Genomic DNA, 57,671 nt, shown 5'->3' on the forward strand with positions numbered 1-57,671 from the left:
GCCCGGCCCCGCGGCTCCAACCTCGTGAAACGACCCGAAATCCGCTCATGGACCCGACCCAGCTCAGCCACCACCATGTCCATCACCCGCAACATCATCCACTACCCATGCGAGTGCCGTTGCAGTACTAAGCCGCCCGAGGGACCACCGGCTCCGGCGAAGAACCCGAAGAATCCGAAGGGTCCGAAGGGTCCGAAGTGGACGAAGCCCCCGAAGCAACCGAAGCAGGAGCAGTAGCCGACGCGAAGAGCCCGATGATCCCGAGCGGCACCAACAGCAACGTCAGCGCCGTACTGATCCCGAACGTCTGCGCCAGCCACCCGAAGATCGCGGGTCCGGCGAGCACCCCGGCGTTGTGCAGGGTGCTGTACCGCGCGATCGCCAGGCTGGTGTTGGACTTCGTGCCGTGCCCGACGGCGCTGGAGATGATCGGGATCGCCACGGCCAGCCCGACGCCCGTCATCGCGAGTCCCGCCAGGCCGAACCAGACGCTCTGCACCATGACGGCGAGCAGGACACCGGCCGCGGTCATCGCCATGCTCCATCGCACCAGCGCCACCGCGCCGAATCGACGGTGCAGCCGGTCGCCGATCAGCCGGGTCCCGGTCTGCGCCACGATGAACGCGAAGTACCCCAGCGACGCGAGGTTCGCCGCCGCGCCGCGTTGCTCGCTCAGGAACACACCGCCCCAACTGGAAACCGCGCCTTCGCACAGCGCGACCGCCGCGCCGAGACCGCCGAGGACGATCACCGCACGAGTCCAGCCGGAGAAGAAGCCGACCTTCGGCGCGCGCTCGGCGACGGCCCCCGAACGAGCTTCCGTCAGCAGCCAGCGACCGCTGAACAGCGCGATCGCGACGAGGACCACCGAGACGACCCAGAAATGGGAACTCAGCGACCATTCCGCGCGGACCGCCAGCACCGTGCCGCCCGAGCCGAGCAACGCGCCGATCCCCCACACCGCGTGGAGGCTGTTGAGCACCGGCCGCCGTACCCGCCGTTCCACCTCGACGCCCTGTGCGTTCATGGACACGTCGAGAAGACCCGCGATGATGCCCCAGGTCAGCATGCCGAGACCGGCGGTGATCGCGCCGGGCATCGCCGCCATCAGCGGCAGGAACCACGGCAGTACAAGGGAAGTGACGCGGATGACCGCCCGGCTGTCGAGATGGTTCGACAGGTGACCCGCCAGCTGCATCGCCAGCAGTACGCCGACGGTCTGGGCGAGCAGCACCATACCGAGTTCGGCGAAGTTCAGCCCGAGTTCGATCCGCAGCTGCGGCACCCGCGCGAACCACGAGCCGAGCATGATCCCGACCATCAGGAAGATCCCCGAGATCGCGATCCGCTGCCGCCGCACGTCCTTCACCGGATGGATCTCCAGCCCGCTACTCATCGCCGCTCGCCACACCGGACGCGTCCCCGAAGCCGGACTCGCCGGTCCAACTGCCCACCTCGACGTGCGCGTTGAACGGCTTCCCTTCGGCGTTGCGCATCGGCGGCCGCCGGTGCGCGAGGTGCAGGAAGACGTCGTCGTACTGCGTGACGTCGCCCGCCGCGGAAATGCGGTAGAGCATGTCCTCGTCCTCTCCACCCCAGCCCTTGTAGCGCTCGTCGAAGCCGCCGATGCGGGTGAAGATCTCCGGCCGCGTCCACAGGCACGCGCCCGGGACGTCGCGCAGCAGCAGCCCGCGCGCCCCGGCCAACGGTGCTTCCGGCGTGTTCTCGCCGCATCGTCGTTCGATCAGCCAGTCGCTCGAAGGGCCGTCCAGCGACAGCATTTCGGTATGCGGCAGATGCGCGTCGGCGCGCTGGTCGGCGAACCGCGCGTGGTTGCGCTCCAGGAATTCCCGGTCCACCAGGATGTCCGCGTCGAGCAGGCATAAAGTCCTTGCCGCGCCGAGGGTTTCGCGCACGCCCACGTTCAGCGTCCAGGACTTGTTGAACAGCCCTTCGCCCTCGATGTGCACGTAATGGTCGACCAGTGGCTCGACGACGTGCTTCCACCGCGGCTTCTCGTCGAACTCGACCACCGTCACCCGATACCGATCAGCCGGGAACGTCTGGTCGCGCAACGCGAGCAGGCACGCGGTCAGGTTCCGGATCCGGCCCGCTCCGTCCCGATCGGACAGTGGGACGACGACGAGGATCTCGTCGCCGGTCCCGGACGGCCGCGAGCGCACACCACGAGCGAGTTCCGTCAGCCGGTCGAGGCCGGCGGGCTCGGACTCCGGTTCGTAGAGCCTGCCGCGGAAGTAGTTGATGTAGACGTTGTCGTCCGCGGCGTCGGCCTCCTGAGCCAACTTCGAGGCGAGCGAGGGGTTTTCGTCGAGCAGCGCGACGACGCGTTCTTCGAGCCGCCGTTCGGCGAACGTGTCGGTCGGCTGCGCGACGAGCCGCCGGTACGCGAGATCGTGACCGATCTCGGCTTCGAGCGGGTCGACCACGGCACGGTAGAAGCGTTCGCTGTGCATCCAGTAGTCGGCGGCGACGTCCGGTACCGCGGGATCATGGGCCAGGACGACGTACCGGACGATCCGCCCCGCGAGATCCGCGCTGCCCGGCTCGGCCTTCCAATAAGCCGACGCCGAAGCGAAAGTCTTGCCGCCCGTGCGGATCGGCCGGATCTGCATCGGATTGGTCGCCCGTAACACGCACATCGGGCTACAGTCACAGGGATGCGGTTGCACTGCTCCTCCGTCCCTCGTTTTCCTTGGTTACTCGGACACCGAGCGTGACAGCCGGTCGCGAGGCGGAACGTCTTCTTGATTGCCGACGATCTCGGAGTTTTCCCGCCGGATGAGAAACCGCATCAGCGGTCCCGTGATCGCCGTCGTGACGACAGCGACGAGCACGAGAATGGTGAACCCCAGTTGATTGACGAGCCCGTATTTCAGCCCGATCGTGGCGACGACGAGTTCGGTGACACCGCGGCAGTTCATCAGCGTGCCGAGCTGGATCGCCTGCCTCCCCGGCAATCCCGCCAGCCTGGCCGCGCCGCCGGCGCCGACGAACTTGGTCAGCTGCGCGACCACCAGCACCCCGGCGAACAGCAGCCAATGCGACACCTCCGTGCCCAGCAGGCCGATCGACGTGCTCAGCCCGACCAGCGCGAAGAACAACGGCAGCAGGACGACGACGGTGAAGCCGCGCAACTGTTCGCTGATCCGTTCCACGATCGGGCAGTCGCGGGGAACGGCGGTGCCGAACAGGAACGCGCCGAGCAAAGCGTGCAGGCCGAGCATCTGGGTCAGCACGGCGAAACCGATCGCGCCGACGAGCAGCACCACGGTCATGACCTTTTCGGACTCGATCCGCGTCACCAGTCTGCTCAACACCCGGCGTACGACCAACTGGGTGCCGACGACCAGTGCCACGGCCAGGATCGCCGTGGTGACGACGTTCCCGCTGCCGTGAACCCCGGTGCCGACCAGGATCAACGTCAGGGTCAGCCAGGCGATGCCGTCGCCGATGGCCGCGCTGGTCAAGGAAAGCGCGCCGAGGCCGGTCCGTTCGATCTTGAGGTCGACCAGGATACGTGCCAGCACGGGCATGGCGGTGATGGCCAAGGCGAGCGCGAAGAACAGGACGAAACCCGCTTTCGGCGCTCCGGCTCCGGCGAGTACGGACGACGCCGCGAACGCGACACCGATCCCTGCGACGAACGGCAATCCCATCCCGCCCAGCACCACCGCGCCGACCAGCGACTTCCGTTCGATCCGGTCGGTCCGCAGTTCGCAGCCGAGCAGGAACATGAACACGACGAGCCCCAGCTGCGCCGCTCTGTCCAAATTGGACAGGACCTCGGGTGAGAACAGCCAGGCGCCGCCCGACGGCCAGATCAGGCCCAGTACCGAAGGCCCCAGCAGGAGTCCGCCGACGATCTCGCCGAGCACCGGTGGCTGGCCCAGTCTTCGCAGTACCTCCCCGCAGAAATGACTGACCAGCAAGATCGCGCCGACGGCGAGCAGGAACCGGGTGATCGGTTCGACGGCCATGGACCCACCTCTCGAAAGACGCGCAGAAGGGCGCGGGCGGCCACGAAAGCCACCCACGCCCTTCTGCGGGGGATCAGGCCGCTTCGGCCTGGTTCTCTGCCAGTTCGGCGAGGCTGGTGTAGATGTGGTCGGACACCGCGGCCACGGTGGGCTTGGCCCACAGGATGGTCGGCGGGAGGTCCATCCCGTAACGCCGCTGCAACCGCACCCGCAGCGCCACCGTCATCACCGAGTCGACGCCGAGTTCGACCAGCGGCCGCTTCAGCTCGATGTCACCGGCCTCCAGGTTCAGCTCCGCCGCCACCTGCTCGCGGACGTCGCCGGTGACCTTCTCACGAGCGTCCTCTTCGGACAGGTTCGCGAAGTCGACGGTGAACCCGTTGCCCGCGTTGGCCTCGGCGCTCTCGTCGACCACCGTGAGCTCGCGGAACATCGGCAGCTTCCGCTGGTGCGGCGGGGTCGGAAGGACCCGCAGCACCGCCTGGTAGTCCGAAGAGAACCGGTCGCCGAACGCCCAGGCCCGGAACGCCTCCGAAGCGGAAACGGCTTCCAGGCCACGGGAGTTCGCCTCGAGCATGGTCGTCGCGATGTCCTGCGACAGACCGACACCGCGCCACGCCGTCCAGCCGAGGCTGATGGTGTCGTTGGTACCGCCCGAGTTGCGGTGCGTGGCCAGCGCGTCGAGGAACGAGTTGGCCGCCGCGTAGCTCGCCTGCCCGGAGAGACGGGCGAACTGGCCGCACGAGGAGAACAGGACGAAGAAGTCGAGCGAACCAGCCGGGAAGAGCCGGTGCAGCACCAGCGCCCCGCCGACCTTCGGCGCGAACACGTCGCGCAGCCCGTCCTGGTCGACCTTGTCCACCAGCGCGTCGTTGACGACACCGGCCGCGTGGATGACACCCGTCACCGGCGGAAGACCCAGCGCACCCGGCGCGAGCGCCGACGCGACCGCGTCCTCGTCGGTGATGTCCAGCGCCAGCACGCCGACCGTGACACCCAGCGCTTCGAGCCCGAGGACGCTGTCGATCTGGTGCCGCACGTCCGGGTCGGTCACCGAAGGCCAGTCCGCGCGCGGCGGCAGGCCACGGCGGCCCGCCAGCAGCAGGCGGCGGGCGCCGCGGTCGACCAGCCAGCGGGCGACTTCCAGCCCCAGCCCGCCGAGACCACCGGTGATCAGCACCGTGCCCGAAGGCGAGCAGTGCAGCGGGGATCCGTCGGCGCTGCGGGTGATCTGGCTCAACCGAGCCACTTCCGCGCCTTCGCCGGTCAGCGAGATGACGTCCTCGTCCCCGGCCGGGCCGCGGAACACGTCGATCAGCCGCGCACCGAGGTCCGAAGCCGTGCAGTGCTCGACGTCGATCGTGCCGCCCCACAGTTCCGGGTGCTCGCCCGCGACGATGCGGCCGACACCCCACAACGGACCGTGCGCGACCGAACGCTCGTCGGTGCCCTGCCGGACGCCGCTGGTCACCGCCCAGATCCGCTGGGTCGCGACCTTGCCCTTCGATATCGCCTGCAGTTCCGCGATCCGTTGCGCGGTGCGGATGAGCGACCACGTCGCGCGCTCGGTCGCGTCCTCCAGCCGCTCGCCTTCCGCCGCCCGCGAAGGCGCGACGACCACCGCGCCCGGGTTCGCGAACAGTTCGGCGGTGAGGTCGAGCGGTTCGCCGTCGATGGCCACCTCGACCGCGGTGGCGGTGACCCCGGCGGCGGTGAACTGCTGCACCAGGGTGCCGGTGGTGGCGGGCGGGCCGACCACGACGATCTGGTCGAGGTCCGAAGCCAGCGTGGCCTCGGGCAGCTCGTGCCAGGTGACCTCGTGCACCAGGTCGCGCGGCAGGACCGCGGTGCCCAGATGCTCGACCGCCGCGAACTTCAGGCCGATCACCTCGCTGACGATGTCGCCGTCCTCGTTGGCGACCAGCACGTCGACGGTGTCCTCCGGCGACTTCGGCGACCGCACGGCGTGCACGATGATCCGCGCGGGCGGCTCACCCTTCCACGCCACCTTCTCGATGCCACGCGACATCCACAGCACGGTGGCGTGGCCGGGCGAGACCACCATCGCGCTGATCGTCAGCGCGGCGTCGATCACGTGCGCCCAGCTCGTCGCCAGCTTCGCGGGCGGCGCGACGCAGTCCATCAGCGCGAGCTGCTCGACGTCGTCGTAGTACAGCTCGCTCATGTCCCACGGGAACGCGTAGCCCTCGACCCCCATGCGGCCGAACATCTCGTCGGCCTTGGTGAGCGATCCCGACGGCAGGCGGTCGCGGATCGTGGCGAACTCGATCCGCCCCTCCGGCACCCTCGCGCTCGTGTCGATGGAGGCGGTGGTGTGCGTGATCCACTCGTCGCTGTCGGCGCTGGTCTCGTCCGCGACGCGGGTGGCCAGCGCGAGCGACCGGCCCTCCTTGACGATCTGGACGATGCGGGCCGGCTGCACGGCGAGCGGGGTGCGCAGCACGATGTCGGTCAGCGCGGGCGCGATCTCTTCCTCCGCCGCGAGGGCGAAGGTGTTGATGATCGACGCCGCCGGGGTGACCTCGACCCCGACCAGGCCGTGACTCTGCGGATACGGACGGCTGTCCATGTCGAGCCGGGTCTGCCAGACCTGCCGCGACGGCGCGCCGGACACGGTCATCCGGCCGCCGAGCAGGCTGTGGCTCTCCGGGTCGTGCCCGCTGCCGAGGCCGGTGTCGGCACCGGTCTCCGGGAAGATCCAGTACGGCCGGTGCTGCCACGCGGCCGCCGGGATACCCAGCAGGTCACCTTCGGGGAAGTCCCGCGTCCAGTCGATCTCGACGCCCTGGACGTGCAGTTTGGCCAGGTTGTGCAGCAGCGTGCCGACCTCGTCGGTGTTGCGGCGCAAGGTGGCGCAGCCGGCCAGGTCGTCGATGCCGAGGCTCTCGGCGGTCTCGATGATGGAGTGCGAGACGACCGGATGCGACGAGATCTCGACGAACACGCGGTGCCCGTCCTCGAACGCGGCCTCGACCGCTTCGGCGAAGCGGACCGGGTTGCGCAGGTTGCCCGCCCAGTAGTCGCCGTCGCGGGCGACGCCGGATCGCGGGTCGGTCAGCGCGGTGCTGTAGAGGCTGACCGACGGCGTGCGCGGGTTGAGCTGCCGCGCCGCGGCCGCGACCTCTTCCAGTACCGCGTCCACATGCGTGCTGTGGAAGGCGATGTCGGTGTCGACGACCCGCATGTCGATGCCCTCTTCACGCCATCGCGTGACGAGTTCCGCGATCGCGCCCTTGTCACCGGAGACGACGGTCGACGTCGGGCTCGCGGAGATCGCCGCGACGAGGTCGGGGCGGTCACCCAGTTTGGCCTGGGTCTCGGTGAACGAAAGGCTCGCCAGCACCATGCCGCCGTCGCCCTCCAGCCGCTGCAACGCGGCCGCGCGGCGGCAGGCGAACCGGGCGGCTTCGAGCAGGTCGAGCGAACCGGCGGCCACCGCGGCGGCGATCTCGCCGACGGAGTGCCCGATGATCGCGCCCGGTTTGACGCCGCGGCTTCCCCACACCTCGGCCAGGCCGACCTGCATGGCGAAGGTCAGCGCCTGGACGTGCGCGGCGGTCCACGGGCCGCCGTCGAGGATCGCCTCACGCGGCGTCCAGCCCAGTTCCTCGCGGTAGACACCGGCCAGCGAGTCGATCGTGGCGGCGAATCCGGCGTGCTCGGCGAGCAGCTGACGGCCCATACCGGACCACTGCGAACCGTGCCCGGAGAAGACCCACACCGCGCCGTCGCTCTGCTGTCCCGCGCGGGCGAGCAGGATGCCGGACGCGGGTTCGTCGACCGCGAGCGCGCGGAGCCGCTCTGTCAGCTGCTCGGTGGAGGCGGCGATGACCGTGCCGCGCTGCGGAAGGTGCGAACGCCGCTGCGACAGCGTGTACCCGATCGAGGAAAGGGACGCCTGGGGGTTGGCGTCGATCCAGTCCGCGACGGAACCGGCGAGCGCGCGCAGACCGGCCTCCGACATCGCGGAGATCGGGAAGACCTTCCGCGTGCCGTCGCTGGTTTCCTTACCGGACTTGAGTTCCGGCTGAGCGGGGCCCTCTTCGAGGACGACGTGGGCGATGGTGCCGCCGACGCCGTAGCTGGACACACCGGCGCGGCGGGTGTGCTCACCGGCGGGCCACGGGGTGTTCTCGCCGACCAGCTTCAGCCCCGACGACGGGTCGGAGATCGCTTCGTTCGGCTCGGTGTGCAGGCTCGGCGGGATCTGCTCGTTGCGCAGCGCCAGCACGGTCTTGATCACGCCGGTGATACCGGAACCACCCTCGACGTGCCCGATGTTCGGCTTCACCGAACCGACGAGGCAAGGGTTCTCCGTCGACCGCACGGCGCCGATCACGGCGGCCAGCGCCTCGACCTCTTCACCGTCGCCGGTCGGGGTGCCGGTGCCGTGCGCCTCGACGTAGTCCACAGTGGACGGATCGACGCCCGTGCGTTCGTAGACCTCACGCAGCATGTGGGCCTGTGCCTCGGCGTTCGGCGCCATCATGCCCTCGGACCGGCCGTCCTGGAAGACGCCGCTGCCGCGGATGACGGCCTGGATCGGGTCGCCGTCGCGGATCGCGTCCGAGAGCAGCTTCAGCACGATGACGCCAGCGCCCTCACCGCGGCCGTAACCGTCGGCGTTCTTGTCGAAGGCCTTGCTGGTGCCGTCCGGCGACATCGCGCCGGCGCCCTCCAGCGCCACGTTCAGCGCCGGGGTGGCCATGATGTTGACACCACCGACGAGCGCGATCGACGTCTCGCCGGTGCGCAGGCTCTGCGCGGCGATGTGCAGCGCCGTCAGCGATCCGGCGCACGCGGTGTCGACGGCCATGCTCGGGCCGCGGACGTCGAGGAAGTAGGAAACGCGGTTCGCGATCCCGTAGAACGTCGTGCCGTTGACGGCGTACGCGCCGGTGAGGGGAATGTCCTCCAGCAGGCGGCGGCCGTAGTCGTTCGAGTTCGCGGCGACGAACACACCGGCGTCGGAGTTGCGCAGCGCGAGCGGCGGGACACCCGCGTCCGCCAGCGCTTCCCAGGCCAGTTCGAGGATGAACCGCTGCTGCGGGTCGAGGAAGTCCGCCTCACGCGGGGAAATACCGAAGAAGTCGGCGTCGAACCCCTCGATGTCGTCGAGGAAGGAGCCGCGGATCGTGGTCCCCCTCAGGATCGCGGTCGCCTGTGGACTGCTCGCCGCGTAGGACTTCCACCGCTTTTCGGGCATGTCACTGACGGTGCTCTTACCATCGGCCAGGAACTCCCAGAACTTCTCCGGGGAGTCGAGGTCTGGAGCGAACCTGCAACTCATACCGATGATCGCAATGGCTTCGTCGGGTGCTTTGTACTCGCTCAAGTCCTCGCTCCTCGAAGTAATAGGTCGCCTGAGGCGGAGACAACACAAAATTCCGGCGTCTCGTTGTACGGACAGCGTCTGCCCTGGCGCCTCGCTCCGGCATCTCCTCGACTGCTTGCGCGGGATCCTCGAGCGATCTCCGAGTGCGTGCGCAAGGTTCGAGACGCCCGCCCCTACGTCGCGTCCCTAGGGTCCGGTCGGGACCCCTATCGAGGAGGAGCAGCCATGCCGGGATCAGCGGGGCGGTCGACCGGAACGGGAGTCGTGCCGTGGCCGAGGAACGTCGCGGACCGCTATTTCGCCGAGGGCTATTGGGAAGGCCGGTCACTGGGTACGCATTTGGCCGACACCGCGAGGAAGTACCCGGACGAGGTCTGCCTCGTCGACGGGGACATACGACTGACGTTCCGTGACCTGCTGGCGAAGGCCGACGGTGCGGCGATCCGGATGAGCGCGGCCGGGATCGGCGCCGACGACCGGATCGTCATCCAGCTGCCGAACTGCTGGGAATTCGTCGTCACCACACTCGCCTGTCTGCGACTCGGCGCGGTTCCGGTGTGGACGATGCCGCAGTTCCGCGAGCACGAGATCGGCGGTATTCTCGCCAACGCCGAGGCCACCGCGATCGTCGTCCCGGACGTCCACAAAGGATTCGACCACCAGACGCTGGCTCACGAGGTCTTACCGGACGGGCTCGTCTTCGTGGTGGGCGAGGATGTCCATCCCGGCAACATCGATCTTCGCGCGTTGTTCGTGGCAGACGAGCCCGTCGAGGTCTCGCAGGCGCTCGACGCCGCCGCGCCGAACGGCAGCGCAGTCGCGACTTTCCTGCTTTCGGGCGGGACGACCGGCCTGCCGAAGCTGATCCCGCGCAGCGGTGACGACCTGAGTTACATGATCAAGACGGCGTCGGAGATCTGCCGATTCGGGCCGGACACCTCGTATCTGGTGGTGCTGCCGCTGGGACACGGGTTCGCCAACACCGGGCCGGGGATCCTCGGTGCGCTCATGTCCGGCGGGCGGGTCGTCATCGCGCCGTCACCGGCGCCGCAGCAGGCGTTGCCGCTGATCGAGAGCGAGCGGATCACCGCGACGTCCGCGGTGCCGGCGATCCTGCACCGGTGGATCGAGTACCTGGACACCGATCCCGGTCTGGATCTGTCCACTTTGGAGATGATCCAGATCGGTGCCGCCAAGCTCGATCCCGCTTTGGCGGCGCAGGTGCGGCCCAAGCTCGAATGCACGCTGCAGCAGGTTTTCGGGATGGGAGAAGGACTCCTGTGCCTGACGCGGCTCGATGACCCGGACGACCTGATCCTGCACACCCAAGGTCGCCCGATCTCGCCGCACGACGAGATCCTTTTGGTGGACGAAGAAGGCACGCCAGTCCCTCCCGGCGAGCCGGGGATCCTGCTGGTCCGCGGGCCGTACACGACACGCGGCTATTACCGCTCGCCGGAGTTGAACGCGCGCTCGTTCGTCGACGGCTGGTACAACACCGGCGATATCGTCCGGATGACACCCGAGGGCTACCTGGTGGTTTCCGGGCGGGAGAAGGACGTCATCAACCGCGGCGGGGAGAAGATCAACGCCGAGGAGATCGAGACGTTCGCCCTCGAACTGGACGGTGTCGAGCACGCGGCCGCGGTCGCGATGCCGGACGCCGAACTCGGCGAAGTCGTCTGTCTCTACGTTGTCGCCACGAAAGCTGTTTCCCTGCAAGATGTTCACGCGTTGATGCTCGCCGCGGGCGCTGCCCGGTTCAAGCTCCCGGAGCGACTGGTCGTCGTCGACGCCCTGCCCACCACGGGAATCGGCAAGGTGGACAAGAAGGCGCTACGGGCCGATATCGTCTCGCGCCTGACACAGGTCGCCGACGCCGCCTGAAAATCCGTGAAGGCCTCCTTCCCTACCCTCAAGGTAGTGAAGGAGGCCTTCACGGACCTACGCCTTGGCCAATTCCACAATGGACATGTACGACTTCTGCCCCACCTTGTGCGTCCCGCGCACCCGGAGCCCGGCCCGCCGCGCCAGCTCCGCCAGTTCGGACAGACCGCGTTCCTTGCCGCCGTTGTAAATGAGCATGCGCAGGTCCATCCCGGTGTTCGGGGTCTCGCCGTCGGAACCGATCGCCTCGACCAGCAACACGACGCCGTCGTCCCCGGCCGCCTCCGCGCAGCGCTTCAGGATCGCGACGGACGGTTCGTCGTCCCAATCGTGGATGATCGCCGACAGCACGTACGCGTCCGCGCCGGCGGGCAGCGGGTCGAAGAAGCTTCCCGGCACGACGTCGACCCGGTGGGCCTGGCCGTTTTCGGCGAAGCGCTCCCGCGCGTTCGCCGCCGGGCCCGGCAGGTCGACCAGGGTGCCGCGCAGTTTGGAGTGCTTGAGCAGCAACGCTTCCAGCAACGCGCCGCTGCCACCGGCGACATCGACCACGTGACCGAGGCTCGCCCAGTCGTAGGCGTCGACAATTCCCGAGTTGTCCAGCGCGATGTGGTGCCCCATCAGCGCGTCGAACGACGCCGAGAGTTCCGCGTCGCCGCTGAGGTCGTCCCAGAACGGGACGCCGTGGCGCACCGAATAGGACTCCTCACCGGTCTTCACCGCGTGCGCGAGGTCTACGAAACTCAAGTCGCCCTTGCCGATGGCGCCGTTCATGTCGAGCCACTTCCGCTTGCTGCGCGGATGGCCGTCCCGGAGCTGCTCGCCCAATTCGGTCGCCGTGTAAGCGCCCGAATCGTCCCTGGTGAACAGGCCGACGGAAACCAGGTGCAGCAGCAAGCGGTCCAGCGCCCCCGCGTGCGTGCCGGTGACCGCGGCGAGTTCGGCCGGGGTGCGCGCCCTACCGGCGATATGGTCGGCGACGCGCAACGTGGCCGCCACGCGGACCGCCATCGGTGTCGCCAGATCCGCCAACGCCCTCAGCCCGAGCCGTCCCGCGTCGTCGACCGACATTTTTGCTCCCTTCGCCCTTCGGCCAGGCTAGGGGCGAGAGGTGCGGCGACGCTTATCCACGACTGCTCGCAATCGGGAAGAGGCGTGCCACTGTCCGCGGCCGATACCGTCGTTCACCGAGGAGAGGGCAGTTCCCCGGACCGGAGGTCGCATCCCGTGGCACACCACGATTTCGAACCCCGGCTGGCGATCCCCGGACGCGGAGCCGTGGCACTGCCCGAACTCGCCGGAACGCTCAGCGTCCGCGAACGTGACCTCGCGGACGCTGAGCGGGACTTCGGCGGCCATGTCCACCGGCGCCCGCTCGCTGTCGCCTTCCCGGCCACCGCGGTCGACGTGGCGGCACTCGTGCGCTTCGGCCGGACACACGGAATCCCAGTCGTGGCACGCGGTGCCGGGCATTCGGTCGACGGCCAGGCGCTGACCGGCGCCGGAATCGTCATCGACATGTCGACACTCGGTGGGGTCCGCCCGTTCGGGCCGGACCGGATCAGCGTGGACGCGGGCGCACGCTGGCGCGCGGTCGTCGAGGCGACCCTGCGCACCGGCACCGTCCCGCCGGTACTCCCCGACTACCTGGACCTTTCCGTCGGCGGTTTGCTGTCCACCGGCGGATTCGGCGGTGCGAGCCACCGGTGCGGCTCGCAGGCCGACAACGTCCACGACCTCGACGTCGTCACCCCCGACGGTGAACTGGTGACCTGTTCGCCCACCAGCGACGCGGCACTCTTCGACGCCGTCCGCGGGACGCAGGGGCGGCACGGGATCATCACGCGCGCCACCGTCGCGCTGACCCGGGCACCCGCGAAGGTCCGGCGGCATCGCCTGACGTATCACGATCTCGGCGCGTACCTCGGCGATCAGCGGCGGCTGGTGGATGAACTCCGCTTCGACCATGTGGACGGTCAGGCGCAGTACGTGGACGGGCGCTGGCGTTTCGTCCTCGAAGCGGTCTCCCCGCAGTCGCCGCTGATCGACGACCTCCGGCACGAGTCCGCCGAGGTCGTCGAAGCGACCTACCGGGAGTTCCTCGACCGGATCCAGCCGATCGAGGCTCAGCTGCGGGCGACCGGTTCGTGGTACCACCCGCATCCGCGCGCGAACGTGCTGCTGCCGGGAAAGCACGCGGAAACCGTTCTCGCTGAGGCTTTTTCCGAGCTGACGCCCGAGATGCTCGGCGTCGGCGGCAGCGTCTTGCTATATCTCTTCCCGACCGCGCGGGTGTCCGCTCCCCAGGTCCCGACCGCGCGGGATCCGTACACCGTGCTGTTCGGCGTCCAGCGGACCGCGCCGCCCGGAGATTCCGTGACGCTGCAACGTATGCGCGAAGCCAACGCCGCACTGCACGCGACCGCGCGGCGTCTCGGCGGCGCGAGCTACGCCTATCCCCTGGGCGTTACGGACGCCCAGGCCGCCTGAATCGCGGCGACACTGCGGTCGACGTCGGCCTCGGTCGTGCTCCAGCTGGACACGGAGACGCGCATCAGGCGCTGGCCGTGCCAGGTGGTCGCACCCATCCAGCACTCACCAGACCGCTGCACGGCTTCGACGACTCGGTCCGTTTCGTCGCCGAAGCTGACGAGAACCTGGTTCAGCACCACGTCGTTCACGACGGTGAAGCCTGCTTTGGTGAGCTGCTCTGCGAACCGCCGCGCCAGCGCACAGCAGCGCTCGACCATCTCGGCGATCCCCGCGCGGCCCAGTTCACTGAGCGCCGCCCACGTCGCGAACCCCCGCGCCCGGCGGGAGGACTCGGGCACGAAATTGCTCGGCGCTCGCACCTCGCCGTCGCTCTGGCCGGTCAGGTATGCGGCCGTGAGCGCCATCGCGGCCGCATGCGACTCGGGATGGGCACAGAAGGCATAGCCGCTGTCATAGGGGACGTTGAGCCACTTGTGCCCGTCGACCGCCCACGAATCCGCTCGCTCGACCCCCGCGACTAGAGGACTACTTGCGGGGTTGGCGGCCGCCCAGAGCCCGAAGGCGCCGTCGACGTGGACCCAGGCACCGTGCCGATGGGCGATCTCCGTCGCGGCGGCGAAGTCGTCGAAAGCGCCGCTGTTCACGTTCCCGGCCTGAAGGCAAACGATTGCGGGCCCGTCGAGCGCCTGGTCAAGGCCGGCGATGTCGATCGCGCCCTGCCCGTCGGCGCCGACGGGCGTGACGGCGTCGGTGCCCAAGCCGAGAAGACGCAAGGACCGGTCGATCGTCGCGTGGCGCTCCTCGCTCGCGATCACCTTCAGCGGCGGTGCCCCGTTCAGGCCGCGGCGCTCGACGTCCCATCCGGCCTGTGCCAGCACGTGATGACGAGCGGCGGCCAGGCAGACCGTGTTCGCCCCCTGGCCGCCGGTCACGAACCCGAAGGAAGCGGTGGACGGCAGGCCGAGAACGTCCTTCAGCCACTCACCCGCCACGTCCTCGACGATCGCGGCGGCCGGTGACGTGACCATGTTGAAAGCGGACTGATCCCAGCCGGTCGCCAGCATGTCGGCCGCCGTCGCGGCGTCGAGGGCGCCACCGGTGACGAACCCGAAGTACCTCGGCCCGGTGGTCGCCACCAGCGCGGGCGCGACGGCTTCGGCCAGCGTGCCGATGACGTCGGCCGCCGGGACAGGATGCTCGGGCAGTTCGCCGAGTGCGTCGCGGATGTCTGTTTCCTTCGGGAAGACCGGCCCGTCGGCCACGCTTTCGCGGTAGTCGGCCACCCTCGCGGCGACCTCGGCCAGCAGACCTCGCAACTCACTCATCGGACGGCTCTCTTTCGATCGTCGCTTACGCCCCCTACGCGCTCATGGTTTCACTTTTCGTGAGCCAGGCGCCGACCACGAGCAGCACGCCGATGAGCAGCAGGATGAGTGTTCCGGCGTCGAAACCACCCAGGAGTCCGATCAGGACGGCCCACAGGGCGATGCCCCAGCCCAGCCAGCCGGGCACGCGTTCGCCGCGCCGGGTCAGCCGGACCACGAGACAGCCGAGCAGGAGCAACGGCACCCCGAAACTGCCAGGGCTGAACCAGAAGGCCTCGGCCATGGCGAGCCGGTCGGGCGAGGGGTCCAGCGAGACCGTGCCGAAGAACCCCTCGTCGAGGATCCGCGCCCAAACCTCGTGGCGCATCGAGGCGGCGACCACGGTGTGAAAGAGGCCGCCGCACACCGCGAGCAGCCCGCCCCAGGCGGAGACACCCCGCCACCAGGTCGTTTCCGGAGATGTTTCCCTTGTCGTCATGCGCAAAGGCTGCTCGCCGCGCCGGTGGAAGTCCTCGGCTTCAGGTCGTGAACCACTCCACCGAAATGATGAGATCGGTCAGCCCGGACGCACGAGCCCGTTCTCGTAGGCGAAGATCACCGCCTGCACCCGGTCTCGAACCCCGAGCTTGGCGAGGAGGTGACCGACGTGCGTCTTCACCGTGGCTTCGGAAAGGAAGAGCCTCTGCGCGGTCTCAGCGTTGGAATGCCCCTGAGCGATCTCCAGCAACACGTCGCGTTCGCGCGCGGTGAGCCGGTTCAGCAGCGGCGAGGTGTCCCGTGCGACCGCGAGCTGGTCCAGCATGCGGCGGGTCGTCGAGTGCGCGATCACGGCGTCGCCGGCGTGAACGGCACGAATCGCGTGGAGCACCTCGTCTGCCGACGCGTCCTTGAGCAGGAATCCGCTCGCGCCGGCGCGTAACCCGGCGATGGCGTACTCGTCGAGGTCGAACGTCGTCAACAGGATCACCTTGGGCGCGTTCTCGCGGGCGGTGACCAGCCCGGTGGCCTCGACGCCGTCCATCCGCGGCATCTGGACGTCCATCAGCACGACGTCGACCCGCGTCTCGGCGAGCTTCGCGACCGCCTCCACACCGTCGGCGGCCTGCACGACGATCCGGATGTCGTCGGTCGCGTCGACCACCATGGCCAGGCCGACCCGGACCAGCTCCTGGTCGTCGACAAGAGCGACGCTGATCGTCATCTCGAAGCTCCCTGTCCGCCGGCGCGAAACTCCGCGCGTAGCCTGAAACCGCCGTCGACGGGACCGGCCTCGAACGTACCGCCCGCGGCCCGCACCCGCTCCCGGACCCCACGCAGGCCCGCCCCGGCGCCGGGGAGCGAAGGCCGCCGCCCGGCGTGCCCTCCGTCGTCTTCGACGGCGACGATCGACGCTCGCGAGGTGTGCGTGATCGTGACGGTGACGACGGGGTGCGGACCCGCGTGCTTGACGCTGTTGGTCAAGCCCTCCTGGATCAGCCGGTACGCCGCCACGTCCGCGCCCGCTGTCAGGGCGTCGCCCGGCCCCTGCTCGGCAAGGCGGACGTCGACCCCCGTCGCGCGCACCCGCTCCACCAAGGCCGGTATCCCGGCGAGCGAGGGCTGGGCCTCCTGGGGCGTGGCCTCCCGCAACACCTGCAACGTGCCCCGCATGTCGGCCAGTGCCTCACGGGCGGTACCCGCGATGACGGAAAGCGCCTGGGCCGCACGGTCCGGCGACTTGGCGGCGATGGCGGAGCCACCTTCGGCCTGACGCACGATGACCGCCAGCGAATGGGCGACGATGTCGTGCATGTCCCGGGCGATGCGCCGTCGTTCACCGTCCGCGGCGCGCTCGGCGGCTTCCGCGACTTCGCCTGCCAGGCGCCGCCGCCGGTCGAAATGAAACCGGCCGACGGCCCAGGTGCCTGCCACGGCCGCGACCAAGGCGAGAAAAGCCAGCAGCAGCGTGAGCCGTCCCGCGGGGAGCGCGCCGTACGCCGTCGCGGTCCTCGCGGTGCACAGCAGCGCACCGGTCACGCCCATCCCGAGAGCGAGCAGGCTCTTGCGCGGCGGTCGCCGCGCGGCGACGGCGTACAGATGCACCAGGTAGACCGCCGACGACGGGAGGAAGAACAGCGGAATCTCCATGCCGTCGCTCGCGCTCGCCAGCCCCAGCACCCCGGGCCGGACCACCGTGTTCGGCAGCGCGACGATCACCGCCATCGCGAGACTCGCGATGATGAACGCGGCCTCCGTGGCGACGCGCCGCAGCACGACGGCGGCGAGCACCGCGAACCCGCAGAGACCCGCCGTCCACAGCACCCAGGCCGGGGACGTGGCCACCTGGAGGATGTCGAGCGACGGCGGCCCCATCAGCACGGCGATGGCCAGCGCGCGGAGGCCGTCCGGCACGATCGGATGGGTCCGCGTCCACCGGTCCACGCGGTCGGTCCACGTCACGGCCACGATCGTAGACACCGATCCCCGTTGCTCAGGCCCTGCTCTTCGCGGAACCCGCCCCGCCGGAACGGCCGATCAGCTGGCTCACCCGCTGAGGTGTCAAACCGAGCACTGTGGCGATCTCCCGGCCGGACAGACCGGACGTGCCGAGTTTCCTCGCCACGTCACGCTGCTTCGCCGCGGCCTCACGTTGGATACGCTCCGCTTCCCGCACATCCGCACGAGCCGACCTGACCTGCTCGGCCAACTCGGCGTCGAGCTGGGGTACGACGTCCACTTCGAACGAGTTTTCGTCTTCGAGATCGAGTGCGAACGCGATGTACTCACGGGCGACGGACTCCGCCTTGGACAATGTGCTCGTCTGCGTGACACCGACGCCGTCGACATGGAGTTCCCACCCACGCTTCCAGCGCTTGGCCAGGACGAGGTAGGTGTCGGTCATTGCAGCCACCCCTTCGGCAGACATGTGAGCTTCTTGATGACGTCGTCCACGACTCCGGGCGAGACGTTCTTGTGGTTGGGCACGATCGCTTGGTGCCCGCCGCACGTCTCGATACTTCATCGCCTTCACCACGCAGGATAATCTAGTCCCCCTAGACATACAACATCTAGAGGGGCTAGACAGATCACCCCGGTCAGGTGACGATCAACCGGGCAATCGGCACGGAACAGAGGGTGTGACCAGGGCGTCGTGTGACCTTGGGAAACCTTGTTTGACCTGCTCCGGAATGCCCCGGTACCGTGTTGTGTTAGCACTCTTGTCGGCTGAGTGCCAATGCACGAAGGAGCAGCAGTGCCCACCTACCAATACGCCTGCAAGGAATGCGACCACGCTTTCGAGGCCGTGCAGTCGTTCTCCGACGCGAGCTTGACCGTGTGCCCGCAGTGCTCGGGCCCGCTTCGCAAGGTCTTCAGCTCGGTCGGCGTGGTCTTCAAGGGCAGCGGTTTCTACCGCAACGATTCGCGCGACTCGAAGGCCAACACGACCTCGGGCACCCCCGCCAAGAGCGAGGCCAAGACCGAGACCAAGCCGGAGTCGAAGTCCGAGTCGAAGCCGGAGACCAAAAGCGGGTCATCCTCCTCCTCGGGTACGACGAAAACGGCCGCCGCCGCTTCCTGACGTCCCGAGTTGTCCACAGGCCCCCGGTTATCCACAGCCGGGGGTTTTCGTTCTTCCCGGCCCCGGCATCGCCCCCTAGCGTCGAGATCATCACCAATCGACGAGGGGGAATCCCGTGTTCCACGCTCTACCCGTCCTGCGAAGACTCCAGGGCAGGCCGGCGCGGCTACTGCGCCGCTGGCTGGCCCTGTCCCTGCTGCTCGGCGGCCTGGTCGCGCTCTTCCTGCCCGGGTCCGCGCGTGGCACGCCCGGCACCGCGACCGTGGTCTCCGCCCGTGACCTCCCGGCCGGGACGCTGCTGCGCGCCGGAGACCTCAAGGTCGTCGACGTCCCGGAGGACGTCCGTCCACAGGGCGCCACCGATCAGCCCGCCTCGGCCGAGGGGCGGATGCTCGTCGGAGCGGCGCGGGCGGGTGAGCCGCTGACCGACGTCCGCCTGGTGAGCGCCGCCATCCCCGGAACGGGTGATCCGGAAAGTTCGACCGTGCCGGTGAGGCTCGCCGACGCCGGGGTCGCGGAATTGCTCAGGCCGGGTCAGCGCGTCGACGTCATCGCGGCCGCCGAGGCCGGGCACGAGGCGTCCGTGCTGGCCAGCGCCGCCGTCGTGGCGGCCGTCGGCGCACCGGACACCGCGGAGCCGAAGACGGCCCGCGCCGGGAGCAAGGGACCTTTGGTGCTGCTCTCCCTGCCCGCCGCGATCGCGACACGGGTCGCCGCCACTTCGCTGGAACGATCCCTAGCGGTTACCCTCCGCTAGCTCGCGCCTGCTGAGGCGGGCGCCTGCGTCCCCCGGTCAAAAGCTGTGAAGAGGAGAGCGTCTTGCTCAAGGGTTTCAAGGACTTCCTGATGCGCGGGAACGTCGTCGATCTCGCGGTCGCGGTGGTCATCGGCGCCGCGTTCACAGCGATCGTCACGGCTTTCACCAACGGCCTGATCAAGCCGCTGATCAACAGCATCGGCGGTTCGGACGCCGCCAAGGGGCTGGGGTTCAACGTCCTCGCCGACAACGACTCCACGTTCCTCGACTTCGGCGGCGTGATCAACGCGGCGATCAACTTCGTGCTGGTCGCGGCCGTCGTCTACTTCGTGATCGTGCTGCCGGTCAAGCACGTGCAGGAGCGGCGCAAGCGCGGTGAAGAGGCGGGCCCGGCGGAGGCGACCGACGTCGAGCTGCTCACCGAGATCCGCGACCTGCTGCGCGCGCAGCAGAACCGCCAGGGCTGACCCGGATCACCGGTCGTGATGAGGCGGCCGGTTCTCCAGGTACCACGAGTCGGAGTCCGGGGTGCGCTGCCCCGGCTCTCGCTCGTCGGAGGTGGTGTCGGGCAGGACGTCGCCGAAGATCTCGTCGGCCCGGCGCCGGGCCGCCTCGGTGGGGCGCTTGTCCTGGTCTTCCGCCAAGGTTCAGGCCTCTTCGAGCCCAGAAAGCTCGTCGATCACGTACGGCACCAGCGACGAGAGCGTCGCCATGCCGTCGCGGACGGCCGCGCGGGAACCCGCGAGGTTGACCACCAGCGTGCTGCCGGAGACGCCGACGAGCCCGCGGGAGATGCCCGCGTCCACCGCGCCGGCGGCCAGACCGGAAGCGCGCAGTGCCTCGCCGATGCCCGGGATCGGGCGGTCGAGCACCCCGGCCGTCGCGTCGGGGGTGCGGTCGCGCGGGGAGACCCCGGTGCCGCCGACGGTGATCACCAGGTCGGCGCCGCCGATCACCGCGGTGTTGAGCGCGTTGCGGATCGCGGCCGTCTCGGCCTCGACCACCACGACACCGTCGACGATGAAGCCCGCTTCTTCGAGCAGCTCCGTGACCAGCGGTCCCGTGTTGTCCTCGTGTTCGCCGTGGGCGACACGGTCGTCCACGATGACCACCAGTGCGCGGCCCAGCCGTTGTGCGCTCCGTTCCATACGCACACCGTATCCGGTTTCGGCTGATCTTCGCCGCCGCGGTGTCCCGGGCCACGAGTTGTGACGATTCCCTGACGTGAGCGGCGGATCCGGGGCCGCCGCCGAAGATCGCCCCTAGCGTCGGGAAGGTGCGAACACTGGTAACCGGCGGGGCCGGATTCATCGGCTCCCATATCGCCGATCTGCTGTCCGACCATGGCGACGACGTGGTCGTCCTCGACAACCTGCTGCCGACCGCCCACGGCTCCTCGTGTCCACCCGGCTACACCGGCCGCCACCGCTTCCTGCGCGGCGACGTCACCGACACGGAGCTGGTCGCGGAGCTGCTGGACGGCGTCGACGCGGTCTGCCACCAGGCGGCCGTCGTCGGGCACGGCGTCGATCCGTCCGACGCGCCGTCGTACGCGCTGAACAACGACTACGGCACCGCCGTGCTGCTCGGGGCGATGTACAAGGCCGGAGTCCGGAAGCTGGTGCTCGCCTCGTCGATGGTCGTCTACGGCGAAGGCCGCTACGAATGCCCCATCCACGGGATCGTCCCGCCGTCGCCACGGAAACAGTCCGATGTGGACGCCGGTTGCTTCGAGCCGACGTGCGCGGCCTGCGGCGCCGAACTCGACTGGCGGCTCGTCCCCGAGGACGCGCCGCTGCGGCCGCGAAGCACCTACGCGGCCACCAAGCTCGCGCAAGAACATCTGGCGGCGGTGTGGGCCCGCCAAACCGGCGGAACGGTCTGGGCCCTGCGCTACCACAACGTCTACGGCCCCCGGATGCCGCAGAACACCCCGTACGCCGGTGTCGCGTCGCTGTTCCGGTCGTCGCTCTTGCGCGGCGAGGCGCCGACAGTGCTGGAAGACGGCAAGCAGCAGCGCGACTTCGTGCACGTCCACGACGTCGCGAGGGCGAACGTCCTCGCGCTACGCACCGACGGCCCCGAAGGCGACCTGACGCCGCTGAACATCTGTTCCGGGCAGCCGCACTCCGTCGGTGAGCTCGCCGAAGAACTCGCGAAGGCCTGCGACGGTCCGGCCCCGAAGATCGCCGGCGGCGCGCGGCCCGCCGACGTCCGGCACGTCGTCGCCGACCCGGCCCGTGCCGGACAGCTGCTCGGTTTCACCGCCGAAACCGGTTTCGCCGAAGGCATCGCCGGATTCGCCACCGCTGAGCTGCGGGAACCGGTCGGTCACTGAAACCGGGAACAGACCGCGCCCCCGGCCGGTTGTCGTTCCCGGCAACGGAAGCGACTTTTTTGGGGGTTTTGGTGGGCATCACCGTCGGAGACATCGAGATCGAGGCACTCGGGGACGGCCTGATCAGGCTGCCGCTCGCGTTCTTCCCCGGTCTCGACCCCGAGGCCCACCCGGACGTCCTCGACGAGGACGGCACCGTGCACGTCCCGACCGGCGCGTACCTGATCCGCGGCAACGGCCGCACGATCCTCGTCGACACCGGGCTCGGCCCGCGTGAGTTCGCCTTCCCCAAGGGAATGACGCCCGCCAAGGGCGATCCGACTCCGCCGATGGGCACCGGCGGCGACCTCGCGGCCGCGCTGGACAAGGCGGGCTGCCCGATCGGCGAGATCGACACCGTCTTCCTCACCCACCTGCACAACGACCACACCGGCTGGATCGCCCCCGAAGGCGAGCTGACCTTCCCCAGCGCCCAGGTCGTCTTCGGGCAGCTCGATTGGGAGGCCCTGATCGAGCCCGCCGGGACGGGCGAATGGGGCCGTGTCGGCATGGAGACCGCCCGCGGCGCCGGTCTGACCGAGACGATCAGCGGCGACGACGTCCCGATCGCGCCCGGGATCGTGGCGCGGCACGCCCCCGGCCACACGCCGGGTCACTACGTCCTCGACATCACCGCGGACGACGAACGCGTACTGCTGTTGGGCGACGTCCTGCACACGCCCGCGCAGCTGACGGACACGCGGGTCAGCTTCCTCAGCGACCTCGACCCGGACCTCGCCCTCCGCACCCGGCAACGGTTCCTCGCCGAAGCGGAAGAGACCGGCGCGATCATCGCGCCGGCCCACTTCCCGGATATGGGTTTCCTCAGGCTCTGATCCCGGCTTACTTACCGCAGAGCACCTTGTCGGTGAGCGTCTGGTCCGCCTTGAAGTACGCCTGCCCCAGATCGGCCGCGGAGTCGCCATAGGTCATGGACAGCTCGTAGGTCCTGCTGCCGTCGGGCGTGCTCGCCATCAGCGTCCCGTAGCCGTGGAAGCCGCCCATACCCTTGAGGACGGTGCCGCAGCTCGCTTCCTGGACGTACACCCCGAGGCCGTAGCTGCCCTTGGGGTGCGGTTTGCGCATTTCGGCGAGCAGCGGGGCGGGCAGGAGCTTTCCGCCCAGCAACGCGGAGAAGAACGTGTGGAGGTCCTTGGTGGTCGAGATCAGGTCACCGGCGCTGGAGGCCCACGACGGGTTCTGCTCGGTGATGTCGACCGTCTTCCACTGTCCGGCCTGCTCGTACCGGTAGTAGCCGTGAGCGTGCGGCCCCGGGATGCCGGGCCACGTGCCCGGCACCACGGTGTCGCGCAGTTTGAGCGGCTTCAGAATCCGCCGCTGGATCTCGTCGCCGTAGGAGCTTCCGGTGACCTTCTTGATCAGCAGCCCGGCCAGCACGTAGTTGATGTTCGTGTAGCCCCAGTCCGTTCCCGGCGCGAACAGCGGCGGCAGGGCGAGGCCGAACCGCACCAGCTCCTCCGGCCGGTAGGTGTGGAACCGGTTGTCCAGGAACTCCTGACCTCCCAACGGGATCGAGGCGGTGTAGTCGGCGATTCCGCTGGTGTGCTGCAACAGCATCCGCACGGTGATCCGCCGGTCGAGGCCGAACTCGGGCAGGTAGCCCGCCACCGGCGCGTCCAGGCCCACCTTGCCCTCGCCGACCAGTTGCAGTACGACGGTGGACACGAAGGTCTTGGTGTTGCTGCCGATCCGGAACCGCCCGTTGGTCGGCGGCTTGGCCGCCGAGCCCAGCTCGCGCACCCCGGCGCTGCCGGTCCAGTCACCCCGCGCGTCGTGCACCCGCAGCTGCGCCCCGGCGAACCCGGAGTCGGCGATCTCCTGGACCATCGCCCGCAGGTCCGGGCGGTCCCGGTCACTGTCCGCGGCGGCCACACCGGGCATGACCCCGGCCAGCAGCGCGACCGCCATCGTGGTGATCCCCGCCCGCCGGAAGAGTCGCTTGGCTGTGTTCGCTGAAGTCGTCATGGCGGCAACGTTCGCCGTCCGTGCTGACACGGCGGTGACACGCCGCTGACACGGGTCAGGGCATCGCGAGCGGCAGGCGAACCTCGAAGCGGCATCCCGGACCGTGGTTGCGGACGCCGATCCGGCCGCGATGGGCCTCGACCAGGCCTTTCGCGATCGCCAGTCCGAGTCCGCCGCCGCTCGCCAGCCCGCCACGCTCGGGGGTCCGCGCCCGGGTCCCGCGGAACGCGACGTCGAAGACGCGCCCGATCTCGTCGTCGGGGATCCCGCCGCAGCCGTCGTCGACGGCCAGTAGCGCCTCGCCGCCTTCGATGCCGATCTGGACCGCGACCGTCCCGTCCGGCGGGGTGTGCCGGACGGCGTTGGACACCAGGTTGCGCACGATCCGCGCCAGCTCGGGGTCGCTGCCGGAGACGACCGGCCACACGTCGGCGTACTCGATCATCCGCACCCGCTTCTGCTCGGCGAGCGGCGCCTGCGCGGCGACGGCGTCGCTCACGACGTCACGCAGCGGCACGGAAGCCATCGTCAGCTGGAGCGCGCCCGCGGTGATCCTCGACAGCTCGAACAGGTCGCCGACCATGCCGGACAGCCGGGTGGTCTCGCCGCTGATCCGCCGCGCGTAGTCGGTGACCTCGATCGGCTCCGCGACGACGCCGTCCGCGACGGCCTCGGCCATCGCCTGGATCCCGGCCAGTGGGCTGCGCAGGTCGTGGCTGATCCACGCGACCAGTTCGCGCCGCGACGCCTCGGCCGCGCGCTCCCGCTCCCGTGCCTCGCGCTCCCACACACTGCGGCGGGCGATCGCGCGGCCGAGCGCGAGCGCCGGCGGCACCGTCACCAACGCGACCAGCAGGCAGACCAGCGTCATCGTGGTCAGCGCGGGGGTGAACATGAACCCGCTGATCCCGAGGACCGCGGTCAGCGTCGCGAGCACCGGGATCAGCACGAGGATCGTCATCGTGCTGGCGAGCGAACCGCGCCTGAGCAGGTACAACGCCAGCACGCCGAGCAGCACCACCGGCAGGGCGAACAGCAGCGCGAACGGGAGGATGTGCCAGGCGTGCGCCAGCATCTCGCCGAACGACTCGCCGGAGCCGATCACGGTCGCACCGGGTCGTACCGGTAGCCGACGCCCCAAACGGTGGCGACGCGGACGGGTTTCGCCGGATCCCTCTCGATCTTCTCCCGCAACCGTCTCACATGGACGGTCACGGTGGACTGGTCGCCGAAGTCCCAGCCCCAGACCTTCTCCAGCAGGTCGGCACGCGAGAACGCCACGCCTGGATGGGCGAGGAAGAACGCGAGCAGGTCGAATTCGCGGCTGGTCAACGGAAGTTCGGTGCCGCGCAGGGTCGCCTGCCGCGCGGTCATCTGCAACGCGAGGTCCCCGTCGGTGAGCTGACGCGCCGCCGGTTCGGGCCGCGGCATCCGCGCCCGCCGCAGCACCGACGCCACGCGCAACGCGAGTTCCTTGGGGCTGAAGGGTTTCGTGACGTAGTCGTCGGCGCCGAGCTGGAGCCCGGCGATCCGGTTCTCCTCCTCGCCGAGCGCGGTCAGCATCACGACCGGCACCTGGCTCACCTGCCGCAGCCGACGGCACACCTCGAGCCCGTTGAGGCCGGGCATCATGACGTCGAGGACCACGAGGTCCGGGCCGGTCGCGGAGAACAACCGCAGCCCCTCGGTGCCGTCCCCGGCGACGTCGACGTCGAAGCCCGCGACCTCCAGGTACCGCCGGACGACGTCACGGACGGTCTCGTCGTCGTCGACCACGAGAACCCGGCCCTGCTCAGTCATTGAACCCGCCGTCATCGAATCCACCTCACCAGCTCGTCAGCACCAGATGGTTCACCATCAGCGCCGTGGCCGCCGACGCGGCGAGCCACCATCGCCGTCCCGCTGACGGCAGCAGCGCCACCGCGGGCAGCAGCCACACCTCGAACGGTAGCCAGATGCGTTCGACCTCGGCCTTCGACAGGCCGGACAGGTCGGCGAACAGGATGGTCAGCACCGCCGCCAGCACGATGAGGGTGACCGGGTCGCGGAACGACCGTTTCGGTTCGGCGAGGAACTCCGCCCCGGTCCGCCGCGTCCCGGCGACCACCGCCGGACCGACCGCGATCAGCACCGCCGCGATATCCGCCCACACCCAATAGGAGTACGGGCGCAGCGTCGCGATCCCCTGGTAGTAGCGCTCGACCACCAGGTGATACCCGTCGAGCCACCAGAACCCGGTCAGCGCGAACGCGGCGACCACGACGACGACACCCAGCGCGGCGAGGAGCAGGATCCGCCACTGGCGCGTCAACAGGACGACGGCCAGGACGATCACTCCCAGCAGCACGAGACCGTAGGAAAGAAAGAGCCCGAACCCGAGCAGCAAGCCGCCGGGCAGCGCGAGCATCCGGCGGCGCGTGGCGAGGGCGAGCAACGCGATCCCGGTCGCCGTGACTCCGGCGAACATGCCGTCGGCGGAGACGCCGATCCAGATCGCGCCCGGCGTCAGGACGGCGAACGGCAGGACCGCCCTCGCGGCGTCCTGCCTGCCCAGCGCGGAAAGCGTGACCGGGACCGCCACGACGACCAGGCAGCCGGTCAGCACGACGAACGTCGAAGCCCAGGCGCCGCCGCCCAGGCCGATCCGGTCGAGCCAGACGAAGACCAGCGTCGCGCCCGGCGGATGCCCGGAGACATGCGTCGTCCACGAGTTCGGCTGGAAGTCCAGGATGCGCGAGGAGAATTCACTCAGCATCTTCGGGATGTCGGTGATCCCAGGAACCTCGTGCAGGTACTCGTGCTCGGTGGTGAGCCTGCCGGTGAACCCGCGCGCCCAGCCGTCGATCATCGCCAGGGAGAACGTCCACGCGAGCGCGGTCCCGTAGCCGAGCGCGAGCAGCGGACGCCACCGCAGCCGTGCGGCGAGCGGGGGACCTTTGGTGACGACCAGGATCGCGAGGACGACGGCGGCGACCGACCCTGGCCCGACGTGCGGCAGCCACAACCCGAACAGCGGCGGCGCGAAGGCGTAGATCACCACACCGGAATCGGGCCGGTTGTAGTAGAGGCCGACCGCGATCGCGGCGGCGACCACGAGCATCGCCAGCACGACGGCGATCAGATCGGCGCGGTGACCCGTCCTGACGGGCGCGGTGACAGTGGACATCACCGGCACCGTAACCGCGTTCCGCCGCCCGGCGGCTCGAAAAGGACGGTCCGTCAGAACTCGGTAAGAAAGTCGCCGACGTCATGATTCGGTAAGCACCGCAAGGGTTCTCGCCCGTCCATCCCGGACTTAACGTCCCATGCGTGAACGATGACCAGGTTGACGTCGTGCTTCCCTGTCTCGACGAGGCCGGTGCCCTCCCAGGGGTACTGGCGGCCCTGCCCGCACGCTACCGGGCGATCGTGGTCGACAACGGCTCCAGCGACGGTTCCGCCGAGGTGGCGGCCTCGCTCGGGGCGAAGGTCGTCCACGAACCCCGCCGCGGCTACGGCGCCGCGGTGCACACCGGGCTGGAGGCGGCCACGGCGGACATCGTCTGCTTCGCCGACGCCGACGGTTCCCTCGACCTCGCCGAACTCCCGATGCTGGTGGACGGCCTCGTCGGGGCCGACATGGCGGTCGGACGGCGGGTACCGGACGGCCCCGGCGTCTGGCCATGGCACGCGAGAGCAGGCAACGCGCTGGTCTCGTCCCTCTTACGGCGCAAGGGATTGCCGGTCCATGACATCGCGCCGCTGCGAGCCGTCCGACGGCGGGCGCTGCTGGATCTCGGCGTCACCGATCGCGCCTTCGGCTACCCGCTCGAACTGCTGGTCAAGGCGCAGCGCGCGGGCTGGCGGGTCGCCGAATTCGACGTCTCCTACGGCGAACGCGCCAAGGGCACGAAGTCGAAGGTCTCCGGCTCGTTGCGCGGAACCCTCCGCGCGGCGCGGGATTTCGGGCGGGTGCTGAGCCGATGACCTTCTGCCTGTTGATCGTCGCCAAGGCCCCCGTGCCCGGCTTCGCGAAGACGCGGCTCTGCCCGCCCGCGACGCCGGAACAGGCCGCCGAGATCGCCGCCGCTTCCCTGCTCGACACCCTCGAAGCCACGCTGATAACCCCGCAAGCACGCGTGGTCGTCGCCATGACCGGCGACCTCGGCCAGGCCACCCGCAGCTCGGAAATCACCGCGGCACTCAGGAAAACGGAGGTGATCCCCCAACGCGGTGAACGTTTCGACATGCGGCTCGTCAACGCCCACACCGACGCCCCTCGTCCCGGGGAACCGGTGCTGCAAATCGGGATGGACACCCCGCAGGTCACCCCGGCACTCCTGGCCGACGCCGCGAAACCCCTGGAAACCAAGGATTCCGTCCTCGGGCTCGCGGAGGACGGTGGCTGGTGGGCACTGGGACTCCAGGATCCCCTGCACGCCAAGGCTCTCGCGGGCGTCCCGATGTCCCGCGACGACACCGGCCTCCTGACCTTGTGCGCGCTGGCCGACATCGGCCTGAACCCGGGCATCCTGCCCACACTGTCCGATGTGGACACCATCGCGGACGCGCGCCGGGTCGCGGCGGCGACACCGCACGGCCGGTTCGCCCGAGCGGTCGCCGAAGTCCGGTGACCGCCTTCGACCGTGGCCTGCTCGGCCACCGCTGCTGGCTGGAACTGGCGACCGGTGAACGCGTCGACCTGCCGGTGGACCGCTGGACGGCCATCCCCTGCGACGGCGACGACGTCCTCCTCGACGCCTGTGACGGCCCGACCCTCGACATCGGCTGCGGCCCCGGCAGGCTCACCGCCGCACTGACCGAACGCGGCGTCGCCTCGCTCGGCGTCGACATCTCGGCCACCGCCGTGCGCCTCACCCATGCCCGGGGCGCCGCCGCGCTCCACCGGGACGTCTTCGACCGCGTGCCCGGCGAAGGCCGCTGGCGGCACGCCCTGCTCGCCGACGGGAACATCGGCATCGGCGGCGATCCCCTGCGCCTGCTGACCCGCATGGCGGAACTGATCGCCGACGGCGGAACGGTCCTCGTCGAACTCGATCCGCCGGGCCGGGGCATCCGCCAGGACCAGGTCCGGCTGCGCCCCGACAACGACGGCGCCTGGTTCACCTGGGCGTGGGTCGGGGTCGAAGCGATCGCGGAACTCGCCGCGCGGACCGCGTTCCGGGTCGTCTGGGCCACCCGCCGCGACCACCGGTGGTTCGCCTGCCTGGAGAAATCATGAAGCCGACTTCCGAACGGGTGACGTCCCGGATCGGGCTCGCCCTCGCCGTCACGTTCACCCTGTGCTTCGTCACCGGCCTGCTCAGCCATCTCATCCAGCATCCGCCGTCGTGGTTCGGCTGGCCGAGCCGCCCGGTCTGGCTGTACCGGGTCACCCAGGGCACGCACGTCGTCTCCGGGATCGCGTCGATTCCCTTGCTGCTGGCCAAACTCTGGAGCGTCTACCCGAAGCTGTTCGAGCGCCCGGTGATCCGTTCCCTGCCGCACGCGCTAGAACGGTTGTCGATCCTGGTCCTGTCCGCGGCCGCCTTCTTCGAACTCGTCACCGGCCTGTTCAACGTCGCGCAGAACTACCCGTGGAACTTCTACTTCCCGCAACTGCACTACGCGGTCGCGTGGGTGGCGATCGGCTCGATCCTGGTGCACATCGCGGTGAAACTCCCGATCGTCCGCCGCGCGCTCACCACGGAACCCGAACCCTCACGACGTGCTTTCCTCAGAACGACCTGGCTGGCCGCGGGAGTCGCCGTCGTCGCGACGGCGGGTGCGACGGTTCCGTTACTGCGCAACGTTTCCGGGCTCTCGTGGCGAAGCGACAAGGGACCGCAAGGCCTGCCGGTCAACCGGACGGCCGCCGCGGCCGGTGTCCTGGACACGGCGAAAGACCCGAACTGGCGGCTTTCGGTGGTGACTCCGCAGGGCACGAGGACCTATTCGCTGGAAGAACTCCGTGCGCTGCCGAGGACTTCGGCCGAACTCCCGATCGCGTGTGTGGAAGGCTGGAGCCAGTCCGCGCACTGGAGCGGTGTCTCGTTACCGGATCTGTTGCGGCACGCCGGAAGCAGGCCGGGCACGCCAGTTCGCGTGTTCTCGCTGGAGAAAGGCGGGATCTACGGGATCAGCGACCTTCCCGGAGAGCACACCGAAGACGGACTCACCCTGCTGGCACTGGAACTCAACGGCGAAGTCCTCGACGCCGACCACGGCTTCCCGTGCCGGATCATCGCCCCGAACCGGCCCGGCGTCCTGCAGACGAAATGGGTCACCCGGTTGGAGGCGCTGTGAAAACGTTGCGGCTGCTGCTGTTCCTGCCCGGTCTCGGCGCGCTCGCCTGGGGCGCGGTGCTGTTCGCCGAGTACGCGTTCCCCTTGCGCCCGGACGTCTTCGGCACGCTCGGCTGGCTCGCCGCCGGCCCGCTGGTGCACGACCTGCTGATCGCACCGCTGGTCGGCGCCGCCGGATTCGCCTTGAGCCGGTTCCTCCCGGAACGCTGGAAGACCCCGGTCAAGACGGGCGCGGCCCTCACCGGAGTGCTGACGCTGCTCGCGTTCCCCTTGCTGTGGCGGCCCTTCGGCGGAGCCACGAACCCGGGCCTGCACGACGCCGACACCCTGACCGGTCTGCTGCTCACCCTCGCCGTCGTCTGGCTCGGCGTCGTCGCGGCCGCGCTCCTCCGGCGTAAAGCGCGCTATTGAGGGGTGCGGCAAAGGTGTCATGGTGAGTCGCGTGGTCTCAAGCCCCACGTGGGCGCCCGCGCGGCTGAGTGTCCCCAATGTCGCATTGGTGTCGCTGAGCGTCTCCAATGCGACATTGGGGACAGTGAACGCGGGCGGTTCAGGACAGCTCAGCGGCGGTAGCCGGACGCGGGATCGTGAGTGTCACCAGAGACCACAGTGGCGGGTAGTGAACGCGCACGTAGGGCGGCCGCGCTCCTCCGGCGTAAAGCACGTTAAAAGGGCCACGCGCGACCGGGATTGGCAGCCGGTCGCGCGTGGCCTCTGGTTCCGGCCCGCTGGGGGTTCGAGCCGGGGTTTGGTCTCGGCCGCGCACTGCGGCCGAGCGTTTAATTCGGAGTGACCGGCTGGCCGCCGAGGGTCACCTCGACCACCTTGTCACCGCCGAGGGTGAACTTGACCTTGTCGTTCGGTGCCCGGGTGCGGATCTCCGCGACGAGCGCGTCCGCGTTGGGGATCGACCGGTCGTCCAGTTTCGTCACGACGTCACCGGATTTGAGGCCCGCCTTCTCCGCGGGGCTGCCCGGCGAGATCTCACCGAGCTGCGCTCCACCGGTCGGCGCCGTCTGCACTCGCGCGCCGATGAACGTCTGCGTGGCCTGGCCGGTGTTGATGATGTCGTCGGCCGTGCGGCGTGCCTGGTCGATCGGGATGGCGAAGCCGATACCGACGTTGCCACCGCTCTCGCCGCCCTGGCCCTGGCTGGACTTCGGGCTGTAGATCGCCGAGTTGATGCCGATGACCTGGCCAGCCATGTTCGCGAGCGGCCCGCCCGAGTTGCCGGGGTTGATCGCCGCGTCGGTCTGCACCGCCGACATCACCGTGGTCTGGTCACCGCCGCCACCGGCGCTCACCGGCCGGTTCAGCGCGCTGACGATGCCCGACGTGACCGTGCCCGCCAGTTCGAACGGCGAACCGATGGCGACCACCGGCTGCCCGACCCGCAGGTCGTCGGACCGGCCAAGTTCCACCGGGGTCAGCCCGCTGACGCCGCTGACCTTCACCACGGCGATGTCCGTCGTGGGGTCGCGGCCGACGACGGTCGCCGTGCCCTTCTTGCCGTCCTGGAACACCGCCTGGATCTGCCCGCCACCGGCGGCGACCTCGACGACGTGGTTGTTGGTGAGTACGTAGCCGTCGGTGCTGAGCACGAAGCCGGAGCCCTCGCCCGCACCCGAACGGCCGGACACCTGGAGTTCGACGACGCTCGGCGAGAGCTTCTGCGCCACCGACTCGACCGAACCGGCGGGCAGGTTGCCCGTCTGCTGGGCGGGCTTCGGCGCGTCGAGCGCGTTCACGGAGCCGCCACCGGAGGAATCCGCGGTCAGGAAACCGACCGTGCCGCCCGCGACACCGCCGACGACCAGCGCGATGGCCGCGACACCGGCGAGCAGCTTGCCCGAAGTGGACTTCGAGGCCTGCCGCTGCTGAGGAACCGCGTAAACCGACGGGCCCGGCTGGGTGTACGGCGCCTGCTGGCCCGGGATCTGGTGTCCCTGGGTCTGCGTCTGGGCCTGGGGCGACCACGGGTTGTACTGCTGTTCGGAGGGGTAGGCCTGCTGCGCGCCGCCGTGCGGGGTGGCATGGCCGCCGAGGCCGGTCGCGTCAGGCTGCTGCGGGGCAGGCTGTGCGGCCCAACTCGCGCTCTGCTCCGCGTCCGGCTGAGCGCCGGCGGGCCGCGCCTGGTCGGCGTTCTGGCCGCTGGGGTCGTTCTCGGTCATGTCTCTACCTTGCGCGATGGTCCTGAGAAGTTCCTGAGCCAATGCTGTGCATCGCACATGAGTATGGCCCCGTCAGCGGGTGGCGCGCAGCCTTTCCGCGATCTGCTCGGGGGTGGCGTCGTTGATCCACACGGCCATCCCGGACTCCGACCCCGCCAGGTACTTCAGCTTGTCCTTGGACCGCAGGACCGAGAACACCTCCAGGTACAGCCAGCCGAGTTCCCGATCGCGTTTGGCCGGCGCCTGGTTCCAGGCCGCGATGTAGGGCAACGGCCGGTCGTAGAGGCCGTCGCAGCGGCGAAGGACTTCGAGATAGATGTCGGAGAATTCGTCGCGTTCGGCGTCCGAGAGCGCGGGAATGTCGGGCACCTGGCGATGCGGCACGATCTGGACCTGCACCGGCCAGCGCGCGGCGGGCGGTACGAACGCCGTCCAGTGCTCGCCCGCGACCACGACCCTCGCCCCGGATTCCCGCTCGGCGGCCAGGACGTCACCCAGCACCGGACGGCCGTGTTCGGCCTCGTAGGCACGCGCGACCTCCAGCATCCGCTCGGTCTTCGGCGTGACGAACGGGTACGCGTAGATCTGGCCGTGCGGGTGATGCAGCGTCACGCCGATCTCTTCACCGCGGTTCTCGAACGGGAAGACCTGCTCGACACCGTCCATCGCGGACAGTGCGGCGGTGCGGTCGGCCCAGGCGTCGACGACCGCGCGGACCTGCTTGGCCGTCAGCCCGGCGAAAGAACCGTCGTGGTCGCTGGTGAAACAGACGACCTCACAACGGCCGACACCCGGCGCGACCGGCACCAGTCCCGCTCCATCCACTGTGGACGATTCGCCGATGACGTTGCGAGCGAAGGAAGGGAAACGGTTCTCGAACACCGCGACGTCGTAGTCCGCCTCCGGGATCTCGCTGGGCTTCCCGGGTTTGGTGGGACACAGCGGGCACAGGTCGGCGGGCGGTTTGTAGGTCCGCGTCTGCCGGTGCGCGGCCATCGCCACCCACTCGCCGGTCAGCGGATCACGCCGGATCTCCGACGCCGCCGCGACCTGAGGCAGGTCGCGAGTGTCCTCCGCGGTGCGCTCGGGCGCGCCCGGCGAGTCGAAATAGATGATCTCCCGGCCGTCTGCCAGGTGCCTTACCGTGCGCTTCACGCTTCTTCAGCCTCAGCCGTCTCCGCCGTTTCGGCGATCATCAGCTCACCCACCTGCTCGGTGAGCGTTTCCCTTGCGCTGTCGGACAAACCGTCGTCCGAGACGACGACGTCGGCCTCTTCGAGCCCGGCGATGGTGGAGATGCCGACGATGCCCCATTTGGTGTGGTCGGCCAGCACGACCAGCTTGCGGCCCGCTTCGACCAGCGCCCGGTCGGTCTCGGACTCGGTGAGGTTCGGCGTGGTGAAACCGGGGCCGTCGGCCATCCCGTGTACCCCGAGGAAGACGACGTCCAGGTGCAGCGAGCGCAGGCTCTGCACGGCGACCGGCCCGACCAGCGCGTCCGACGGGGTGCGGACGCCGCCGGTGAGGACCACCGTGCGATCCGGCTGGTTCGCGCCGCGCAGCACGTCGGCGACCTGGATGGAGTTCGTGACGATCGTCAGGCCGGGGATCTCGTCGAGTGCCCTGGACAGGGTCCACGTGGTGGTGCCCGCGGAGATGCCGATCGCGGTGCCCGGCCGGACCAGCCCGGCCGCGACGGCGGCGATGGCTTCTTTTTGCGTGCGCTGACGCACGGATTTGGCCTCGAAGCCCGGCTCGTCGGTGCTCTTGCCGACGATGGAGGTGGCGCCACCGTAGACCTTCTCGACCAGTCCCCGGCCGGCGAGCACGTCGAGGTCACGGCGCACCGTCATGTCGGAGACGCCGAGCCTCGTGACGAGGTCGCTGACCCGGACCGCCCCGGTCCGGCGCGCCTCTTCGAGGATCACCGCCTGTCGTTGCCGCGCGAGCACGAAGCCTCCCTGCACCACTACCAAACGGATCAACTACACAAAATCCTACACGATCAAACATGGCGCGACGAGCCGAACGAGCTGCCAGCATGAGGCCATGGCCACGCTTCGCGACGTCGTCTTCGACTGCCACCATCCGGCTTCGCTGGCTCGCTTCTGGGCGGCCGCGCTCGACGGCTATGAAGTCGCCCCCTATGACGAGGAAGAGCTTGAGCGCCTTCGTTCCCTGGGGTTCAGCGGTCCCGAAGACGATCCTTCGGTACTCGTCGAAGCCGCTTCGGGTCCGCGGCTCTTCTTCAATCTGGTTCCGGAGTCGAAGGTCGTCAAGAACCGCGTGCACCTGGATCTGACGGGCGACGATGTCGACCGGCTCGTCGCTCTGGGCGCGACGGTACTCGGACATCCCGAAGACGGTCTCGTCCTTCTCGCCGATCCCGAGGGGAACGAGTTCTGCCTGGCTATTCCGCTTCCGCCTGCTTGACGCCGTCGATCGGAACGCCGCGGAAACTCAGTACGAAAAGGGAAACCGCGCCGAAGAACAGCGCGATGTCGGCGACGTTCCCGACGAACCAGCCGTTGTAGTCGATGAAGTCGACGACGTGACCGCGCGCGAAGCCGGGGTCGCGGAACAGGCGGTCACCCAAGTGCGTCGTCGCGCCGCCGAGCAGCAGCCCGAGCGAGATCGCCCAGCCCGCCGAGCGGACCTTGCGCGAGATCCACAGCAGCGCGACCACCGCGACCGCGGCCAGGATCGCGAAGATCCAGGTCGAGCCGGCGCCGAGGGAGAACGCCGCGCCCGGGTTGTAGAGCAGCCGGAAGCGGATGAAGTCGCCGATCACCGGGATCGGCGCTTGGCCGGTCAGGGCGTCGACGGCCCACCATTTGGTCAATTGGTCGGCCGCCAGCAGCACCGCGGCCACCAGCAGTGTCCACAGCAGACGACGGGGCGGCAGCTCAGGCGCGTTCTCGGTGCTCATCACCCGTCAGAGTAATCACCCCTCAGGCGGGGGCTCCCGGAAGCCGCAGGGTCATCAGCGCGCCGCCTTCGGGAGCGCGTCCCGCGTAGACGTCGCCGCCGTGCCGCTGCGCCGCGTGCTGGACGATGGCGAGGCCGAGCCCGGAACCAGGCAGCGTCCGCGCCTCCGACGACCGGTAGAAGCGGTCGAACACCTTCGGCAGGTCCTCGTCGGCGATCCCCGGCCCCGCGTCCTCGACTTCGAGCACCGCGGTGCCGTCGCCGACCGGGTACAGCCGGACCCCGACCGTCGAGCCTTCTGGCGAGAACTTCACCGCGTTGTCCAGGAGGTTCAGCACCGCGCGTTCCAGCGCGCTGGTGTCGCCGGTCAGCACCCACGGCTGGAGCGAGACGTCGAACTCGATCTCGCCCGCGCGGCGGCGTGCCCTGTCGAGCGCTCGCTCGACGACGTCGACCATCTCGACCCGTTCGTGCTCGATCCGCGGCTCGTCCTGGCGCGCGAGTTCGACGAGGTCACCGATCAGCTGGGTCAGTTCGTCGAGCTGGCCGCGGATGTCGGCCTCGATGTCGCTGCGGTCCTCGTCGGACAGTGTCCGCGCGCCCGGCCTGCTCGCGGACAGGAGCAGTTCCAGGTTCGTGCGCAGCGAGGTCAGCGGGGTTCTCAGCTCGTGACCGGCGTCGGCGACGAGCTGCCGCTGCCGTTCCTGCGATTCGGCGACCGTGCCGAGCATCGTGTTGAAACTCTGGGTGAGGCGGGCGAGTTCGTCGTCGCCGCTGACCGGGATCGGCCGCAGATCACCCGTGGTGGCGACGCGTTCCGCCGCCGACGTCAGCCTGTCGACCGGCCTCAGCCCCGCTCTCGCGACGGCCGTTCCCGCGGCCGCGGCGACCAGGATCCCGGCGCCGCCGATCAGGAACAGGACCACCGAAAGCTCGTTCAGGGTGCGCTTGGTCGGGCCGAGCGACTGGGCGAGCACCATCGCCTGCCCGGCGCCCTGCGGGAGGGCGACGACCCGGCTGTCGGTCTTCGGGTCGGTGCGCAGGGAGAACGCCTTGTCGCCGGTGGCGACCGCGATCTCGTCCTCGCCGTACGGCGGACGGCTGCCGGACTGCGGATAGGTCAGCCGGATCTTCTCCCCGACCGTCAGCTGGCCGATCTGCAGGTCCGCGCTGGCCAGGAAGGCACCGGGCACCTGCTGCAGTTCGGTCTGCACCTGCGGCGAGTCGACCGCGGCCTGTGCGCGGGCCATCAGGTTGTCGTCCACCTGCTGGTAGAGGTTGTCCTTCACGACGAGATACGCGCCGAGCGACACCACCGCCACCGCGCCCGCCACCGAAACGGCCGCGAGCAGCGTCACCCGGCCGCGGAGCGAGAAGCGCCGCGTGCCCCAGCGGTCGCCGCGCGGATCCTTTTCGGACACGTCGACGACCTGGACCGGGTCGGTCACGGCGGGGTTTCCCTCAGCACGTAGCCCACTCCCCTGACCGTGTGGATCAGCCTCGGTTCGCTCCCAGCCTCGGTCTTTCGGCGCAAATAGCCGACGTAGACCTCCAGCGCGTTGCCCGACGTCGGGAAGTCGTATCCCCATACTTCCTCCAGGATCCGGCTGCGGGTCAGGACGTGTTTCGGGTAGGAGAGGAACAGCTCCAGCAGCGCGAACTCGGTCCTCGTGAGACTGATCTCCCGCCCGTCCCGGCGCACCTCCCGCGTCCCCGGGTCCAGGGTGAGGTCCGCGAACGACAGGATCTCGGCGTTCTGCGCCGCCTGCGGATCCGGAATGGCACGGCGCAGCAGCGCGCGAAGGCGAGCGAGGAGCTCTTCGAGCGCGAAGGGCTTCGGGAGGTAGTCGTCGGCGCCTGCGTCGAGACCGGACACACGATCGGACACGGTGTCCCGTGCCGTGAGCACGAGAATCGGCAGGTCGTCACCGGTGCTTCGCAGGCGTCGGGCGACCTCCAGGCCGTCGAGCCGCGGCATCATCACGTCGAGGACCATCGCGTCGGGTCTGTTGGCGATGATCGCTTCCAGGGCCTGCGCGCCGTCCCCGGCCATTTCGACCTGGTACCCGTTGAACTCAAGGGATCGCCTGAGTGATTCACGGACGGCCCTGTCGTCGTCCACTACGAGGATGCGCATGGCGACAGTCTTACGCAGCGTGCTGAGACTCGCCTAAGAACACACACAGAACAAACAAAGGAAATCGAGCGGTCCACCAGGCGTTTCAGCCGGTCTCGGGGCCTTTTGCAACAGGTGCGTTCCATCTACGCCACAAAGCGAGCATCCGGACCCCCACCACCGCGGCAGCTGATACGGCCGTCACCGGCCCCGCCGGCAGTCGCAGAGCGTGACCGACCACGACCAGTGCGGCCCCCGCGAGCGCCGCGACCGCGTAGATCTCCTTCCGCAGCACGAGCGGGATTTCCCGGAGCAGAAGATCACGCAACGCGCCGCCGCCGATACCCGTCGTCATCCCGATCAGGCACGCCGCGTAGGGAGTGGCCCCCGCGTTCAACGCGATAGTGGTACCCGCCGTCGCGAACACCCCGAGCCCGAGCGCGTCGGCGAGGAGCACGCCGCGCCGCAGCTTCGCGATCTGCGGATGGAACACGAACACGACCAGCGCCGTCCCGCCACAGACCGCGAGATAAGGCCAGGTCCGCAGGGTCGTCGGCGGCGTGATCCCGAGCAGGACGTCACGGATGATCCCGCCGCCGAGCGCCGTGGTGAGCCCGACGACGACCACCCCGAACACGTCCAACTCCGACCGCACCGCCGCGAGCGCGCCCGAAGCCGCGAACGCGATCAAGCCGAGGAACTCGAGCGCGGTGAGGATCATTACTGGTCGAGCAGGCCACCGCGGTACGCCAGCAGCGCGGCCTGCACCCGGTTCGCCGCGCCGATCTTGGACAGGACGGCCGAGACGTAGCCCTTGACCGTGGCCTCGGACAGGTGCAGGCGCCCGCCGATCTCCGCGTTGGACATCCCCTGCCCGATCAGCCCGACGACCTCACGCTCCCGCTCGGACAGCGACGCGAGCAACTTGCGCGCCGGCTGCGCGGCCCGCTGCTCGTCCCGATGTGATTGCACCATCCGCGCCGCGACCCCGGGGTCCAGCACCGCGCCACCCCTGGCGAGGTCCCGCACGGCCCTGAGCAGCGCCGCCGGATCGATATCCTTCAGCAGGAAGCCGTTGGCCCCGAGCCTGAGCGCGAGACTGACGTAGTCGTCGATGTCGAACGTGGTCAACATCGCGACGGTCGGCGGATCCGGCAACGCGAGGATGGCCCTGAGCGCGCGAATACCGTCGTCAGGGGCCCGCATCTTGATGTCGAGCAGCGCGACGTCAGGGTGGTACCGCCGGGCGACCTCGACCGCTGATCTCCCGTCACTCGCCTCGCCCACGATCTCGATGTCGGCGGCGCCGGACATCATGGCACGCAGGCCCGAACGGACCAGTTCCTCGTCGTCGGCGAACATGAGCTTGATCAACGAAGCCCTCCGGCAGCCGGGGGAGCGGCGTCTCGCGTCCCGTTAACGAAGATTACCTACTGTTGTTCAGGGTTTCGAAACCAGACACGTACGAGTGACCCGTGCGGGTCATCTGTGTCGATCTAGGCGTCGATTCAGACCCTGTTTCGCTGAGGTCGAGTGTGCGTGCTCCGGGACGGATCCGCAGGTCGAGTGTCACTATGCGGCCAGTGGCCGGGTTGCGCGCCGTGCTCCCCTGGCGGCTGCGGCGCAACCGCCGTTCGGGGCATCCGCCCGGTTCACCGAGCTGGCCCCTCACCCGTTGAGCCCTCATGCCCAGTCGGAGCGGCCACCCGGTAGCCTGTACATGGCAGTACATGCCCTCGTAGCTCAGGGGATAGAGCACCGCTCTCCTAAAGCGGGTGTCGCAGGTTCGAATCCTGCCGGGGGCACTCTCACCGATGTTTCGTTCGCCAACTGGGTCGCCGACCACACTGATGGCTTCGCCGAACCAAAGTGCCTGGAACTCTCCCCCGTGGGGAAGCCTGACTCGCTCGGCCGCCGTGCTTTCGGTCATCGCGGCTACCTGGCGAACTTCCGGATGAAGTCGTTCGTCTCGTCGTCCGTGGAATAGACGCACACTCCCTGCATGCCCCGTGTCATGAGCACCTTGTAGGTGTTCCGGACCAACCGGTCGAACCTCACGGGCTCGGCCTTGTTCACCGACCCGTCGAAGGAAAAGTCGCGGCGCGCGACCCACTCTCCGTTACGGATGACCAGGTCGTCACCGAAGATGGCCCCCGCCCAGTCGTACTCGAAGCCCTGGGCCGTGTAGATGCAGCCGACCTGCCCGAAACCCTCCGGCTCGGACGCCCACAAGGAAGCCGAGGGAACGCCAGGCACTTCGAATCCTTGTCTGGCGTTCCACGGACGACGCCATCCGCCGATCTGGACGTCGTCGAGCAGCCGCAGTTCCCCATCAACCGTCACGGGGTCGTGCCACTCCCAGCAGAAACCGGCCGCCATCCTCGCCGTGCCGGAGAAGGTTTTGGCCTGACGGAGAAGCCAGCTCTCCAGTTCATGAGGTGATCCGGCGGAGTCCACCACGTACTCGTCTTCACTGCCTTCGACCAACTCCGACCACACCACGGGCGGCTCGGAGCCGAGTCCCAGCATGCGCACAACCCACTCGTCGAATTTCGCCGAGCCACCGCACCGGTATTGACCGTCGAGGCTGATCTCGACTACCTCGCACCCTTTCCCTTCGGCGATGGAGATGATGTCGGTCTTGGTACCGATCTCACCCGGCCGCACCACCTGGTGTTCGTCCAAAAGGAACAGTGGCACCTTCGCCACCTCGATGAGCTCGTCGATCTGGCTCCGCACCTTCCCATGAAGATGGGCGGGCATGCCCCGCACGCGGTGCGCTTCATCGCAGATCAGGACATCGAGAGCATCCGCGGGCTCGCGGCGGAACTCGTTGAAGTACTTGAAGATCTCGCCGGAACGTTCCTCGTCCCCTGCCACCTTGTCCCGCAAGGTCTCGGTGAAGGCGCGTGATCCGGTCGCGTGCAGTGCTTTTCTCTTCTGCCTTGCCAATGCGGCGAGTAGCGTCACCGCGATGGCGCTCTTGCCGGAGCCCGGCCCACCATTGACGACAACGACCTTTTTCCGTTTGTTCTCACCATCGGACTCGGCCTCGGCCACGGCGTCGAGCACTGTTTTGTAGGCGACCTGCTGCTCATCGAGAAGAACGAAGTCGTCTCGGGCGACAAAAGCGTCCGCAGCGGTCTTCAGCAGGTTCCGAGCCGGCGCCGGCGGAGCGGAGATCAATTCGTGAGCGGCGGCCATCGCCGCGCCGGCGGTGGCCGGGTCGGCGTCGAGTACCGACCACAGATCGGAAAGCAGATCCCCTTGCAGATCCGACGTGTAGAGCTGGCCGAAGTCGTCGTACTCGAATTCATCCAGTGTCCACTCTGCGTCGCGCACGGCATTGTGCATGTAAGCGATCCCTTTGACCTGCCCGGGAACTCGCGCGAACGCGGGGACGAAGTCGAGGAGCTGACGGCAGTACCGCCTGACCTGTTCCGCCGGGTGCAAGTCCGGCTGCCGTCTCCCGCCCCGAGCTTTCACCAGACCGGTACCGACCGTCTTCGCGTCGCTCCACTGCTTCAGCTCGACGAGCACGTAGGAGGGGCTCTTGGTTTCCGGGTGAACCCCGCAGAGGATGGCGTCCACTCGCTTCGGGCTGTACGGAAGCCGGTACTCGAGCAGCACCTGCACGTGTCCGAGGCCGGCGGCGCACAGCATCTCGGCGAGTACCGGAAGGCTGCGCCTCCAGGAACCGATTTCACCATGCTGTTCGGACGCCTTGTAGGTGACGCCCACATGCTTGGCGAGCTCTATGACAATACGTTCGTGCTGAAGTTCTTCGCGCAGTTCGTACGCGGTCTTGCTGACCGGCAAGCCACCCTCCCCAGGGCCGTTCCCGCCTCTTGGCCTTTCGCGCGATTGCGTGAAGGCAAGAATCACTCTAGCGGGTTATGATCGACTGCTGGGGAGCAGCTGAGCGCCCCACGCCCAGGGGAGGGACGAGTGGCTCTTGCACGCGGCAGCGCGGCCGATCTCTTGATCGATGCCCGCGCGGGTCACCTGCACACCCGGTTGAAGGAGCAAGCGGGCTTCGTGTTCGGCAGCAGGATGGGAACCAGCGAGGTGATCTCCTGGCAAAAGAGCCTGCCCATCCTGTTCACAGATCTCGTGGACGCGGGTCTTGGCGACGTCGAAGTCCTCCTCGAGCATCAACTACCGCACAGTAAGCAGCGCATCGACGTCGTGCTGTGCGGCGTTCATCCTCGTACCGGACAGAGCTCGTTCGCCTTTATCGAACTCAAGCAGTGGTCGAAGGCCGAGTCGTACCTGTCCGAGGTGGTCAACGTGGCCGGGCTCCCGGGACGGCACCTTCATCCGGCCGAGCAGGTTCACCGGTATCGCCAGTACTTCGTGGACCACACGCCAGCGCTCGTGGATCGGCCACAAGCGGTGCACGCCATGGCATACCTGCACAACGCGCGTCGGACGGATGTGTCCGGTCTCCTTCAGGACAACCCTCGCCCCAGCTGCCGGCTGTTCACCATGGATGACAAGGCGGCCCTGCGCGACCACCTCAACGCCGTGCTCGACTCCGCGGTCGACAGGCGAGCGAACGTGGAATCCGGCGACGAGTTCAGTGCCTTCACCCACCGCCCCACCAAGCCGTTGCTGGATCTGGCCGCCGCCGAGATCAAGGACCGCGAGCAATTCGTTCTCCTGGACGAACAGAAGGTCGCGTACGAGCTGGTACTGCAAGCGGTTGAGCGGTCTCGGGCGGCGCAAACGCGCACGGTCGTGATCGTCGAAGGCGGCCCTGGATCCGGCAAGAGCGTGATCGCTTTGAGCCTGCTCGGCGAACTGGCTCGTCGTGGCCTCGCCGTCCACCACGCGACCGGTTCGAAGTCGTTCACCTCGACCATGCGCAAGTACGCCGGACGCGGCAGCACTCGGGTCCAGGGGTTGTTCAAGTACTTCAATGCCTACGTGGGTTGCGAGCCTCGCGAACTGGACGTCTTGATCTGCGACGAAGCGCACCGCATCCGGGAGAAGGGCGTCGACAGGTTCACGAAAAAGGAGAGGCGCGATCGCGCCGATCGTCAGGTCAACGAGCTCATCAACGTGGCGACCGTTCCCGTCTTTCTCCTCGACGAGCACCAAGTCGTGCGACCAGGAGAAATGGGCTCACTCAAGGAGATCACCACCGCGGCGCGCGCACTCGGTTGCGAAGTCGAGGTCGTCCGGCTGCATGATCAGCTGCGTTGCGGCGGCTCGGTTTCCTACGACACCTGGGTCGCCAGGCTGCTCGGGCTCGGTTCCGCCGAACCGCCGATCGCCTGGAGCAAGCTCGCGGGTCCCCTCGACGAGGGCATCACTTTGACTACCGCGGCGTCACCAGAGGCGCTCGAGTCCTGGGTACTGCACCAGCAGGCCCAGGGTGGCGGAGTCGGGCGGCTGGCCGCCGGCTTCTGCTGGCCATGGAGCAATCCGGTCAAGACACCCGATGGACTTCGGCTCGTAGACGACGTCCAGGTCGGTGCGTGGAAGCGGCCCTGGAACGCGAAGGGCGAGAAGTCGGTGCCGGACGTACCCGAATCCAGCTACTGGGCGACGGACGAACGCGGCTTCGGCCAGGTTGGCTGCATCTACACCGCTCAGGGTTTCGAGTACGACTGGTCAGGCGTGATCTTCGGCAAGGATCTCGTGCGCCGAGACGGCATGTGGCATCCGGTGCGCGCGAACTCCAAGGACACCGAGGTCAAGAAGGCCGACGAACTGCACTTCGGCGCGCTGATCAAGAACACGTACAAGGTCCTGCTCACTCGTGGGATGCGCGGGACCGCGATCTTCTCGGAAGATCCCGAAACCCAGGAATTCCTGGAAGAGATGACTCGGTAGCCCGGTCGAGACCGGCAGGGCACCATCACAGCCGGTATCACCGTAGTCACGTTCACTAAGGGAGGATTCGTTGGGCGTACCGGACTACCAATCCCTGATGGCCCCGTGCCTACATGTACTGGCAGACGGGCAATCTCTGCCAGTGCGCGCGCTCCGTGACGCGGTCGCAGAACGCTTGAAGGTCACGTCCAGTGACAGGGAGGCGAAGATCCCCAGCGGATCGTTCGTCTTCGACAACCGGATGCACTGGGCGATCACCTACATGGCGCAGGCAGGCCTGGTTACTCGGCCCCGGCGCGCGGTAGTACAGATCACCGACCGCGGCAAGAATGTCTTGCGACAGCATTCGGACCGCGTCGACAACACCGTGCTCGCGCAGTTTCCGGAGTTCACCGAATTCAAGAGCCGAAGCAAGGAAACCACCCCAGGCTCGACGGAAGCCCAGGAGAACGCCGACACCGTCCCGCCCGCTGAATCCATCGCCAACGCGGTCAAGCTCGCTCATACCGCGCTCGCCGACGAACTCATCGAGCGAGTGCGTGAGCGTGATCCGGAATTCCTTGAGCATCTCGTCTTGCGAACGCTCACCGCGATGGGTTACGGCGGAAGCCACGGAGCTGCGGAGCACCTGGGGCGTAGCGGCGACGAAGGCCTAGACGGCGTCATTCGACAAGACGCCCTCGGCCTCGACCGCATCTACGTCCAGGCCAAGCGCTATGGCAAGAGCCGAGCCGTCGGACGACCCGAGATCCAAGAGTTCGTCGGTGCGCTCCATGGCGCGCAAGCCGATCGGGGCGTCTTCATCACCACCAGTCGTTTCACCCCTGACGCCCAGCAGTTCGCCGAGCGAATCCAGGCTCGGGTCGTTCTGATCAATGGCATCGAGTTGGCGCAGCTCATGATTCGCCACAACATCGGTGTACAGGTCCGCGATACGTACGTTGTCAAGCGTATGGATGAGGACTTCTTCGAAGACGCCTAGCGGGAGCGGTCAGGGGGTCACCAAACCACAAGAACCGACACGCCATAATTCCGTGATCGATTCCGTCGGCGACGCGGCCGTGTGGGTTATTCTTCAGGGCCCGTCACAGGTCGGCGCTATCGAGCTTGGCGATGAATGATGTCTTGCGTTTGTGCTGGTCTCGCAGGCTGTCCAGGTAGATTCCGAAGCCGGTCTCGTCGTCCGTGGCCCGGTAGGCGTCACGGAGCTTCCGGAGCATTTTGATGGCTTTGCCATACCGGTACTTGTCGGTACTGACGTCGAGTCGTTGCTGGATGAGCCGTTGCCATGGCTCGATGACATCTCGTGGGCGGGCGGGTTGGCGTAGCTCGATGATCTGTTGCCAGCGTGACTCGAAAAGAGCGTCGGCATGGCTGGCTGCCGCCTGCCATGCTTCGTCCAGTTCGCCTTCGTCGAGGAGTACGCCGATGAGGTGGTCGACGAGGGCGGGCTGTGCGGTGGTGGCGTCACGAAGCCGCTCGATCGCCTTGTCTCGCAGGCCGACCCAGTCGCCGGTGCGTTGAGTGGTGCGGCGCAGGTCGGTGTAGTGGGTCTGGGTGGGGTACTGGTCGAACAGCTGCCATCGGATGGCGAGAGCTTCGCCGGTGGCGCCGCGGTCGAGCAGCAGATCCACATAGACATCGCGAAGCTTGCCTTTGTCGATTGGGTTGCCGATCCCCAGTCCACGTAGTGCCCAGTTCTCGGCGTCAACCGGGCGCCCGGCGTTTCGTAGCGCGTCTACGATCTTGCGGTATTGGGATGCGGCGTAGAGATCGGTAGCCAGCACCGTGACGTAGTGGTCGACGTCGCCTGAGATCTCGGCCAACTGCTCACGCAGCACGCGGATCCCGAATGGTGTCTTGCCGTCCAGTTCCGGCTCAGCAGTCTTGGCGCTATCTTCGACCACGCGGGCCAATTCAGCACGGCCTTTATCCCCCAACGCTTCCGCGTAATCACGTAGTTCGAAGTCCGGCCAGCCCGGCCCATCAAACCGCAACTTCACCAGCCACGCTGCCAGCCGCTTCGGATCGGGCGGGGCCGCCGAGCAGGCCCGCGCGTGCACATTCATCAGCGCATGAAGGTAGGCGGACGAGTCATTCATGTACATCAGCGCCGTCGTCACCAGGTCGACCGCGCGGCGCGCGAGAGCAGGCACAACCGCGGGCTCGCTCTCGATCAACAGTTCACACGCGGCGACAACTTCCATCGCGAGCTGGGAATACTCGCGTCGCCCGTGGTGCGGATGCGTCCGACGATCTCGCCGGAGCCCATCGATCAACCGACGTACTCGCTCGACTTCCACGCTCGCCATGCCTGCCATTCAACACCGACGAATCAAACCGGTCCGCGTGGTGGCTACCCTGGCGCATCGACGACGTAACACTGTGGACGGCGAGGGAAGCGATGAGCGAATACCAGTACTACGAGTTCCTCGCCATCGACCGGCCCCTGGACGAACGTCAGCAGGCTGCCGTGCGTTCCCTGTCCACCCGCGCGACGATCACCGCCACCAGCTTCGTCAACGAGTACCACTGGGGCGACTTCCACGGCGACCCGAACCGGCTGATGGAGCGCTACTACGACGCGCATATGTATGTGGCCAACTGGGGAACACACCGGCTCATGCTCCGCCTGCCGCGTCGCCTCCTGGACCTCCACGCAGTCGAGGACTACTGCGTCGACGACCATCTGTCAGCCCGGACCACGGACCAGTTCCTCGTGCTCGACCTGACGAGCGAGGACGAATCCGGCGACTTCGGCTACGAGGCCGAAGTAAGACTGTCAGCCATCGTCGGAGTCCGCGCTGAACTCGCGGCGGGCGATCTCCGGCCCCTCTATCTCGCCTGGTTGGCAGGCTACGGTGTCTGGGAGCGAGACGAGTACGCCTTCGAGCCCAGCGCGGACGACGACCTTGAGCCGCCCGTGCCGCCCGGCCTGTCCACGCTCACCGCGCCGCAACGAGCGCTTGCCGACTTCCTCCGCCTCGACGACGAACTGCTCGAGAGCGCGGCCCGGACGAGCCCACCGCTCGCCGAGCCCGCGGATGATCCCGGCCAACTCGCTGCTTGGGTGACAAACCTGCCGCTCGCCGAGAAAGACCAGCTTCTGCTACGCGTCGTCGAAGAGCACGGAGTGTCCGTACGGATGGAGCTGCTTCGCCGGTTCCGCGACGAACGCACCACGACCATCACCGCTCCACCACGGCGAACCGTGGCCGACCTTCTCGACAACGCGGCACGGCTGCGGGCTGACCAGGAGCGCTGTGAAGCCGCCCAGCTTGCCGAGGAGGAAGCGCGCCGCGAGCAGGCACGTGCCCTCGCCCGCGAACGGCGGCTGGACGAGCTGGCCCTTGATGAGGATGCAGCTTGGGCGCGCGTCGATGCGATGATCGCTACCCGAAAGCCTGGTGAGTACGACGCCGCTGTGACGCTGCTCAGCGATCTCCAGGCCCTCGCCGAACGCGATGGTCGCGGTGACTTGTTCAGGGAGCGAAGCATGGCGCTGCGTCAAACGCACGCTCGCAAACCAAGTCTCATCGAACGGCTAGACCAGGCAAACCTTTGAATCGCTCGGAAAGGTGTGGCATGGATCTTGCGGCTGAGTAAGCGGGAATAGGCTGTCCGTATGCCCGGCTTGGACAAGTTCGACATCGGTGACATCGCGATGGCTCTGCAGGATCAGGTCGACTACGAGCACTTTCACCTGGTCGACCCGCAGACAGGCGAGATGGGCTACTGGACACAGGAAGGCGGGGTAGACGGCGAGAATCCGATCGACCTCGACGAACTGGACCTGGTCGTGATCAACCCGCTGCCGTCCTACGTCTGGTACCAGGACATGGCGGACTTCGCGGAAGGCATCAGTGACGAACGAGCTGGCCGACGGCTGGAGAGGGCCATCCGCGGCAAAGGCGCCTTCCGCCATTTCAAGGACGAGCTGCACGAGGAATATCCAGAACTTCTCCCCGTCTGGCACGCGTTCAGTGACAACCGCGCGAATCGTCGCGCGGTGCGGTGGCTTGCCGACAATGCCCTTGTCGACCATGACACCGCTGACCGGTTCGCTGTCGAACACCCAGATCCTGACCTGCCCTGAAGCTCAGCGAGGCTCGGAACTCGCCGCGACGCTGGCGGGGGTTCAAGGCGTGCTGACCAGGCGTCCGGAGGGGCAGCGCCAAGACTGTCGGTGCTCTCTCCATAATGGGATCGTGACCGCCGACCAGGAGCCCCAGCCGTTCGCGCACCTGAGTGCGCCGAACGCGGCGCTCTATCGCGACGTCCTCTTGACGTTCGCGCGGGCGAGGGACCGGTTCATCGTTCACATGCGTCCGGAGGACGTCGCGGCGGACTTGGGCAGGCCGGGTGACATAGAGCAGGTCGCGGACGCGCTGGACAAGCTGGTCGAGTGGGGCAACTTGCGGGCCGATCCGGATACGAGCCGGGTGACCAGTGTCGCCGACTTTCATCGTGCTCGGTACCTCTACCAGCTCACCGCGGCGGGCCAGGCCGCTGAAGAGGCACTCGCGGTTTATGACCAGGCGTTGGGGCGCCGGGGTTCGCTGCAATCGGTGGCGCTGGAGGACATCGCCGCGCAGCTGCGGGCGCTCGTGGAGCTGGCGGGAGCACAGGAGCTTGACCCCGCGAAGGTGCATCTTCTTCTCTTGGCCCTCGCCGAGCGGTTCACCGGGCTGGCCGACAACGCGCAGGCGTTCATGGCGTCGCTGCGTCGTGTCATCGATTTCGCCGACGGGGACGTGGAGGCGTTCGTCGCCTACAAGCAGCGGCTGATCGACTACGTCAACCGGTTCATCGCCGATCTTGCCAACCGGGGTGCGGAGATCGCGACTCTGCTGGGCAAGATCGAAGAAGCCGGTGTGCGAGAGCTGCTCATGGTGGCCGCGAAACGCGAAGCGGCCGATGTCGCGCCTGACGATCACGAGAACGCGGCCGCCATCGAAAGTTGTTACGACACTTGGCGAAATCGGTGGCGTGGGCTGCATGACTGGTTCGTCTCCGCCGACTCTCGCCGTCAGTCGCAGGCGCGACTTCTACGCGGAGCCGCTGTCACGGCGATCACCCAGCTCATCGACACGGTGGCCGCGCTCAACGAACGTCGTTCCGGGCGTTCCGATCGCTCGGCGGATTTCCGGACGTTGGCGCGGTGGTTCGCCCAGGCCCCGGACGACAACGCGGCGCATCGTCTGTGGCGGACGGCGTTCGGGCTCGGTTCGGCGCGGCACCTCACGGTCGACAACGAAACCGTTGCCGCGTGGGAGGAAGAGCAACCCGCGCCGAGTACGCCGTGGCGGCAAGCGGCCGGGGTGCACATCAGCCCGCAGTTACGCCGGACAGGATCCTACGAGCGGCGCGGTCAGCCCAACCGGGTTTCGGACCGCGCGGAGCAGCGACGGATCCTGGCCGAGCAGGCGGCTCTCGAAGCCGAGCAGGTCGCCGCGGCGCGTGAGCGGTTGGCAACGCCTGGACCGACACGGCTGTCGGCGCTGGGTGAGCTCGACGCGCGGGCGTTCCGGCTGTTCCTCGGTCTCCTCGGCGACGCACTGTCCTCCCGTGCTCCCGGCGATCATGAAGTCCGGACCACCACGAGCGACGGCACGATGGAGGTTCGCCTGACCCTCGTGCGTGGTGGCGGAACAGTGCGCATCGAAACCGAGGACGGGACTCTCCAAGGGCCGGAGCACCTGATCGAGATCCTCGACCTGATCGGGAACGGCCGGGTGGAGGCGATCGCGTGACCGTGCTCGCCGAGGAAACCGTCGCGCAGAAGCGGAAAGCCCTGCGGGCGCTGCTCGCCAAGCCGTTGCTGACCGCGGGAGCGGACGACGAAGTACTGCGGTTGGTCCGGCGCCATGCGGCGGATCTGCGTGATTGGCTGGCCACGGAAACGGGCTGGCGGCTGCTGGTCGGCGCGGAATCCGCGCGCTTGTTCAAAACCGCGCCGACCTTGACCGACCCGACCCATCCGGCGAGGGACGGTAAAGGCAAACCACCGTTCGGCCGCCGCAGGTACGTCCTGCTTTGCTTGGCGCTGGCCGTTTTGGAGCGAGCCGACGCGCAGATCACCCTCGGCCGTCTCGCCGAAGGCGTGCTCGCCGCCGCGGGTGAACCGGAGCTCGTCGACGCCGGGGTGTCGTTCACGTTGAGCAGGCGCGACGAACGTTCGGATCTCGTCGCCGCGGTCCGGTTGCTGCTCACGTGGGGTGTCCTCGAGCGTGTCGCCGGCGAGGAAGACTCCTACCTGAGCGACAACGGAGACGTCCTGTACGACGTACAGCGCCGAGTGCTGGCCGCGCTCTTGACCAGTGGCCGCGGCCCTTCCACGATCAACGCCGCCGATTTCGAAACCAGGCTCGAAGAGCTTGCCCATGAGCCCGTCGCCGATACCGATGACCTGCGCAATCGAGCCTTACGCCACCGGCTCACCCGCCGCCTGCTCGAAGATCCGGTGGTCTACTACGAGGAGTTGGCCGACGACGAGCAGGCGTACCTGGCCAGCCAGCGGCACGCGATAACGCACCGGATCGAGGACGCCGTCGGTCTGGTCGCCGAGGTCCGCGCCGAGGGCATCGCGATGGTCGATCCCGACGACGAACTGACCGACGTGCGGATGCCCGAGCAGCGCACCGACGGCCACGCCACCCTGCTCGTCGCCGAGTACCTCGCGGCACGGAACGGGCCGGTGCCCATCGAGCGAGTGCTGGCGTATGTCAGGAAGATCGCCCGCGAGCACGCCTCCTACTGGCGTCGCGGAGTCACCGAAGAAGGTGCTGACGAGGAACTCCTCGCCATCGCGTTGCACAAGCTGCGCGCCTTGCGCCTCGTGGAGGACTCCGCGGGGGATCCGCCGATGGTGCGTGCGCTGCCCGCGATCGGCCGCTATCGGCTCGACGCGCCCACCATTCGGGAGAGGAAGACCGGGAAATGACTTTGCCCGTCCCGGACAGAGCCCGCTGGCAACCGCTCAGGGCCGGCCTGGTCGACCTGTTCTACTACGACCTCGAAGAGTTCCATTTCCACGATGGCCGTTTGTTGTTGCGTGGCAACAACGGAACCGGCAAGTCCAAGGTGCTCGCGCTCACCCTGCCGTTCCTGCTCGACGGCGAACTGTCGGCACACCGGGTGGAGCCGGACGGCGACCGCAACAAACGCATGGAATGGAACCTGCTGCTCGGCGGGAAACATCCGCACAACGAACGTCTCGGCTATACCTGGCTGGAATTCGGCCGTGCCCTTCCCGACGGGAGCGCCGAATACCGCACGATCGGCTGCGGGCTCAAGGCCGTCGCCGGACGCGGTATCGCCAGGCATTGGTTCTTCGTCACCGACCAGCGCGTCGGCCGTGACCTCTCCCTGGTGAGCCCGACCCGGGTGGCGTTGACCAGGGAGAAGCTCAAGGACGCCGTCGACGGGCATGGCCTGGTGTACGACACCGCGTCGGAATACCGGCGTGCGGTGGACGAAGCACTGTTCGGACTGGGGATCCACCGCTACGAAGCCCTCGTCAATCTGCTGATCCAGCTTCGACAACCGCAACTGTCGAAGAAACCGGACGAGAAACTGCTGTCCCGAGCGCTCACCGAGGCACTCCCGCCGCTCGACCCGGCCCTGGTGGCCACGGTCGCGGAAGCGTTCCGTGGACTGGACGAGGAGCGGGAAACCTTACGCGCCCTCGCCGAAGCGAAGACGGCGGCGGAACAGTTTCTCGGCCATTACCGACGCTACTCCCGGATCGCGGCCAAACGCCGTGCGGCTCCGGTGCGGCACACCCACAGCAGGTATGAACAGCTCGGCCGCGAGCTGGGTGAGGCCGAGGCCGCTTACGAAAAGGCCACCCTGGCCCTCGAAGGAACACAACGGCTGCTCGACGATTTGACGAAAGTGAAAACCCAGCTGGAGGCACGACGTGCCGCGCTGCAGAGCAGTCCGGAAATGCGGGACGCCGAAGCTCTGAAACAGGTGGGAGGAGAGGCCGACAGGCTCAGCAAGTTCGCCGCCGAGCGAGAGCGTGACCTGACGTCGGCCGTCGCCAACCTGCGACGCCGTAAAGAGCAAGCCGAAACGGCACGGCGAACGACCGCCGCCGACGTGGCGGTTTTGGAGCAGGCCAAGGGCATCGCACAGGAGGCCGCCGAGGCCGCGTACGTGGCCGAGGGACATGCCGCCGCCGTCGCCGACGAAGATGAGCGCGCCGGGCAGGCGCTCATCGAACGGCAGACCAACGCTGTGGACCAGCTGCAGCGGCTGCTCGACGCCGCGACACAAGCCGAAGCCGCGTTGCGTTCGGCACGCGAAAGCGTGGACCGGATCACCGCCGAACAGCAGGGCGCCGCCGAGCGGATCACCGTGGCCGAAAAGGCCATCGTCGAGCACGGTGCGGCGCTCGTCGACTCTTATCGCTCCTATTTGGCCAGCACGGAACAGTTCAGACTGTCCGATGTGGACGATCTGCTCGATGCCCTCGACGCGTGGACCGAGACCCTCGCGGGCGCGAATCCCGCCGCATCGGCCGTGGAAGAAGCCGTGCTACGGGCAACCGCCGAATTCGGTCGCAGGCAAGCCGCCCTGGACGCCGAGCGAACAGCGGCGGAGAACGAGCGACGAGCGATCCTCGACGAGATCGCACGGCTCGAGGCAGGCGGGCACGACGCTCCGCCAAGGCCGTACACCCGTGACGAAGAAGCACGAGTGGGCCGCCCTGGCGCGCCACTGTGGAAAGTCGTGGACTTCGTCCCGGGCGTCGACGCGGATCATCAAGCCGGACTCGAAGCGGCCTTGGAGGCCGCGGGCATCCTGGACGCTTGGGTGACCCCGGACGGTGAACTACACAGCACCCTGACCGGAGACATGGTCGTCAGGCCTGGCGAGGCTGCACCGGCCGGTGGCCTCACCGCTGTGCTCGCGCCGGCGGTGGACCGAGCCGACCCTCAAGCCGCGGCCCTTGCCGACGACGTGGTCGAAACGGTCTTGCGCGCGATCGGTCTCGGCCCCGTCGCGGACACCTGGGTCGCGGTGGACGGCAGGTTCGCCGTCGGCGTGTTGAGCGGGGCGTGGCGTAAGGACACGGCCGGTTATCTGGGTGAGGGTGCACGCGAAGCCGCACGCAGGGAACGGATTCTGAGGCTGCGCGAAGAGAGTGCCTTACTGGATCAGCGTCTCGCCGCGGTGGCAGAGGCCGAATCCGGCCTGGCCGCCCAGCGAGCCGCCCTTACCTCGGAACACCGTGTTCAGCCGAAAGACAACGATCTCCGCGACGCTCATGTCAAACTCGCCGGCGAACATGAGGCCAAACGCCGGATCGACGTCCGCCTCGGTGAAGCCGTCGTGCTTTCCGGCGATTGGTCCGACAAGGCCGAGCACGCTCGCGGAAGGGTCATCGAATTCGCCGGCGATGTCGGTCTGCCAACGGATCTCGAGGAACTGGCCCGAGTTCGCGAAGCCCTTGGTGACTACCGGGTCGCCTTGGCCGGGCTTTGGCCCGCGGCGCGGGCACTGGCTCGGGCCCGCGCGGACGCGATCAAGGCCGAAGACGAACTGCTGGCCGCTGCCGAACACCACGGCGAAGCGCAGGAGTCGGCCGTCACCGCCCGCACCGAAGCCGAAATCGTGGCGGAACGCCACCGCGTCCTGGTCGAGACCGCGGGTGCGGGAGTCGATGAGCTCTATCGGAAGCTCAACGTGGTCGCGACGGACCTGGATGAGCGAGACGCCCGCGAAAAGCAGGTGCGCAGAGACGAACAGGTCGTGCGCGAAGAGCGGGGTACGGCCAACGGGCGGCGCGAGACACTTCGCGACTCGATCTCGACTGCCGTGGCCGAACGTGACCAGGCCATCAGTGAGCTGCGGGCCTTCGCGACGACAGGACTGTTGACGACGGCCATTCCCGAATTGGACTTTCCCGATCCTGGCAAGGAATGGGCGCCCAACCCGGCCGTCGCCCTCGCCCGGGCCGTCAACGCCGCGCTGGACGGCGTGGACGACGCGGACCGGCCTTGGGAGCTGGTGCAGCAGCGCGTGTCGGCCGAGCACAAGCTGCTGACCGACGCGCTGTCCAGGCACGGCCATTCGGTCGGCATGACCGTGCGGGACGGGATCATCGTCGTCGATGTGCTTTTCCAAGGGCGCACTCAAGACATTCCGACGCTGGTGGCCGCTTTGGAGGTGGAGAACGAGCAGCGGGCGAACCTGCTTTCGGCGAAGGAACGCGAAATCCTCGAGAACCACCTCATCAACGAAGTGGCGGGAACGTTGCAGGAATTGATCGGTAACGCCGAGGACCAGGTCCGGTCCATCAACAGCGACCTGGAAGCCCGGCCGACGTCGACCGGAATGCGCCTGCGGTTGCAGTGGCGTACTTCGCGGACGGCGCCCGACGGCCTCGATCGAGTGCGGGACCGGTTGTTAAGGCAGATCGCCGACGCCTGGAGTGCGGAAGACCGGAGCGCCGTCGGCCGGTTCTTGCAGGAGCAGATCAACCGCGAGCACGCCGAGGACGCGGCGGGCGGCTGGGTCGAACAACTGACGCGTGCACTGGACTACCGGAGTTGGCACGAATTCGCGATCCAGCGCTACCAGGACGGACAATGGCGGTCGGCGACCGGCCCGGCCTCCGGCGGCGAACGGGTGCTTGCCGCGTCGGTCCCGCTGTTCGCTGCGGCATCCTCGTTCTACTCGTCTTCGGCCAATCCCCACACCCCACGTCTTGTCGCGCTCGACGAAGCGTTCGCCGGCGTCGACGACGACTCACGGGCCAAATGCCTCGGCCTGCTCGCCGCGTTCGACCTCGACGTCGTGATGACCAGCGAACGCGAATGGGGTTGCTACCCGCAGGTGCCCGGTCTGGCCATCGCACAACTCGCCCGGCGCGACGGAATCGACGCCGTGCTGGTGACGCCCTGGCGGTGGAACGGCCGCGAGCGTGTCCAAGAGCAACGACCGATCCCCTACGTCCCGAGTGCCTGATGGCTGATCTCGACCGCCTCCGCAGGCTCTTGGGTGGTGAAGAGACGGCGTGGCTGCTCGATCGCTTGCGCCGACGGATGGTCAACGGTAAGCCGTTGACCGGAATCGTCACTCTCGGCTCGGCGACACAGGACCAGCGCAGGGCCATCGAGCGGTTGCTCGGCCGCCGGGCCGGTACTGGTACTTCCCTGAGCGTTTCTCTCGATGAAGTCGACGCGGTGCTCCGTCGCAGCGGTTCAGCGCCGGACGGGCTCGCCGATGCCGCGAGGCTGCTGATCGGAACCGTGCCGGACCGAGTGAGGGAAGCCGCGGCTTGGGCGGCGGCGTACGTGCCCTTGGACGAGCTGGTCGTACGACGTCCGGCTTTGGTGACGTGGCGCGGCTGGCTGGACGCCACCGGCCTCGTCCGGAGGTTGACTTCCGATCCGGAGAGCGCTTCGACGTTGATCACCGCTGCGGTCCGCGTACTCACCGAGTTACCCTCGGAGGGCATCGCACTGGGCCGTCTCGCGGCGGAGACCACGGGCGACGCGCACGGCCTGGATGACGGGCGCCCCTTGGCGACGATCGTCCTCTCGGCGGCGAGAGTCCTCCGTGGCACCCCACCGGCAGGAGACGGAACAGCAGGCGAACGCCGTACTTCCTGGGCGGCGGTGGGCGTCCACCGCGACGAGCTGTCCTCGTCCGTGTTGTGCCTCGGTTTGCCGGGCAGCACCATCACGGTGACCGGCCGCATACTGGCTTTGGCCAAGGACGCCGGTGAACCTTGCGTCTTGACGCTTCGCCAGTTGAACGCCGCGCGGCTCGGCGTCGAAGCCGGGCTCGTGTCGGTTTGCGAGAACCCGATCGTTCTCGCCTCAGCGGCCGATGAGCTGGGGTCCGGCTGTCCTCCTCTCGTCTGTGTCAACGGCCAGCCGTCGGCCGCCGTGTGGCGGCTACTCGATCTGCTGGCGACCGACGGTGCCCGGTTCAGGTATCACGGCGATTTCGACTGGGGCGGCATCCGGATCGGCAACACCCTGCGGGACCGGATTCCTTGGGAACCTTGGCGTTTCGACGCTTCCGCGTACTCCGCGACGAGCGTGACCGGCGGTCCGCTGACGGGAAACCCGGCGGCCGCGGCCTGGGATCCGGAACTACGGCCGGCCCTCGAGCGGCGTGGTGTCCGCATCGAAGAGGAACTGGTCCTCCCTGCCTTGCTGGACGATCTCCGCTAGGCCTCGTGGAAGTCGTCGAGGCGGTGCGCTTCGGCGGAGGCTTCGGTAGCCGCCAGCCAGTGCGGATAGGTGACGTAGACCAGTTCCGCGTCCTCCTCGGCCGCGTAGACGACCTCGGTGCCCGCCCGCAGGTAGATCACCTCACCCGCCCGAGCCGTCACCGAGCCCGAGGGACCTTCGACGGTGAAGATTCCGGAGGTGATGACGAGGGCCTCGTCGTAGGTCATCTTCCAAGGGTTCTTCTCCCCCTTCCGGTAGCGCCCGAAACCGACGGACATTGCCGCGCCGCTGTCCTCAGATAGGACGTCGGCAAGGAAGATCTGCTGGTCAATCCGCTGAAACCAGGTCGAAGCGCCTGCGCTCGTGAAGTGTTCGACGGACATCCAAGTCTCCTTAAGTGGAAGTTTCTCCGCTTAGTTAAGCGGAGAAAGTTCCACTTGTCCACCGACTAAACTCACCGCGTGCTTCCCATCGCAGGATCCGGACCGGTCGAGCGAGCGGACGCGGCTCGCAATCGGCAGAAGATCGTCCGGGCCGCGGCCGAGCTTGTGGCGACCAAGGGGGTCGAGGGGCTCGCGTTGGACGAGGTCGCGGCGGAGGCGGGCGTCGGGATCGGGACCGTGTACCGGCGGTTTCCGGACAAGGGCGCGCTGGCACAGGCGCTTCTGGACCAGAACGAGCGCGAGTTCCAGGAGGCGTTCATCAGCGGGCCGCCACCGCTCGGGCCAGGTGCACCCGCAGCCCAAAGGCTGAGGGCGTTCATGGACGCGTACGTCGACAGACTCGAAACGCACGGGCAACTGCTGATGGTCGCGGAGACCGAGACACCGATGGCGCGGTTCGTGACCGGCGCTTACCGGCTGCACCGCAATCACCTGGTCGCGTTGATCAGCGAGATCGATCCGGGCGCCGACGCGCACTTCCGGGCGGATGCGTTGCTCGCGCCGCTAGCAGCGGCACAGTACGCCCATCAGCGAGGAAGCGGCATGACGACGGAACGCATCAAGCGCGGCCTAAGGAACCTGTAACCGATACGCCAGACGGTAGGACAACCCACCGAATCTGAAGTTTCGGGCTTCGATAACTACTATTTCCGCAATTGCATGACATGCAGGCAAAGCTTGATCAACATGCAATACTCCCCGAATGGGGAACAAGCTTCCTGAACCACAAGGGCAGCAGCGTGAGGTCGTCTATCTGCGAGGCAAAGGACATTGCGTCGCACTGGGTGTGGCCGGTAGCGGAAAGACGGTCATGGCGGTTCGGCGAGCCCGTTACTTAGCGACAGTACCTGGCCTGGGCGGACCGACCTTGCTCATCACCTTCAACGGAGCCCTGGTCACTTACCTGAAGAGTCTGGTGGACGAAGGATCCGGTGTCACTGTCGAGCAGTATCATGTGTTCGCACGTCGTGCCCTTCGCGAATTTTTCGCGACGAACCCACGGATCTGCGACTTCACTACCAGGGACAACTTGATAGCGCGCGCCTTAAAGGATGTTCGACTTGGCGCCACCGAACGATCCGCGGCCTTCAGGAAGCCTGTGCGGTTCTTCGCGGACGAGTTCGATTGGCTCACCGGCAACGGCATCGACGACTTCGGCGATTACTTGAGCGGTGAGCTCGAACGGGTCGGACGCGGATCGAACCTACTCAAGGCGGACCGGCTAGTCGTTTACAAGGTCTACCGTCGGTATCAGGAGCTCCTCGCCAACGCCGGCTTCGATCTTGACTGGTCGAGCCTGGCAAGCGAACTCTTGCGCACCTTGAACAGCGAAGTGGCTATGCACGGCTACCGACATGTCGTTGTGGACGAGGGGCAGGACTTCACCCCTGAAATGATCCGGTCGCTAGCCGCGTTGATACCTGAAGATGGCTCACTGACCTTCTTCGGTGACTACGCGCAACAGATCTATGGAAGCCGGATGTCTTGGAAGTCTCTCGGGCTCAAGGTCACCGGTGGAAGGCTGGTGCGGTTCGATCGCAACTATCGCAACACTCGCCAGATCGCACAGCTCGCGAAGGCCATATCCGATCATCCGAGGTTCGGCGACGGGATCGAACTGGTGAAGCCGACCGCCCCCGTGCGCAGTGGTAAGCCCCCTCTCCTGACCGACGTCGGCTCTGACATCCGGCTGATCGAAGTCGCAGCGCACTTCGCGACGAACCTGTGTATCGATCGGAATACCCAGGCGAAGGATCAGCGCGTGGCGGTGCTCTCCAGGGATGGTGCACTCACCGAGCGAATCGCCAGGCTGGTGGACCGGCAGCGCACAGTCAAACTGCACAAGGGCATGACGAAATGGGACCAGTCCCCCGGCGTCTACTACGGCCCGTACAGCGAGGCGAGGGGACTGGAGTTCGACACCGTCGTACTCCCATTTCGCGCCGAGGACGAGAA

At 68.0% G+C, this 57,671-nt stretch carries 50 protein-coding genes and 1 tRNA gene (1 of these 51 running past the window's edge); 24 read left to right on the forward strand and 27 right to left on the reverse strand.

Going from position 1 to position 57,671, the window contains the following annotated elements:
* Positions 1-127: 127 nt before the first annotated feature.
* The 4 genes from ACLARN_RS23585 to ACLARN_RS23600 form a co-directional block, all read right to left on the reverse strand.
* On the reverse strand, positions 128-1,396 hold the full coding sequence (locus ACLARN_RS23585) for an MFS transporter (protein ID WP_409493628.1): 1,269 nt from the start codon (positions 1,394-1,396) through the stop codon (positions 128-130).
* Positions 1,389-2,660: a glycosyltransferase gene (locus ACLARN_RS23590; protein ID WP_409493629.1), complete on the reverse strand. Its 1,272-nt coding sequence runs from the start codon at positions 2,658-2,660 to the stop codon at positions 1,389-1,391. The genes ACLARN_RS23585 and ACLARN_RS23590 overlap by 8 nt, the downstream gene beginning before the upstream one ends.
* Before the next feature lie 57 nt (positions 2,661-2,717).
* Complete coding sequence (locus tag ACLARN_RS23595) at positions 2,718-3,998, reverse strand: cation:proton antiporter (protein ID WP_409493630.1); 1,281 nt, start codon at positions 3,996-3,998, stop codon at positions 2,718-2,720.
* A gap of 73 nt (positions 3,999-4,071) precedes the next feature.
* On the reverse strand, positions 4,072-9,354 hold the full coding sequence (locus tag ACLARN_RS23600; protein ID WP_409493631.1) for an acyltransferase domain-containing protein: 5,283 nt from the start codon (positions 9,352-9,354) through the stop codon (positions 4,072-4,074).
* A 225-nt stretch (positions 9,355-9,579) separates the two neighbouring features.
* Here ACLARN_RS23600 and ACLARN_RS23605 point away from each other — a divergent pair, with 225 nt between their 5' ends.
* A complete protein-coding gene (locus ACLARN_RS23605; protein ID WP_409493632.1) occupies positions 9,580-11,241 on the forward strand; it encodes a (2,3-dihydroxybenzoyl)adenylate synthase in 1,662 nt (553 codons plus the stop codon).
* A 57-nt stretch (positions 11,242-11,298) separates the two neighbouring features.
* Here ACLARN_RS23605 and ACLARN_RS23610 read toward each other — a convergent pair whose 3' ends face one another.
* Positions 11,299-12,312 carry a methyltransferase gene (locus ACLARN_RS23610; RefSeq protein WP_409493633.1) on the reverse strand — a complete coding sequence of 338 codons (1,014 nt, stop codon included), beginning with the start codon at positions 12,310-12,312 and terminating at the stop codon, positions 11,299-11,301.
* 156 nt (positions 12,313-12,468) lie between these two features.
* Here ACLARN_RS23610 and ACLARN_RS23615 point away from each other — a divergent pair, with 156 nt between their 5' ends.
* The gene (locus ACLARN_RS23615) at positions 12,469-13,731 is read left to right on the forward strand and encodes an FAD-binding protein (protein WP_409493634.1); all 1,263 of its coding nucleotides are present in this window, start codon (positions 12,469-12,471) and stop codon (positions 13,729-13,731) included.
* Here ACLARN_RS23615 and ACLARN_RS23620 read toward each other — a convergent pair.
* From ACLARN_RS23620 to ACLARN_RS23640, 5 genes are all read right to left on the reverse strand, one after another.
* The gene (locus ACLARN_RS23620; RefSeq protein WP_409493635.1) at positions 13,695-15,059 is read right to left on the reverse strand and encodes a pyridoxal phosphate-dependent decarboxylase family protein; all 1,365 of its coding nucleotides are present in this window, start codon (positions 15,057-15,059) and stop codon (positions 13,695-13,697) included. The genes ACLARN_RS23615 and ACLARN_RS23620 overlap by 37 nt on opposite strands.
* 34 nt (positions 15,060-15,093) lie before the next feature.
* The gene (locus ACLARN_RS23625) at positions 15,094-15,537 is read right to left on the reverse strand and encodes a DUF6463 family protein (protein WP_409493636.1); all 444 of its coding nucleotides are present in this window, start codon (positions 15,535-15,537) and stop codon (positions 15,094-15,096) included.
* Positions 15,538-15,615: 78 nt separating this feature from the next.
* Entirely contained in the window at positions 15,616-16,260 is a 645-nt protein-coding gene (locus ACLARN_RS23630; protein ID WP_409493637.1) for a response regulator, read from the reverse strand.
* The gene (locus ACLARN_RS23635; protein WP_409493638.1) at positions 16,257-17,498 is read right to left on the reverse strand and encodes a sensor histidine kinase; all 1,242 of its coding nucleotides are present in this window, start codon (positions 17,496-17,498) and stop codon (positions 16,257-16,259) included. Before ACLARN_RS23635 ends, ACLARN_RS23630 begins: the two co-directional genes overlap by 4 nt.
* 31 nt (positions 17,499-17,529) lie before the next feature.
* A complete protein-coding gene (locus ACLARN_RS23640; RefSeq protein ID WP_409493639.1) occupies positions 17,530-17,940 on the reverse strand; it encodes a hypothetical protein in 411 nt (136 codons plus the stop codon).
* A 351-nt stretch (positions 17,941-18,291) separates the two neighbouring features.
* On the opposite strand from ACLARN_RS23640, the gene ACLARN_RS23645 reads away from it, so the two are divergent.
* From ACLARN_RS23645 to mscL, 3 genes are all read left to right on the forward strand, one after another.
* Positions 18,292-18,618, forward strand: coding sequence for an FmdB family zinc ribbon protein (locus ACLARN_RS23645; RefSeq protein WP_409493640.1), 327 nt, complete (start codon positions 18,292-18,294; stop codon positions 18,616-18,618).
* 115 nt (positions 18,619-18,733) lie between these two features.
* Positions 18,734-19,375 (forward strand): SAF domain-containing protein, encoded by a 642-nt coding sequence (locus ACLARN_RS23650; RefSeq protein WP_409493641.1) that lies wholly within the window; start codon positions 18,734-18,736, stop codon positions 19,373-19,375.
* Positions 19,376-19,437: 62 nt separating this feature from the next.
* Positions 19,438-19,842, forward strand: coding sequence for a large-conductance mechanosensitive channel protein MscL (gene mscL / locus ACLARN_RS23655; RefSeq protein ID WP_409493642.1), 405 nt, complete (start codon positions 19,438-19,440; stop codon positions 19,840-19,842).
* Positions 19,843-19,848: 6 nt separating this feature from the next.
* Here the strand turns inward: mscL and ACLARN_RS23660 are convergent, their stop codons facing one another.
* A complete protein-coding gene (locus ACLARN_RS23660; protein WP_409493643.1) occupies positions 19,849-20,019 on the reverse strand; it encodes a hypothetical protein in 171 nt (56 codons plus the stop codon).
* A 3-nt stretch (positions 20,020-20,022) separates the two neighbouring features.
* On the reverse strand, positions 20,023-20,523 hold the full coding sequence (locus ACLARN_RS23665; protein WP_005155592.1) for a molybdenum cofactor biosynthesis protein B: 501 nt from the start codon (positions 20,521-20,523) through the stop codon (positions 20,023-20,025).
* 128 nt (positions 20,524-20,651) lie between these two features.
* Here ACLARN_RS23665 and ACLARN_RS23670 point away from each other — a divergent pair, with 128 nt between their 5' ends.
* Together ACLARN_RS23670 and ACLARN_RS23675 are read left to right on the forward strand one after the other, a co-directional pair.
* Complete coding sequence (locus ACLARN_RS23670) at positions 20,652-21,713, forward strand: NAD-dependent epimerase/dehydratase family protein (protein WP_409493644.1); 1,062 nt, start codon at positions 20,652-20,654, stop codon at positions 21,711-21,713.
* A gap of 71 nt (positions 21,714-21,784) precedes the next feature.
* The gene (locus ACLARN_RS23675; protein WP_409493645.1) at positions 21,785-22,588 is read left to right on the forward strand and encodes an MBL fold metallo-hydrolase; all 804 of its coding nucleotides are present in this window, start codon (positions 21,785-21,787) and stop codon (positions 22,586-22,588) included.
* 7 nt (positions 22,589-22,595) lie between these two features.
* Here the strand turns inward: ACLARN_RS23675 and ACLARN_RS23680 are convergent, their stop codons facing one another.
* From ACLARN_RS23680 to ACLARN_RS23695, 4 genes are read right to left on the reverse strand one after another with little or no spacing between them, the layout of a single operon-like run.
* Positions 22,596-23,738: a serine hydrolase domain-containing protein gene (locus tag ACLARN_RS23680; RefSeq protein WP_409493646.1), complete on the reverse strand. Its 1,143-nt coding sequence runs from the start codon at positions 23,736-23,738 to the stop codon at positions 22,596-22,598.
* Between the two features lie 55 nt (positions 23,739-23,793).
* Positions 23,794-24,843 (reverse strand): sensor histidine kinase, encoded by a 1,050-nt coding sequence (locus ACLARN_RS23685; RefSeq protein ID WP_409493647.1) that lies wholly within the window; start codon positions 24,841-24,843, stop codon positions 23,794-23,796.
* Positions 24,840-25,538: a response regulator transcription factor gene (locus ACLARN_RS23690; protein ID WP_409493781.1), complete on the reverse strand. Its 699-nt coding sequence runs from the start codon at positions 25,536-25,538 to the stop codon at positions 24,840-24,842. The genes ACLARN_RS23685 and ACLARN_RS23690 overlap by 4 nt, the downstream gene beginning before the upstream one ends.
* A 25-nt stretch (positions 25,539-25,563) precedes the next feature.
* Positions 25,564-26,904, reverse strand: a complete 1,341-nt coding sequence (locus tag ACLARN_RS23695; protein WP_409493648.1) for a hypothetical protein — start codon at positions 26,902-26,904, stop codon at positions 25,564-25,566.
* A gap of 143 nt (positions 26,905-27,047) precedes the next feature.
* Here ACLARN_RS23695 and ACLARN_RS23700 point away from each other — a divergent pair, with 143 nt between their 5' ends.
* The 5 genes from ACLARN_RS23700 to ACLARN_RS23720 are packed head-to-tail and all read left to right on the forward strand — an operon-like array spanning position 27,048 to position 30,433.
* Positions 27,048-27,704, forward strand: a complete 657-nt coding sequence (locus ACLARN_RS23700; RefSeq protein ID WP_409493649.1) for a glycosyltransferase family 2 protein — start codon at positions 27,048-27,050, stop codon at positions 27,702-27,704.
* Complete coding sequence (locus ACLARN_RS23705; protein WP_409493650.1) at positions 27,701-28,351, forward strand: DUF2064 domain-containing protein; 651 nt, start codon at positions 27,701-27,703, stop codon at positions 28,349-28,351. The genes ACLARN_RS23700 and ACLARN_RS23705 overlap by 4 nt, the downstream gene beginning before the upstream one ends.
* Positions 28,348-28,959: a methyltransferase domain-containing protein gene (locus tag ACLARN_RS23710; RefSeq protein ID WP_409493651.1), complete on the forward strand. Its 612-nt coding sequence runs from the start codon at positions 28,348-28,350 to the stop codon at positions 28,957-28,959. Before ACLARN_RS23705 ends, ACLARN_RS23710 begins: the two co-directional genes overlap by 4 nt.
* Positions 28,956-30,023, forward strand: a complete 1,068-nt coding sequence (locus tag ACLARN_RS23715; protein WP_409493652.1) for a molybdopterin-dependent oxidoreductase — start codon at positions 28,956-28,958, stop codon at positions 30,021-30,023. Before ACLARN_RS23710 ends, ACLARN_RS23715 begins: the two co-directional genes overlap by 4 nt.
* On the forward strand, positions 30,020-30,433 hold the full coding sequence (locus ACLARN_RS23720; RefSeq protein ID WP_409493653.1) for a hypothetical protein: 414 nt from the start codon (positions 30,020-30,022) through the stop codon (positions 30,431-30,433). The genes ACLARN_RS23715 and ACLARN_RS23720 overlap by 4 nt, the downstream gene beginning before the upstream one ends.
* A gap of 368 nt (positions 30,434-30,801) precedes the next feature.
* Here ACLARN_RS23720 and ACLARN_RS23725 read toward each other — a convergent pair whose 3' ends face one another.
* The 3 genes from ACLARN_RS23725 to ACLARN_RS23735 all read right to left on the reverse strand — a co-directional run bounded on the left by ACLARN_RS23725 (position 30,802) and on the right by ACLARN_RS23735 (position 34,145).
* Positions 30,802-32,193, reverse strand: a complete 1,392-nt coding sequence (locus ACLARN_RS23725) for a S1C family serine protease (RefSeq protein WP_409493654.1) — start codon at positions 32,191-32,193, stop codon at positions 30,802-30,804.
* A gap of 72 nt (positions 32,194-32,265) precedes the next feature.
* On the reverse strand, positions 32,266-33,348 hold the full coding sequence (galT, locus tag ACLARN_RS23730) for a galactose-1-phosphate uridylyltransferase (protein ID WP_409493655.1): 1,083 nt from the start codon (positions 33,346-33,348) through the stop codon (positions 32,266-32,268).
* On the reverse strand, positions 33,345-34,145 hold the full coding sequence (locus ACLARN_RS23735; RefSeq protein ID WP_409493782.1) for a DeoR/GlpR family DNA-binding transcription regulator: 801 nt from the start codon (positions 34,143-34,145) through the stop codon (positions 33,345-33,347). Before ACLARN_RS23735 ends, galT begins: the two co-directional genes overlap by 4 nt.
* A gap of 97 nt (positions 34,146-34,242) precedes the next feature.
* On the opposite strand from ACLARN_RS23735, the gene ACLARN_RS23740 reads away from it, so the two are divergent.
* On the forward strand, positions 34,243-34,626 hold the full coding sequence (locus ACLARN_RS23740; RefSeq protein ID WP_409493656.1) for a VOC family protein: 384 nt from the start codon (positions 34,243-34,245) through the stop codon (positions 34,624-34,626).
* Here ACLARN_RS23740 and lspA read toward each other — a convergent pair.
* The 5 genes from lspA to ACLARN_RS23765 form a co-directional block, all read right to left on the reverse strand.
* Entirely contained in the window at positions 34,604-35,122 is a 519-nt protein-coding gene (lspA, locus tag ACLARN_RS23745) for a signal peptidase II (RefSeq protein ID WP_409493657.1), read from the reverse strand. The two genes, ACLARN_RS23740 and lspA, sit on opposite strands and share 23 nt — an antisense overlap.
* A gap of 22 nt (positions 35,123-35,144) precedes the next feature.
* Positions 35,145-36,569, reverse strand: a complete 1,425-nt coding sequence (locus ACLARN_RS23750) for an ATP-binding protein (protein ID WP_409493658.1) — start codon at positions 36,567-36,569, stop codon at positions 35,145-35,147.
* Entirely contained in the window at positions 36,566-37,258 is a 693-nt protein-coding gene (locus ACLARN_RS23755) for a response regulator transcription factor (RefSeq protein ID WP_409493659.1), read from the reverse strand. The genes ACLARN_RS23750 and ACLARN_RS23755 overlap by 4 nt, the downstream gene beginning before the upstream one ends.
* Positions 37,259-37,343: 85 nt before the next feature.
* The gene (locus ACLARN_RS23760; RefSeq protein WP_409493660.1) at positions 37,344-37,958 is read right to left on the reverse strand and encodes a trimeric intracellular cation channel family protein; all 615 of its coding nucleotides are present in this window, start codon (positions 37,956-37,958) and stop codon (positions 37,344-37,346) included.
* Positions 37,958-38,611 (reverse strand): response regulator, encoded by a 654-nt coding sequence (locus ACLARN_RS23765; protein WP_076159046.1) that lies wholly within the window; start codon positions 38,609-38,611, stop codon positions 37,958-37,960. The genes ACLARN_RS23760 and ACLARN_RS23765 overlap by 1 nt, the downstream gene beginning before the upstream one ends.
* Positions 38,612-38,969: 358 nt before the next feature.
* Here ACLARN_RS23765 and ACLARN_RS23770 point away from each other — a divergent pair.
* Positions 38,970-39,042, forward strand: a tRNA-Arg gene (locus ACLARN_RS23770).
* 130 nt (positions 39,043-39,172) lie between these two features.
* Here ACLARN_RS23770 and ACLARN_RS23775 read toward each other — a convergent pair.
* A complete protein-coding gene (locus ACLARN_RS23775; protein WP_409493661.1) occupies positions 39,173-41,056 on the reverse strand; it encodes a DNA/RNA helicase domain-containing protein in 1,884 nt (627 codons plus the stop codon).
* A 129-nt stretch (positions 41,057-41,185) separates the two neighbouring features.
* Here ACLARN_RS23775 and ACLARN_RS23780 point away from each other — a divergent pair, with 129 nt between their 5' ends.
* Positions 41,186-43,078, forward strand: a complete 1,893-nt coding sequence (locus tag ACLARN_RS23780; protein ID WP_409493662.1) for a DNA/RNA helicase domain-containing protein — start codon at positions 41,186-41,188, stop codon at positions 43,076-43,078.
* A gap of 97 nt (positions 43,079-43,175) precedes the next feature.
* Positions 43,176-44,060 (forward strand): restriction endonuclease, encoded by an 885-nt coding sequence (locus ACLARN_RS23785; RefSeq protein WP_409493783.1) that lies wholly within the window; start codon positions 43,176-43,178, stop codon positions 44,058-44,060.
* A 103-nt stretch (positions 44,061-44,163) separates the two neighbouring features.
* On the opposite strand, the gene ACLARN_RS23790 is transcribed toward ACLARN_RS23785, so the two are convergent.
* On the reverse strand, positions 44,164-45,390 hold the full coding sequence (locus tag ACLARN_RS23790; RefSeq protein WP_409493663.1) for a DUF6880 family protein: 1,227 nt from the start codon (positions 45,388-45,390) through the stop codon (positions 44,164-44,166).
* 92 nt (positions 45,391-45,482) lie between these two features.
* On the opposite strand from ACLARN_RS23790, the gene ACLARN_RS23795 reads away from it, so the two are divergent.
* The 6 genes from ACLARN_RS23795 (at position 45,483) to ACLARN_RS23820 (ending at position 55,272) form a co-directional block, all read left to right on the forward strand.
* Positions 45,483-46,643, forward strand: coding sequence for a hypothetical protein (locus ACLARN_RS23795; protein ID WP_409493664.1), 1,161 nt, complete (start codon positions 45,483-45,485; stop codon positions 46,641-46,643).
* A gap of 60 nt (positions 46,644-46,703) precedes the next feature.
* A complete protein-coding gene (locus ACLARN_RS23800; protein WP_409493665.1) occupies positions 46,704-47,174 on the forward strand; it encodes a UPF0158 family protein in 471 nt (156 codons plus the stop codon).
* Between the two features lie 112 nt (positions 47,175-47,286).
* Positions 47,287-48,831 (forward strand): TIGR02677 family protein, encoded by a 1,545-nt coding sequence (locus ACLARN_RS23805; protein ID WP_409493666.1) that lies wholly within the window; start codon positions 47,287-47,289, stop codon positions 48,829-48,831.
* Complete coding sequence (locus ACLARN_RS23810; RefSeq protein ID WP_409493667.1) at positions 48,828-50,021, forward strand: TIGR02678 family protein; 1,194 nt, start codon at positions 48,828-48,830, stop codon at positions 50,019-50,021. The genes ACLARN_RS23805 and ACLARN_RS23810 overlap by 4 nt, the downstream gene beginning before the upstream one ends.
* Positions 50,018-54,055 carry a TIGR02680 family protein gene (locus ACLARN_RS23815; protein ID WP_409493668.1) on the forward strand — a complete coding sequence of 1,346 codons (4,038 nt, stop codon included), beginning with the start codon at positions 50,018-50,020 and terminating at the stop codon, positions 54,053-54,055. Before ACLARN_RS23810 ends, ACLARN_RS23815 begins: the two co-directional genes overlap by 4 nt.
* Positions 54,055-55,272, forward strand: a complete 1,218-nt coding sequence (locus ACLARN_RS23820; protein ID WP_409493669.1) for a TIGR02679 family protein — start codon at positions 54,055-54,057, stop codon at positions 55,270-55,272. Before ACLARN_RS23815 ends, ACLARN_RS23820 begins: the two co-directional genes overlap by 1 nt.
* On the opposite strand, the gene ACLARN_RS23825 is transcribed toward ACLARN_RS23820, so the two are convergent.
* Entirely contained in the window at positions 55,269-55,655 is a 387-nt protein-coding gene (locus tag ACLARN_RS23825) for a cupin (protein ID WP_409493670.1), read from the reverse strand. The genes ACLARN_RS23820 and ACLARN_RS23825 overlap by 4 nt on opposite strands.
* A 78-nt stretch (positions 55,656-55,733) precedes the next feature.
* Here ACLARN_RS23825 and ACLARN_RS23830 point away from each other — a divergent pair, with 78 nt between their 5' ends.
* Entirely contained in the window at positions 55,734-56,300 is a 567-nt protein-coding gene (locus ACLARN_RS23830) for a TetR/AcrR family transcriptional regulator (protein WP_409493671.1), read from the forward strand.
* A gap of 118 nt (positions 56,301-56,418) precedes the next feature.
* Positions 56,419-57,671: the 5' portion of a UvrD-helicase domain-containing protein gene (locus tag ACLARN_RS23835; RefSeq protein WP_409493672.1), read on the forward strand. It continues 178 nt past the right edge of the window; 1,253 of the gene's 1,431 nt are visible here — the first part of the coding sequence; its start codon is at positions 56,419-56,421; its stop codon lies off the right edge, out of view.

It is taken from the genome of Amycolatopsis sp. cmx-11-12 (assembly GCF_046269425.1).
Classification (GTDB): domain Bacteria; phylum Actinomycetota; class Actinomycetes; order Mycobacteriales; family Pseudonocardiaceae; genus Amycolatopsis.

Bases quoted from the DNA above. Each gene is read 5' to 3' on its own strand.
- ACLARN_RS23585 (WP_409493628.1), bottom strand. From the start codon at position 1,396: ATGAGTAGCGGGCTGGAGATCCATCCGGTGAAGGACGTGCGGCGGCAG.
- ACLARN_RS23590 (WP_409493629.1), bottom strand. From the start codon at position 2,660: ATGTGCGTGTTACGGGCGACCAATCCGATGCAGATCCGGCCGATCCGC.
- ACLARN_RS23595 (WP_409493630.1), bottom strand. From the start codon at position 3,998: ATGGCCGTCGAACCGATCACCCGGTTCCTGCTCGCCGTCGGCGCGATC.
- ACLARN_RS23605 (WP_409493632.1), top strand. From the start codon at position 9,580: ATGCCGGGATCAGCGGGGCGGTCGACCGGAACGGGAGTCGTGCCGTGG.
- ACLARN_RS23610 (WP_409493633.1), bottom strand. From the start codon at position 12,312: ATGTCGGTCGACGACGCGGGACGGCTCGGGCTGAGGGCGTTGGCGGAT.
- ACLARN_RS23620 (WP_409493635.1), bottom strand. From the start codon at position 15,059: ATGAGTGAGTTGCGAGGTCTGCTGGCCGAGGTCGCCGCGAGGGTGGCC.
- ACLARN_RS23625 (WP_409493636.1), bottom strand. From the start codon at position 15,537: ATGACGACAAGGGAAACATCTCCGGAAACGACCTGGTGGCGGGGTGTC.
- ACLARN_RS23630 (WP_409493637.1), bottom strand. From the start codon at position 16,260: ATGACGATCAGCGTCGCTCTTGTCGACGACCAGGAGCTGGTCCGGGTC.
- ACLARN_RS23640 (WP_409493639.1), bottom strand. From the start codon at position 17,940: ATGACCGACACCTACCTCGTCCTGGCCAAGCGCTGGAAGCGTGGGTGG.
- ACLARN_RS23665 (WP_005155592.1), bottom strand. From the start codon at position 20,523: ATGGAACGGAGCGCACAACGGCTGGGCCGCGCACTGGTGGTCATCGTG.
- ACLARN_RS23680 (WP_409493646.1), bottom strand. From the start codon at position 23,738: ATGACGACTTCAGCGAACACAGCCAAGCGACTCTTCCGGCGGGCGGGG.
- ACLARN_RS23690 (WP_409493781.1), bottom strand. From the start codon at position 25,538: ATGACTGAGCAGGGCCGGGTTCTCGTGGTCGACGACGACGAGACCGTC.
- ACLARN_RS23695 (WP_409493648.1), bottom strand. From the start codon at position 26,904: ATGTCCACTGTCACCGCGCCCGTCAGGACGGGTCACCGCGCCGATCTG.
- ACLARN_RS23705 (WP_409493650.1), top strand. From the start codon at position 27,701: ATGACCTTCTGCCTGTTGATCGTCGCCAAGGCCCCCGTGCCCGGCTTC.
- ACLARN_RS23715 (WP_409493652.1), top strand. From the start codon at position 28,956: ATGAAGCCGACTTCCGAACGGGTGACGTCCCGGATCGGGCTCGCCCTC.
- ACLARN_RS23725 (WP_409493654.1), bottom strand. From the start codon at position 32,193: ATGACCGAGAACGACCCCAGCGGCCAGAACGCCGACCAGGCGCGGCCC.
- ACLARN_RS23740 (WP_409493656.1), top strand. From the start codon at position 34,243: ATGGCCACGCTTCGCGACGTCGTCTTCGACTGCCACCATCCGGCTTCG.
- lspA (WP_409493657.1), bottom strand. From the start codon at position 35,122: ATGAGCACCGAGAACGCGCCTGAGCTGCCGCCCCGTCGTCTGCTGTGG.
- ACLARN_RS23755 (WP_409493659.1), bottom strand. From the start codon at position 37,258: ATGCGCATCCTCGTAGTGGACGACGACAGGGCCGTCCGTGAATCACTC.
- ACLARN_RS23760 (WP_409493660.1), bottom strand. From the start codon at position 37,958: ATGATCCTCACCGCGCTCGAGTTCCTCGGCTTGATCGCGTTCGCGGCT.
- ACLARN_RS23785 (WP_409493783.1), top strand. From the start codon at position 43,176: ATGGCCCCGTGCCTACATGTACTGGCAGACGGGCAATCTCTGCCAGTG.
- ACLARN_RS23790 (WP_409493663.1), bottom strand. From the start codon at position 45,390: ATGGCGAGCGTGGAAGTCGAGCGAGTACGTCGGTTGATCGATGGGCTC.
- ACLARN_RS23795 (WP_409493664.1), top strand. From the start codon at position 45,483: ATGAGCGAATACCAGTACTACGAGTTCCTCGCCATCGACCGGCCCCTG.
- ACLARN_RS23800 (WP_409493665.1), top strand. From the start codon at position 46,704: ATGCCCGGCTTGGACAAGTTCGACATCGGTGACATCGCGATGGCTCTG.
- ACLARN_RS23815 (WP_409493668.1), top strand. From the start codon at position 50,018: ATGACTTTGCCCGTCCCGGACAGAGCCCGCTGGCAACCGCTCAGGGCC.
- ACLARN_RS23820 (WP_409493669.1), top strand. From the start codon at position 54,055: ATGGCTGATCTCGACCGCCTCCGCAGGCTCTTGGGTGGTGAAGAGACG.
- ACLARN_RS23825 (WP_409493670.1), bottom strand. From the start codon at position 55,655: ATGTCCGTCGAACACTTCACGAGCGCAGGCGCTTCGACCTGGTTTCAG.